The organism is Microcystis aeruginosa NIES-4325 (assembly GCF_008974145.1).
In the GTDB taxonomy this organism is placed as follows: Bacteria; Cyanobacteriota; Cyanobacteriia; order Cyanobacteriales; family Microcystaceae; genus Microcystis; species Microcystis aeruginosa_G.
Genome location: NZ_BJKP01000017.1, coordinates 1 through 56414, shown reverse-complemented (window position 1 = coordinate 56414; position 56414 = coordinate 1). Strand labels below are relative to the sequence as shown.

The window sequence follows — 56414 nt, the reverse complement described above, 5'->3', positions numbered from 1 at the left end:
GAATGGTTTGAGAAAATTCTCGACATTCCTTGTCGTTTAGTGCGACAATCTCCCGATTATCCACGTCCTGCGAATCCTCGCTATGCGGGGAACGATCATACTCCCGTCAGCTTTGCCGATGGTTATCCAATTTTATTAACTAATACTGCTTCTTTAGAGGACTTAAATCGGCGTTTAGTCACACCGGTGCCGATGAATCTTTTTCGGACTAATATTGTTATTAGTAGCGATCGAGCTTTTAGCGAAAGTAGTTGGCAAAAGATCACAATTGGAGAGATAAATTATGCTCTAGTTAAACCCTGTAGTCGCTGTATTATTACCACCACTGATCAAGAAACAGGTAGGAGAAATCCCCAGCAGGAACCTTTAAAAACCTTAAGCACTTTTCGCCGTTTCCCCGGGGGCATCATGTTCGGAGAAAATGTCATCCCCGAAAAGACAGGTACAATTAAAGTCGGCGATCCTATTACCGTAATCTAGGGAAATGGGGGTTATCAGTTATCAGTTATCAGTTATCAGTTATCAGATGTGAGTTTTCAGTTCACTGATTACTGTTCACTGTTCACAGCAAAAAACTCCCCACTCCCCACTGATAACTGTGCGGGCATCAAGGTTAAGATAAATAACCATAAGAACAATACTTGATTAGAGACACTGAAACCATGCCCCTTGATACCGCATCGATTTTAGAAGTATTACGTCCCGTTCAAGATCCAGAACTGCAAAAAAGCCTAGTGGAATTGAACATGATCCGCAATGTGGCGATCGATGGCGGAAAAGTTAGCTTTACCCTAGTTTTGACCACTCCTGCCTGTCCTTTACGCGAATTTATCGTGGAAGACTGCCAAAAAGCCGTTAAACAGCTGCCCGGGGTGGAAAGTGTCGCCGTGGCAGTAACTGCCGAAACCCCGCAACAAAAAGCTTTACCTGATCGCCAAGGTGTGGAGGGGGTTAAAAATATTATCGCCGTTTCCAGTGGTAAGGGCGGTGTGGGAAAAAGTACCGTGGCTGTCAATATCGCCGTCGCCTTGGCTCATTTAGGGGCAAAAGTGGGGCTATTAGACGCGGACATCTACGGCCCCAACGCCCCAACAATGTTGGGCTTAAATGACGCACAAGTGACCGTACAGGGCGCAAATGGCGAGATATTGGAACCCGCTTTTAACCATGGCATCAAAATGGTTTCCATGGGCTTTTTGATCAACCCCGATCAACCGGTAATCTGGCGCGGTCCGATGTTAAACGGCATTATCCGTCAGTTTCTCTATCAAGTCAATTGGGGCGATTTAGACTATTTAATCGTCGATATGCCTCCCGGTACCGGGGATGCACAATTAACTTTAATTCAATCGGTCCCCCTAGCGGGTGCGGTGATTGTCACCACTCCCCAGACGGTTTCTTTAATTGATGCGCGCCGGGGTTTAAAAATGTTCCAACAGCTAGGGGCGCGGGTTTTGGGTATCGTGGAAAATATGAGTTATTTTATCCCCCCCGATCAGCCCGATCGCTCCTATGATCTATTTGGGTCCGGTGGTGGGGAAAAAACCTCGCAAGAATTGGGCATTCCTTTACTGGGATGTGTGCCTCTGGAGATATCCCTCCGGGAGGGCGGTGATACTGGTGTACCAGTAGTTTTAGGGCAACCAGAATCGGCCTCAGCTAAAGCCCTGATAGCGATCGCTCGTCAGGTGGCGGCGAAAGTATCCGTGGCAGCCTATAGTCAGTAAATATGGGGAGAGAAATGGTGAGAAGACAGTCCCTTGTTAGTAGGAAACTAAGCGGTTTTAACGAACAGTTTAGCTTCATTTTCCGGGATATAGCCCAAATTGATTGGCTTTTGTTCGTTTTGGTGACGGGTTTAACCGTTTTCGGTGGTTTAATGATTCGTAGTGCCGAAAGACATACCACTGCTCTCGATTGGTGGCAACACTGGTTATTCGGGGCTGTGGGAGTGGCGATCACTTTATTTCTGGCCCGTTGTCGTTACGAAAGTCTGCTGAAATGGCACTGGTTAACCTATCTTCTCACCAATCTCTCCCTAATTGCGGTAATTATCCTAGGGGTGACGGCGAATGGGGCGCAAAGTTGGATTAATATCGGCAGTTTTAACGTGCAACCGTCGGAATTTGCCAAGGTAGGTTTAATTATCACCCTAGCAGCCCTCCTACATCATCGTCCCGCCGATAATCTTTTTGCGATCGCTCGTGTCTTTGCCGTCACTGCCATCCCCTGGGTATTAATTATGGCGCAGCCGGACCTGGGGACAGGATTAGTTTTTGGGGCAATTACCTTAGGCATGATTTACTGGGCTAATGCGAAACTGCCTTGGATGATTATCCTCTTATCCCCCCTCGCATCGGTTTTTCTGTTTAATTTACTTTTTCCTGCTTGGATTGTTTTAGCAATTATCATCGCTGTGCTTGCTTGGTTTACCCTTCCCTACCGTTTTTTATCTACTTTCATCGTGGTGGCAACTAATCTGGCAGTGGGTAAATTAGGCGAGGTTTTTTGGGGTTTATTAAAAGAATATCAAAAAGATCGTTTAACCCTATTTCTTGACCCAGAAAAGAATCCTTTGGGGGGAGGTTATCAATTAATTCAATCCCGCATTGCCATCGGATCCGGAGAATTATTGGGACGGGGATTACACCAAGGCACCCAAACCCAATTAAATTTTATTCCCGAACAACACACCGATTTTATCTTCACCGTAGTCGGGGAAGAATTTGGTTTTGTCGGCAGTATTCTAGTTTTAATAGCTTTCTGGTTAGTTTGTTGGCGTTTGTTAGTCATTGCTAACACTGCTAAAGAAAACTTTGGTTCTTTAATAGCGATCGGTGTTCTCTCGATGATCGCTTTTCAGGCAATTCTTAATATTAGCATGACCGTGGGATTAGCCCCGATTACAGGGATTCCTTTACCCTGGTTGAGTTATGGACGTTCATCTTTATTAACCAATTTTATTGCCTTGGGTTTAGTGGAATCCGTGGCTAATTATCGCCCCCGTAAGCGTTTGTACTAAGTAGTCGTGCAGCTATCAGTTATCAGATTTGAGTTTTAAGTGACAGAGTATGGCTCTTCTGCTTTCTGTGTCGTGAACTATCAATTGTCCCTTGACAAGATAGTTAAATAGTGTGATAATATAATCTACCAAGGGGTTGTGTCGTGAACTATCAATTGTCCCTCCACGCCCAAGAACAGATAGAACAGCGAGAAATTCCTCTGGCAATGGTTGAGTCAGTACTGGTCAGCCCACAGCAGTTGATTCCGCAGTCAGATGGCACGAAGGTCTATCAGTCCCAGCTTGATTGGGGGATGGAAAAAATTTACTTGCTGCGTCTGGTCGTCCGTGATGAAATTGAACCTTGGCTGGTGGTGACAGTTTATAAAACCAGCAAAATTAGCAAGTATTGGAGAACGCCATGAAAGTGACCTATGATCCAGTCGTTGATGCTCTCAAAATCACCTTGAGTAATGTGCCGATTGCAGAAAGCGACGAGCAGAGTCCTGGAGTGATTCTCGACTATGATCAGTCGGGCAACGTTGTGGGGTTAGAAATCCTCAATGCTCAGGATCGGATGGACAATCCCCAGTCTTGTGAATATTCGATTCTGACCACTAAACCGGAATTAGTCGCCACTTACCCAGTCCCAGTCTCTCAGAATACTGCCAGCTATGGCGAGAAAGCGCTGAGATAACTGTAAGAACTACTTGACCCACTTTTGTTAATGTGCCACTTTAGATACTGTTTACTGATCACTGAAAAACCCCCGTCTCTCAATCTCCGTGATCCTCAAAATGATTAGCTAGTAGGAGTTTTCGACTGGTATTTAACTCTTGCCAAAGCTGGTTAATTTTCTCGTAAGCTTCCGTGGAGGTAAGTTTTCCCCCACTGTGTAAACCAGCGATAAAAGAGACTCTCAGGGCAAATTCCTGCAAATTAGCGTTAAAAACTAGATTTTGTGGCGTGAATAAGCCCCTGTAGCTGGTTTTAGGGTAGAGAAAGTTATCTTTAGAATTGAATTTTTCCATTGTGACCACCCCCCCAGTATAGGATACCTACATTATTATATATTTAACCTTTTGTTAACTTAAGCTTAACCTAAGAATTTAAACCTTCTCTAGATTCTTAAGAGAGTAGCTGCTGAACTTGATTAGCCGCCGCTATCCCAGAAGTTAAGGCCGTTTCTAGGGAAGAATTTCTCGATAAATCTCCCCCTTGACACCAATCACCACAGGCAACTAGAGGTAAAGGACTATTAACACTTAAACAGGGTACAGCTAAACCCTGACGGACTAAAGCATAACGCCAACGGTGCATCTGAGACCAATCCGGGAGAGGCAAAGAAGCACGAGCGAGCAAATCTAGCTTAACTGCTTCTAAATCCTCGCTATCGAGATATTTAACCGCAAAATCGGCACTACTATGCACAACAAAGACATAATCAGGGGATGATTGCCGTTTACTGCTATCAAGTCCTAACCAAGCGATAGCGGTGGAGGGAGTAACTGCGGGTAAAGAATCGCCATAACCCGCCATTACCGTTAAACAGGGATCGTAAACGATTGATCGCAATTCTGGCATAGTAGTTATGGGAGAGTTTTCTAACAATAACGCTGCTTGCGGGGCGGGAATAGCCAGGACAATCACCGAAAACTCTCCCCGAATTTGACCGTTATTGTCTAAAACCCATGTTTCTTGACGATTTTCCAGACGAGTAACCAAAAAATCTCGTTCAATTTCTAAACCTTTAGCTAAAAATTTCGCCACGCTATTGATGCCAGAAGGAGCAACATAGCTAGAATCAAACCAAGAAGTAACTATATTCTCTCTCAGGAGATTATCAATTAAAGCCGCCGTTTTTTCGCCCTGAATAGTCAAAAAAGGCAAGCCATGATCCACAGCAATCTCTTGATTGGCTCGGTTAACCCGTCGCGTGGCTAAACGACCACCAATGCCTCTAGACTTATCAAATAGCTTCACAGTATAACCTCGATCGCACAACTGACGAGCGCAGGTTAACCCGGCTAAACCTGCGCCAATGATCCCAACATTAATCGAAAAATTTGTCACTAGCCTTCCTAATCCTGTGAACCCTTGAGTTAATATTATTAGTAATCGGCACTAGCGAAACTAAGTTGATTATTGGGGCTGAGGAGGACAAACCACATTGGACGAACTACGCACAGCTTTGGAGTTAGCCACCGAGGAGGAACTACAGCAAATCACTAACATCCTCTTTTGCCGTCGTTTTAACCCTCTCGATTATCTACGAGCGCCCGACGCAATCGCCGTTCAAAGTCAGGATTGGGAAAGTTGGTTAGATAGCGTCGAGGATCGTTTTCGTTATTTGGCTGCCGACGGTGTGACAGTATTAAAAGGTCAAACCGAAAAAGTTAGTTATCGTCAAATTCTCGTCCGTGTCTGTCATTTCCTCAAGGTTCCCTACTCCCAAAAAATGCCGACAACGGAAATTGAAGCGGAAATCTATCTTCATCTGGTTAACAAAGCTTGGAAACGTCTCCCCCCATCGGAACAAAAATCCCTCTCGATTCAAATTCAAAAGGCGCTCGCGGATTGCCGCACTCCCCAACCCTTACCGGTTCACCTACAACACAATCCCCTCGATATAGTCCTCAAAGGCAGTAGCGTCATCGCCCTTAATTCTATCCTGAAACCGATTCTGCTCAAACATATCGCCGGGCAGTTCGCTCTCCATTTTGTCCGCTATCAAGGGGCAAAAACTGCCGTGATCCAGGGTGGGGCAATTGCTAATCAATTAGCCCTACAAACGGCTAAACAGGGCATGACTAGAGCGGCAGCCCGCTACGGAGCGGTCAGAACCGTGTTAAGCTTGGCTGGACCTGCTTTATGGGGTTGGTTTATTGCTGATCTCGGTTGGAAAGCGATCGCCACCGATTACGGCCGGATTATCCCGACTATTTTTGCCCTTGCCCAAATTCGTCTGACTCGTGACGATTGTTGGCAACCTGCATAGCATGAAAAAGATTTTTTGTCAAGGGTGGGAGTGGAATTTAATACTTTTTTCAGTTTTTATCGCCATGATGCTGCCGGAGTTGGCGGGTATCGGCATTATTATCGTCTTAATTAGGGTTTTTATCGGCAATTTTCGGGCAATTATTCGGTCACGTCTCAATCAAGGTCTCGGTATCGTCACTTTTTGGCTGATGTGTAGTGCCAGTCTTTCCCCAACTCCGGGGGATGCTTGGATTGGTTTGGGAAATTTCCTACCTTTTTTCTTCTTTTTTAGCAATATCAGACAATTAATTAAAAAACCCTCTCAATTGCGTCAACTAGCTTGGGTGATGGTTATCCCCTCAGTTTGGGTAGTGGTGATGGGATGGGGACAAATTTTTCTCGGTTGGCAAAAACCGGAAGCATTAAAAGGGATTTTTACCTGGCCCTACGGAGCGGGGGGTGAACCTTTGGGGCGAATGTCTTCGGTTTTTATGTATGCTAATCTTTTGGGGGCTTATTTACTCATAACTCTGATTTTAGCGATCGGTTTATTAATTCTAACTTGGCGGCAGTGGCACAGACAAAGAAATCGGAATTTAAATCTCAAAATCGGGTTTTTAACTTTAACTATATTTATCGACAGTGTAGGGCTATTTTTAAGCAATTCTCGCAATGCTTGGGCCTTAGCCTTTTTAGGTTGCCTAATTTTTGCCCTTTATCTGGGTTGGAATGCCTTAGTCGCCTGTTTTGTCCTCTTGGGGGGGGTGATTTCTCTTGCTTCTTGGGGGCCAAATCCTTTGAGGGATAGTTTGCGTTTCTTGGTTCCTAGGGCGATTTGGGCGCGATTATCCGATGAAATGTTCCCCGATCGCCCTCTAGCTACTCTCAGATCAACTCAATGGCGTTTTACTCTAGAAATGACCCAAGAAAGACCTCTATTGGGTTGGGGATTACGCAGTTTTACACCTCTCTACGAAAAAAGTCAGGGATTATGGTTAGGTCATCCCCATAATTTATATTTGATGTTAATGGCAGAAACGGGAATTATCGGCTTAATTTTATTGTCTGTTTGGGTGGGTTGGATTTATGCCCAAGGGTGGCGTTTATTTATCTTTCTGCGGCAACAAAAAGCCGGGGGTGAGTTAATTATCTTTACCTATCTGGTGGCCTTTGGCTCTTGTGTTTTATTTAATCTCGTCGATGTCACCCTCTCCGATGTCAAGATTAATACTATTGTTTGGTTTCTCTTGGCTGCCATTGCTGGGGTGAGTCAAAGGTTAAATTATGAATTATGAATTATAAATTGGGAAGTGGGAAGTGGGAAGTGGGAAGAATACTGCCTACTGCCTCCTGCCTCCTGAATACTGACTCCTGACTCCTAACCCCACCAACAAACTTTTTCAGCAAACCCTACTTATAAATAGACTTTTAATACCCAAAGAAAGAAAGGAATAGTCAGAAAACTAGCAAGGGTAGTGACAACAACTGTGCGGGCCATTAAAGCGGCTGAACCACCGAATTCTGTGACTAAAATGACAGTATTAACGGCGGTGGGCATGGCACTTTGTAGGATGAGAATTTTTATATCCATACCGGTTAATCCTAAACTATTGCCGATGGCAAATGCCAAAAGAGGAGCGACTAAAAGACGCAAACCAGTCCCTAATAATTCTAATTTACCGATCGCTAATTTTTGCTGAGATAATTGGATACCTAGGATAATTAAAGCCAAAGGAATTGCCGCTTGTCCTAGATAGCTAACACTTTTATCTAATTGCAGGGGAAGATGAAAAGGGAAAGTTTGAAAGCCAATGCCGATAAAAATTGACCAGATTAAGGGCAATTGAAAAACTAAGCGAAATCCTGAGAGAAAGCTTTTTCCTCGCAAATAAGCGGGACTAATACCAAATAAAAGAATACTAGAGCCAATCATATAGATTATCGCTCTTTCCAGTCCGGCCGCACCCAGGGCAAAACTAGCCACTGGTAAACCCATATTACCGTTATTGGGCATCACGGCGGCAGCCATGAGGCTTTTGCGGGTATCGGCATCGAGACTGAGACAATAGGCGATAATTTCGACGACAATCACCATTACCAGTGAAATAAGGGCAAAGCCTAGGAGAATTAAACCGATATTGCTGCCGGATAAAGTGGTGTGATAGAGTCCATCAATCACCAAAGCGGGGGCAAGAATATATACCGTGATTTGGGAAAGGGAATGCACTTCCACAGTGAGAATTTTTCCTGCTATCACACCGATGAGGATGATAAAACCCACTGGAACAATAGCGGAGAGAATAGCAAGCATTAATCAAGTAAAAAGTAAATAGTACATAGAAAAAAACTTATCTGATTTTTTAACAGATTTCTGTTATATCTTCGTATAAAGATTCGATCGCACAGTGAACATCGATACTAGCTAGATAAATATCTGCTCCTTTGCTGTAGGGATAAAGAACCCAGAATCCTTCGTCATTGCGACGAAAACAATCTACACCGATGCGTTCTTGACTGATAAGAACATATTCTTCTAAAGTTTCAAGGGAACGATAGTCGGCAAATTTATCGCCCCGGTCAAAGGCAGCAGTAGTGGGGGATAATACTTCTACAATCAAGCGCGGATAACGGATAAAATCTTCTGAGAAAGACTGATTATCTCGCGAGTCGCAAGTGACTACAAGATCGGGATAAAAATAACTATTAGCTATTTCTAGACGAACTTTCATATCTGTGGCATAGACAAGACAACCACTACCCCGCAGCCGGTTTTTTAAAAGTGTGGCTAAGTTGATAATAATCATACCGTGGGCTTTACTCGCACCAGCCATGGCGTAGGTTTGACCGCGAATGTATTCGTGTTTATTTTTAGCTATTCTCTCCCTTGCTAAATAATCTTCTGGGGAAAGATAGTTATAGTCAAAGTTAGCAATCATTTGATTAAATCACCTTTATTGTCTCTAAAATCAATTCTAACTCTCGATCGAGGAGCGGTACATTTTCAAAAATTGTCTGACCAACACCTGCAAATTTTGCTGGTTGCTCGGCAAATTATCGAGCTAATTGACCTGCTCGGACAATATCTAGTAAAAAAGCCTTATCCCGCCACATAAATCCCTTGTGCTGTCCCTAAAATCTATCGTTGACGAATCCAATTATGACTCTGCTCGATCGATTTTTTCGTTAGCAAATCAACTTTCCGTCCCAATAAATTCTCTAATTCCCGTTTCATCCTCGAAAACTCCAGAAGTCCCCAAGAAACACTATCTTGGAAACTGACCAGTATATCAATATCGCTGTCTGGACGAAAATCTTCCCGTAAAACCGATCCGAATAAACACATTTCAGATATCTGCCATTTCTGACAAAATTCGCTGATTATTTGCTGGGGTAGTTCTATTTTCAATTTTTTCACCTCCCTGTCACTGGTAATCAGTGATCGGCTTTCAGATTTAAGGAGAATTATCGCTAACGACACGAAAACCAATATCATAGAGTCCGGCAGCAGCCAGAAATTTGACTCGGTAGGCCGAGCGACATTTGTTAGGGCCATCATTCCAGGAACCGCCGCGTAAAACTCGTCTGTCTTTATCTTCTATTGTGGCCGTTTGGTAGTTATCGCGCCAGTAATCTGCACACCATTCCCTGACATTTCCGTGTAGGTCGTACAGTCCGAAAGGGTTAGCGACGGCAAACATTCCCACTGGTGTGGTTTCCCTGCGATCGCATCCGAGGGAACCTTCCCCATAACGACCATAACTGCACACTTTCCCGCCATAATCCCAGTCCACCCCAGAATAGTTGGCTAAATCAGTGGAAATTGTCGGGCCAAAGTGGAAGGGGGTGGATGTTCCTCCCCGACAAGCGTATTCCCATTCTTTTTCTGCGGGTAAACGATAATTCAGTCCCGTGAGACGAGATAGGCGATCGCAAAATTCCACCGCTTCCCACCAGTTAATTTGTTCTACGGGGCGATCGTAACCTTCAAAATGGGCCGGATAGGGATTAAGTTCAATATTTACCGGTTCTAATTTTGCCACCTCGCGCCATTGTCGTTGGGTAATTGGGTAGCGACTCAGACAAAAAGCCTGAATATTAACCGGAGATTGGGGACTTTGACTCGATTTCCAGCCTAACTCGCTTTTGGGCGCACCGATGAGGTATTGACCGCCAGGGATAGAAATCATCTCTAAAAAGGTTTTTTTGCTTAAAAAATATTTATAACCTCGATTAGTGACTTTTTCCCGTTTAATTTCCTCACCTTTGCCATTAACAGTGACCACCTCATCGGTAAAATCTAGCCATTCTCCCATTCTGCCCCCCTCTATCGGTTATCGGTTATCGGTTGATTGGGTTAAGCCGCGAGCCTAGAAAAATCTCGAAACCTACCAGTTATAAGAATAACAAGACTTCGATCGATTACCTAGAGACTGTTGGTATTTGAGAAAAGAATTGAGATAGCCTCTGTTGGTTGTGGGAAAAGGGTTTGAGCGATTATGTATAGCTGATTACAAATCAGCCGGTTGCAGGTTCAAATCCCATTTAACAACTTTTGAGTCAAGACCTAATCTAGCAGCGTGATTGCTCTAAAATAAGGTCATCGCCTGATCAGTATATAGCAATGACCTTAATCGCTGTCATCGATTATGACATGGGAAATCTGCACTCTGCCTGTAAAGGACTGGAAACCGTGGGTGCAGTGCCGAAAATTACCGATTCTCCCCTAGATCTAGAAAAAGCTGACGCTATTGTTTTACCCGGAGTCGGTTCTTTTGATCCTGCTGTCCGGCAAATTCGCAGCCGTCATCTCGAAAAACCGATCAAAGTTGCGATCGCTAATGGTAAACCCTTTCTCGGTATCTGTCTCGGTTTACAAATTCTTTTTGACTCATCAGAGGAAGGTCAAGAGGCGGGTTTAGGGGTTATTCCGGGGACAGTGCGCCGTTTTCGCTCGGAACCTGGCATTACCATTCCCCACATGGGTTGGAATCAATTAAACTTCACCCAGCCGGATCATGCTCTTTGGCAGGGATTACCCCCGCATCCTCACGTCTATTTTGTCCATTCCTATTATGTCGATCCCCTTGATAGTCATCTAACTGCTGCCACCGTCACCCACGGCAGTCAAACGGTGACAGCAGCGATCGCTCGTGAGCGTTTGGTGGCGGTGCAGTTTCACCCGGAAAAATCCTCGACTAATGGCTTAAAAATTCTGGCTAACTTTGTTGAACAGGTGCAAAAATTAGCTTTAGTCTCCTAAATAAGCCTTTAAAACCCGCTCGTTTTTTTGGATTTCGCTGGGAATGCCATCGGCTAAATTTGTCCCTTCTGCTAATACCCAAACGTGGTGACAAAGGGACATAATCACATCCATATTATGCTCGATAATTAAAAAGGTAATTCCCTGACGATTCCATTCGATAATATGGTCGCTGATTTGAGCGATTAAAGTGGGATTAACTCCGGCGGCCGGTTCATCTAATAAAATTAATTTTGGCTCAGTCATTAGCGCTCGGCCAATCTCTAATAATTTACGCTGTCCTCCCGATAAAGCCCCCGCATAATCCTGCGCTTTCTCCCCTAGACCGATCAAATCTAATATTTCCAAAGCTTTGGCACGATTTTCCTGTTCCTGTTGGCGAATTTTTGCCCCCTGAAACCAGACTTTCAGAAAATTTTCTCCCGTTTGTCCAGGACTAGCTAAGAGCATATTTTCTAACACCGTTAATCGGGATAATACCCTGGCGACTTGAAAAGTTCTCACACATCCTTTTAGGGCAATTTGATAGGGAGGCAGTTGATGAATAGGCTGACCATCAAGAAAAACTTCTCCTTTATCTGGGCGAATAAAATTAGATAAAAGGTTAAAAAGTGTAGTTTTGCCGGCTCCATTTGGCCCAATTAACCCCGTGATGCTGCCCTGCGGCACGTCCAAATAAGCATTATTGACGGCGCGAATGCCTCCAAAACTTTTCGATAATCCTTTGGCAGAAAGTAACATATATAAATTATGAATTATGAATTATGAAGTGGCAAGTGTTTTCAGTTAACAGTAAACAGTGAACAGTAATCGATGAACTGATAACTGATAACTGAAATTATTTTCCCAAAGTTAACTCCTCTTTTTTGCCGAGGATACCCTGGGGGCGCCAGATCATTAAAACCATGAGCAGCAGACCGATAATCATAATCCGTAAAGCCCCTAATTGGCTATCATTAAAAATATCTAATTGGGGTAGAATAAAACGAGTCAGGGAATCGTAGGCCCAGAAAATTATTGATCCTAGTAAGGTGCCGGCATTGCTACCAGAGCCACCGAGAATGATAATAATCCAAGCGTTAAAAGTCAATAATGGCTCAAAATTAGTCGGGTAAATAGTGGTTAATTGCCATGCTAAAAAAGCCCCGGCTAAACCAGCGATCGCACCGCCTAACATCAAAGATTGTAACTTATACCAAAAGACATTTTTTCCCAAGGCCCGGGGAATTTCTTCATCTTCGCGGATAGCTTTGAGGATGCGTCCCCAAGGCGATCGCAAAAGTAATTCTAAACCAGTATAAACGAGAGCGAGGAGGACTAAAACTACCACCATCAGCCCAGCTTTGTAATTATAGTCATTCAAGGCAATTACACCGTTTATATACAGAAAAAGCAGTATTATCGCCCCTAACGACCCCCAAAAGATTAAAGCCCTCTTTTGCGTCGGTTGATAGCTTTTACCGCTAATTTGCCCCGCTTCGCGCCATTGTCGTTGCAGATTGCGCCCCAATTGCCAGAGAGCAAAGATAGCAAGCAGGGTAAACAGGGCAATAATTAATAATTTGACGGGAAAACTGGGATTTATATCCAAAGGTAGGGGATAACGTTGTAGTCCGAAACTGCCTTTCGTTAACCAATCCTCGTTAAGCACCAGCAAACGAATTAACTCAGACACCCCGATGGTGACAATCGCTAGATAATCAGATCTTAATCTCAGGGTGGAAAAACCGATTGCCAATCCCAACAATGCCCCTAGTATCGCCCCGACAATGGCGGCAAAAATCATCGGTACACCCTGTAAAGTCAATAAAACCGTTGCATAAGCCCCTAAAGTGGCAAAAGCAACGTGACCAAAGTTAATTAAGCCAGTAAATCCCCATTGTAGATTTAAACCGAGGGCAAAAATCGCGTAAATACCCGCCCAAATTGTCAAGGAAACCAAATAATCTGTCATCTTAAGTAAAAAGTAAAAAAGGGGTTGGGGGAGTGAGGGAGTGGGGGAGTGGGGAGATGGGTAGAAAAAAGCTGAAAACTCACATCTGATAACTTATAACTGATTACTGATCACTGAAAAGACTGATTGCTAACTGCTAGTATAATATCAGTTAAAACGGCCTCTGTAGCTTGATGGACAATTGTGATGAGCGGAGGGTGCTAGGCTATTAATAACGAAAAAACCTTGTCCTGTTAATTTCTATGCCTCTTTTGATTCTAATTGCCGATGATGACCCTGGTATCCGCCTAGCGGTCAAAGACTATTTAGAATTAGCAGGTTATAGTGTGGTAGCGGCGAGTAATGGTGTGGAAGCTTTGACTTTATTGGATACCTATCATCCCCATCTTTTGGTATCGGATATCAAAATGCCGCATTTAGACGGTTATTCTTTGGTGACTAAGGTGCGGCAACAGCCAGAATTTAGGTTATTACCAGTAATTTTTTTAACCGAAAGAGGGTCAACAGAGGAAAGAATCCGCGGTTATCAAGTGGGTTGTGATATCTATCTTCCTAAACCTTTTGAGATGGAGGAGTTAAAAGCAGTTATTCGCAATCTTTTAGAGCGATCGCAAATGGTGCAAAGTGAACGTCAATATCAGAAATTAAAACCAGAAGAAAGCCCCAAAACTAGGGATGTTTTAACTTCTTCTTTACAGGACGATTTTAAGTTAACTAATCGCGAGCGGGAAGTGTTAGAACATTTAGCACGGGGACTTTCTAACAGTGAAATTGGGCAGAAACTGCATCTTAGCTCTCGCACGATCGAGAAATATGTTAGCAGTTTACTCAGAAAAACAACTACTAACAATCGCGCCGAATTGGTTCGTTTTTCCCTCGAACATAGATTAATTGATTAACTGGAAGAAAAAACTTAAATTTTGCGTTTTACTTCCTCCAAAAGACTGCCACAGGAGTCTAAAAGTAGCTCGATTACACGGTCAAAACCTTCACGACCACCGTAGTAGGGATCGGGAACTTCTTTTTCTGGGTGATAACGAGCATAGTCACACATTAACTTGACCTTTTTTTGATATTTTCCTGTCCGATCTAGGGATAAAATATCTTGATAATTGGCTTTATCCATGGCTAGGATTAGATCAAAATTCTCGAAATCTTCGCGGGTAAATTGTCTAGCTGTCCCTTGCAGAAGAATACCGCGTTTTTTGGCGGCCGTATTCATGCGAGAATCAGGAGGAGAACCGATATGATAACCGGCAGTCCCCGCAGAATCACAGAGGATTTTATTGCCTAATCCTTCTTGTTCAATCAGATAAGTCATGATATTCTCGGCAGCGGGAGAACGACAGATATTTCCTAAACAGACGAAGAGTAGTTTATAGGGCATAAATTGACTGGTAGAATCATCACTAAATTGCCAATTATAGGGCATTTCTAACATCCCGATAAAGATTTATCCTCAAAAAACTCCTCGCTGTCCATTAACCTAATTTTGGCTAATCCCAAGCTTTCTAAATAATCTTGCCACCCTTGGGGAGTATCTTCGATCGCTAATAATCCTAATACCCTAGCTACGTCTGCTACCCAGGGTAGGGTATGAATTCTATAACCCTGCCAGTTTACCTCTAAGGATAACCAAGCGGGAATCTCTTGGGGGTTAAATTGTTGGGAGGCAATATAATCAGCTTGAAAGCAGTAAATCCGAGGTGGTTTTTGACTCTCTAACAAGGTTAAACACTCCTTCTAATCTGGACATTAATCTCTTTCCCCATATTTTAGGGGAACCTCAGCATAATTTCTGTTAAATATGAACTTCTCTTGTCAAGAAATGGTTAAAAATGGCTGATAACTAGGCTGAGTTTACCCAAGGAAATTTACCCTTAATTCTCTCCTAAGCGAGGACGAATAATTAAATAAATTGCCGGACCGATTAGAGGCAAAATGGAAATTACTGGCAACAGGAAAGGATTTTTAAATCCCCGTCGGGTTAGATCATCTTGCAGCAAAATTGGACATAATAGGGTTAAAAGACAGAAATCTAAACTCATAACATGAATAAAACGGCTAGTTTGCCACTGATACCAAAAATCAGACCAATTGCCGTTAATTAATCCGTAAGCGATTAAAATTGCCGCAGTAATTAGGGCAGTTACTCCCAACCAAGGTGAGTCTAAGAGTTTAATGACCAGATTTTTTTTACCAGTAAAATTGCTGTTGGGTTGACGGAGGGTTAGATAGGGTAAAATAGCGAAAGCACCCACAGCAAAGGATGCAAAAGCAAAGGGCCAAGCGATGATTTTTTGGTCACGACCATCGATAATTAAAAGGCTCGTGTAGATAAGTGGCCAAACTCCCATCAGGTTAAAAAGGGCAATAATTAACGGGTTGATGTCTTGCCATTTGCCAGTGGAAAGATTGATAATTAAATTCATTGTATCTGGTTGGTCGGGGGGTGCTAGTAAAAAAGCGTATAATCCGAAGCCTAACCAAAGTAAACAGAGAATGATTTTTGTTAACATGGGAGTAGATAATTAGGTTAATTGAGTAATGGTAGTTCATCGGATACTTTAGTATAAAAGTGATCAAAAGGTCAAGCAATATTACCTAATCAATGATCACTAATTTTTAGGGAAGACGACGGGGATTCATGGTTTCTCCTGGACTAATTTCTGCACTTTGAGAGTGGAGTAAGCGAGTTTGTTCGAGGATAGTTTCTAAGTCTTCATCTGAGAATTCTTGTACATAGTTTAATTTGACTTCTTCTAGGAAGATAATTAATAGCATCTCGATTCTTTCTAAACTGTGACGGGATTGTAATTCCCCAGCGAGAGATTGCCCAAAACGCTGGACTAATTGCTGCAATAAACGCTCAAAAACTTCGTCTTCTTCGATAATCTTTTCCGCTATGTTAACAAAGGATTGATACAATTGACTAGATAAGCGATTGCTCAAGTCAGTTTTTAACCCTTTCATTCCGGGTAATCGCAATAAGTTTTGATAAGCGGGAGTTTGACTGAGAATTTTCTCGATATTGTATTTAATTAAAGCTTCTGCTTCTGGTTTAACTTGCGGTAAAACCTTGTCAACGGTGCTATTAACTACTAACCGAAAAATTTCGATAACTTCATTAGTATCATTGAGATTATTATATCCACCATTAAGGGATCGATCGAGAAGTTTCTCCACTTGTCCTCGTCGAATATATTCCTGAATTTTATTAATAATTCTCAGGACAATTATCTCAGTAATATCTTTAGAAATTAGCGCAACTAAGCCTTTAACTGCCTGTTCTTTAATCAACCTTAAGTTAATAATTTTAACTTGATCTAGGCGAATAACGGTAGGAATAAATCGCAACCATCTCCAGATAGGAATAAACAGAAAAATATCGTACCATCGCCATAACATAGCCTCGCGCCAACGCAGACCTTTATGAGTGCGAGCAATCCACCAAGTTCTTAGCATAAATTCCCAGAAAAAGATGGTACCAAAGAAAAAATCGATCGCCTCAAAGTTATCTATCGGTCTCCCATCTTCTCCCAGGGGACGAAAATAATTAGTTTCTATTAAAGGTTGAATTTCTTGATTAAAAAACTTCAACTCTTTTTCCCAGCCATTTTGAATGAGATAATCCCAAGTCCAAAACTTCTGAAAGGCTGCTTTTGCAGAAACATTTTCTGTTTTAAAAACCCGCAAACGCATTTTATTTTTAATCTTCTCTAAAGTCCCAGTTTTCTCCGCCGAGGCAAAGGGATTATTATCGACCATATTGACACTTTTTTGGCGCAAGTTATCTAAAACTTTCTCGATTTCTTGGCGATATTCTTGCAGATTAAACTCTGGTTTAAAGAGCTTTTGATTAATTAGCTGATTAAGTTTATTAACCGTATCTAAATATTCACTGGTACTGCGATAGGGTTTAATTCCTTTCACCACATCATAATTAGCGATTCCTCTAACAAAGGGAATTTCTAGGGGTTGATTGGGAGGTATTTGTAATTCTTGAAAGGCAATCGGCCCGATTTTTATTGGTTCATTAAATCTTAATAAGGTTATTTGCAAGCGTCCCTGTAACCAAAAATCTCGCAGGGGAATATAGGTTAAATCGAAAATAACCAGAATATAATTACATAACACCAATAGAGCCATGCAAGTCTCAAAGAGATTGCGCGGGGAAAAACGACGGTTTCTGATCACGGGGGTTTTAGTCAAAGTCATTAGCCTAGAAAGCACACTTTGACTATGGTAAACCGAAAACGCCTAATTTTTTGGACACAAAGCGATAGAAGTGGTGAAAAAAGAGCGGTTAAACTTAGTTCTGCCTCAGTAATTAATAGATGTAGTCTTCTATTCTGTAATAGCATCCTAGCAGATTCAGTTAAGCAGTTAGCTACAACTTCTTTGGCAAGAACATTTTTATTATAAGTCGGTAAGTTGCAGATTAGCATAAAATCACCCTGAATTGATTTTTATCTGTCAATAAGCCTAGAGCCTCGTAGGGTGTTTTTCCTTGCGTCAACCCAACCTATAATAATTGCTGCTCTCGTAGGGTGTGTTAATAAAGTATTGACAATGTAAATACATACCGCCTATACTACAAGTATGGATGTCTATTTTGTCCTCAGTGGCATTACTTTTGTTTGGAATAACGAGAAATCTAGGATTAACCCGATCAACCATGACGGTATTACGTTTCAGCAAGCAGCAGAAGTCTTCTTCGATCCACTGCTGGTTGTTGTTGATGCAAGTCGCAATGATCAGGCACGAGATGCGGTCATTGGGTTAGATAGACGGTGGAATCTCCTGTACGTCGTCTATATTGAGCGTGAAAACGACATCATTCGGATCATTTCGGCTCGCAAAGCCACACGCAAGGAACGTGAGTATTATGAAAGTTGAGGCATTAAAAAAACGGCTGGAGAGAAATCGCCCTATGACTACAATCACGATTCGTATTCCCGAAGATGTGATTGAAGATTTAAAGCGGGTTGCACCGTTGCTTGGTTTCTCAGGTTATCAACCTTTGATCCGTGCTTACATTGGACAAGGGCTGCGTGCGGATTTGGAGCGTCTAGAGGGAGATACAATTTCTGCTCTCGTTGCTAGTTTGAAGCGTCATGGTGTAAGTGATGAAGTGCTGCAAGAAGCGTTGAGTGAAGTTACTCCGCGTTAGTCTAGGTTTTCAGTTGTAGTGCGATCGCTTGTAGAACATAGAGTTTTATTGAAGATATTCTCATCATAACCCCCCGTCAAGCCTTAGATATTCTTCAACAGGTTATCCCTACCTAGGATGAAAATAATTATAAATTTCCTTAGCTAATTGTTCCCCAATTCCTGTCACCTGTTGCAATTGTTCTAGGGAAGCTTCGCGAATATAATCCAGAGAATGAAAATGAGCTAATAACTCTTTTTGTCGCTTAAAACCTAACCCCGGTATCTCATCAAGACGGGAACGGCGACTTTTTTGCATCCTTTGTTGTCGGTGAAAGCTAACAGCAAAGCGGTGCGCTTCATCCCTGACTCGACGCAATAATTGCACTCCGGGTTGTTCCTTATCTGTCTCTAAAGGAGAGGATTCCCCCGGTAAAAAAATCTCCTCTCTCTGTTTAGCTAAACTAACAACTTTTACCTGTTCTAATAAATTCATCTCCCCTAAAACTGCCACCACGGCCGATAATTGTCCTTTTCCCCCATCAATCATGACCAAATCGGGAAAATCATCACTTTCGGCAATATTATCGTGATTTTCGGCATAACGACGGAAACGCCGCCGAATTACTTCTGCTAAACTGGCAAAATCATCGGAATGGCCGATTTGAACCTCGGGATTTTTGATTTTATAGTGACGATAATGTTGATTAGCGGCCACCCCATCGATAAACACCACTGACGATGCCACCGCATGGGAACCCTGAATATGAGAAATATCATAACCCTCAATTCGGTGCGGCAGTGCCGGTAAATCGAGAATTACCGCTAAATCCTGCAAAGACTGTAAATCCCGGTCGGCGCTTCTTTTCGTCTTTTCTAACTCATAAAGAGCGTTTTTCTCGACCATAGCTAATAAATCCGCTTTACTTTGCCGTTGGGGGACAGTTAACTCGACTTTGCGACCCTTTTTTTCCCTTAACCACCCCGCTAACACCTCACCTTCCGGTAATTCGCAAGGTAACAGGATTTCGCTGGGAATTTCCACCCCTTCTACCGATAAATAATGTTCTTCTAGGACTTTTTGCAGGATTTCTCCCTCGTTTGCTGACTGACTATCGGCAAAAAATCCCAAACGTGCCACCAAACGACCGGAACGCATTTGAAATAATTGTATGCAACAATGCTGCTCGTCCTTAGCTAAAGCGATCGCGTCCCGGGATACGGTATCATCGGATAAAGAGACTTTTTGATCGGTATTAAGGGCCTGTAATCCGCGAATTTGATCCCTAATCGTGGCCGCTTTTTCAAAATCTAGGTTTTCCGACGCTTCTAGCATCTTTGTCGCTAATTTGTCTAATAATTCCCCCGTTCTTCCCTGAAAAATCATCGCCACTTTCTGCAAGGTTTCCCGATAATCTTGGGGACTAATTAATTTTTGACAAACCCCCGGACAACGACCGATATCATAATTTAAACAGGGACGGTCTTTAAAAAGAGGTTGGGGACGTTGACGCAGGGGAAAAGTGCGTTTAATTAGGTGTAAAGTGTGGCGAAGCAGCCTAGTATCGACGTAGGGACCATAATAACGGTCTTTTTGGTTATTTATCCTACGTTTGCGGGTGATAAAAATGCGCGGGTAGGTTTCCGACCAAGTAATACAAATGTATGGATATTTTTTATCGTCCTTGAGGAGAGTATTAAAATGGGGCTGATGTTGTTTAATTAGATTAGCTTCCAGGGCCAAAGATTCTGCTTCTGTGTCGGTGACGATAAATTCAATTTCCGTCACCTGTCGCACCATTAAAGCAATGCGGGGACTGAGGGGTTGACTGGGACGAAAATAGGAACGGACTCTAGACCGGAGTTTTTTGGATTTACCAATGTAGAGAATTTCGCCATTTTGGTCGCGCAGGAAGTACACCCCCGGTTCGAGGGGAATTTCCCGAAGACGATTTTCTAGGCGATCGAGGTCTTGGATTAGGGTAGAGTTAAGATTATTCCCGAACATCTTTCTATATTAGACAAAAAAATTACGCCAGTGGGTATTAGCTGACGTTTGGCAAGATATTTAGGGCAAATCTTCACAAAAATTAATAGGCTTCCGATTCGATTTGCTTAATCGGTACGAAACATTCTCCGGGGAGAAGAATCGGTTTATTGTTAAAAATCAATTGGCCGCGATGATTGTCGCGGTTAATTGCGACACCGAAAGGACGTTTACTAACTCGGCTATTGAGGGTACAGTAGATGCGATAAATGCGTCTGGCTGCCCGTAAGACAGTAGGATCTAACAAAATTGGGATTTCCATATCGACACGCTGTTGTTCTGTTTTCTCGGATAGGGCTACCATATAACTCGTCTCCCCACGATTAAATTGACATATTTATCAAATCAATGTTATACGACGATTTCCGAATTTGTCACTTTTGTTAGAATTCTAAAACTTTCAGGATAGCCTGGCCCATCCCTTGGCATCCCACCAAGGTCATACCTTCCGAGAAAATATCTCCAGTACGATAACCGATATCTAAGACTTTTTCTACGGCTTTTTCCAGCGATACTGCCGCTAAAGGCTGATTTAGCCCATATTTTAACATCATAGCAGCGCTGAGAATCTGGGCGATCGGATTGGCCTTATCTTGGCCAGCGATATCCGGGGCTGAACCGTGGACGGGTTCAAAAACTCCCACCCCAGCAGTCCCTAAACTAGCGGAGGGTAACATTCCGATACTACCAGTTAACATGGCCGCTTCATCGGAGAGAATATCACCGAATAAATTGCCCGTGACGATAGTATCAAATTGTTTGGGGGCCCGGACTAACTGCATGGCTGCGTTATCGACGTAGAGATGGGAAAGTTCCACATCGGGATAATTAGCGGCCATTTTCGTCATCCGGTCGCGCCAGAGTTGGGAAACATCAAGAACATTGGCTTTATCGACGGAACAGAGTTTCTTGCCTCGTTTTTGGGCAATTTCAAAGGCCACCTTAGCGATGCGGTCCACCTCCGACTCCAAGTAAACCATGGTATTTACACCGCATTTTTCTCCCGTTTCCGTCTCAAAAATCCCCTTCGGTTGACCGAAATAGACACCCCCGGTCAATTCCCGGACCACCATGATATTCACTCCCTCGATAATCTCCCGTTTGAGACTAGAAGCGTCGATTAATTGCGGAAAAATGGTGGCAGGACGTAAATTAGCAAAAAGACCTAAACCAGATCTTAAGCCTAATAATCCCGTTTCTGGCCTTTGCTGCCGGGGCAAATTATCCCATTTATAACCCCCGATAGCGGCCAAGAGAACAGCATCACTATTTTTACAGGCGCTAAGGGTTGCTTCTGGGAGAGGACTGCCGGTTTCATCAATGGCTGCCCCTCCAATTAAAGCGGTTTGGAAGTCAAACTGGAGGTCAAATTTTTTACCGATGACTTTCAGTATCTCTACGGTGACAGCGAGGATTTCCGGCCCGATGCCATCGCCGGGTAGTAGGGTAATGCGATACTGTTGCGTCATAGTTCTAGAACGGTAAAATAGGTCAGACCCTTGATTATAACATAGTTAGGTGAGCTTTTTTCTCCTAACTATGTCAATCTTTGTCAGAAAAACCAGGGAACCGCCGCGGAATTAGCTAGGGAAATTCTCGATCCTCTGGTATTAATTATAAGGATCAGTTAATCCCTGATAACTAGACTAATTCCACATGGGAATCATCCCCAATCATAAAGCGTAAAGCTTTCGGACGTTGGGGGGCGATTTCTAGTTTTGCCCGTCGTCCGATAACACTATCAACTATGCGCTGATGAATGCCAATAATCTGGGCATCTTTGAGAATAACACTGTGTTCTATGTCGGCATCAATTAATTTTGTGCCATTAGCTATACTGCTATAGGGACCGATAAAACAATTCTCAATGTGACAATTTTCTCCGATAATGACAGGACCGCGAATGGTACTATTAATGATTTTACTACCCTGACCAATTTGTACCCGTCCGATCACCTGACTATTAGGATCAATTTCTCCCTGTAAAGCAATTTCTAGAGAGGTATCAAGGATAATCCGATTTGCTTCTAATAAATCATCTTTTTTACCCGTATCTAACCACCAACCTAGCAGTTTATTGGCTTCTACTGCTTTATTTTGATTGATTAATTCTTGGATAGCGTCAGTAATTTCTAACTCACCCCGGGCCGAAGGTTGAATAGATGCGATCGCTTGGTGAATGGTGGGGGCAAAAAAATAAATCCCCACCAAAGCTAAATTTGAGGGGGGTTCTTGGGGTTTTTCGACTAGGTATAAAACTTTGCCAGTTTCATCTACTTTAGCCACCCCAAAAGCGCTAGGATTAGACACTTTTCGCAGGAGAATTAAAGCATCAAGGGACTGTTGGTGAAAAGAGTCTAAAAAGGGCGATAAATTATCCTCGATTAGGTTATCACCCAAGTACATAATAAAGGGGGAATCTCCTAGGAAAGATTGGGCAGTTTTGACCGCGTGGGCTAATCCCGCCGGTTGATCTTGGCGAATATAAGTTATCTTAGCCCCAAACTGTTCACCACTGCCCGTAGTCTGACGAATTTCTTCTCCAGTTTCGGGACTGATAATAATGCCAATATCGGTAATTCCTGCGGCCACAATTGATTCGATTCCATACCATAAAATCGGTTTATTGGCCACGGGAACTAACTGTTTTGCACCAGTATAAGTTAGGGGACGTAACCTCGTACCTTTACCACCAGATAAAATTAGTGCTTTCATAGTTTTAAAGATTAAATAGTTGGTTGAGCATAGCTGTGAGGGAATCTCGCCAATAGGGAGGAATATAACCCAATTGTTGCGAGATTTTTTGACCGGAAAGAACCGAATAGGCTGGACGCACTGCTGGGGTAGGATATTCAGCAGTAGTAATGGGAATTACTCTCTGAATTTTTAAGGGAATACCGCTTATTTTTGCCTCCTCAAAAATCGCTTTAGTTAAATCAAACCAACTGGCGACACCGCTATTAGTAAAATTATAGATTCCTGAGGGATTATCGGCATTAATTAAAAGGTGAGTAATTGCCGCAGCGATATCTTTTGCCCAAGTGGGACTTCCCACCTGATCAACAACTACTTTTAACTCCTCTCTTTCCTTGCCTAATCTCAGCATAGTTTTGACAAAATTACTTTTGCCATAACTGCCGTAAACCCAAGCAGTCCGCAGGATAATTGCCTGAGAATTAACAGTTTTAATCTCCTCTTCTCCCCTTAACTTTGATTGTCCATAAACCCCTAAAGGATTAGTTAAATCGGTTTCTAGATAAGGGGTATTTTTCCGACCATCAAAGACATAATCTGTGGAAATATGGAGAAATTTAGCTTTAATTGTCTCGGCAGATTCCGCCATAATTTTCGGGGCTATAGCATTGATAGAATAGGCTAAATCTGGCTCAGTTTCGGCTTTATCCACTGCCGTATAAGCGGCGGCATTAACCAGATAATCGGGGTGAATTTCCCTAATTAACTGGCTGATTTTTTCCGAGTTAGTTAAATCTAGTTCTTCTCGACCGATACTAATAACTTCACCCAACTGCGGTAAAGTTACCTGTAACTCTTGTCCTACTTGACCTTTAGCACCAATTAGTAAAACTTTTTTCATCGTCTTTAGGGGAAAACTTCCACGGATTTAAAGGGTTGTCCAGCTTGGTCTTTAGGAGAGAGAATCGGCGGGGTCTCTAGGGGCCAATCAATCCCTAAATCGGCATCATTCCATAAAATGGTTTTTTCGTATTGAGGATAATAATAATTAGTGGTTTTGTAGAGAAATTCGGCTTGATCGGAGAGGACTAGAAAGCCATGGGCAAAACCTTCGGGAACCCAGAAAATCCGTTTATTTTCCGCACTTAAAACACAGCCTACCCATTGCCCAAAAGTGGGGGAACTTTTACGCGCATCCACGGCCACATCAAAAACACTACCCCTCACTACTCGCACCAGTTTACCCTGGGGATTAGGGATTTGATAGTGCAATCCTCGCAGGACATTTTTTAAGGACATAGAGTGATTATCCTGGACAAAAGTGGTATTAACCCCAGTTTTTTCTCGAAAATCTTTCTGATTAAAACTCTCCAAGAAAAAACCTCGATCGTCTCCGTAAACTTGCGGTTCAATAATCAAAACATCAGGAATTTCCGTCGGAATAACTTTCATAAAATCGGAGACAAGATAACTTTTGCGGGTAGTCTAGCACAAAAGGGTATTTTTTTCTAAAGTTTTTTATTAATCTTTCCCCGAACCTCAACCCTCGGTAACTGAACAATGATAAGATGAGCCTAACTTAGTCAGAGCATAAACGACGTGGTACAAGTCTCTACACACACCGCTACTCAATCTATCCCCATGGAGGGAGAAGCCTTAAAAAACTGGTTACAGACTAGGGCTAATCAGATTATCGCCGGCGATCGACTCAGTAAGCAAGAGGCCCTCGCTTTAACTGCGATCGAAGGTCAGGAAAATATTTTCAGCTTATGTGAGGCTGCCGATCGCATTCGTCAGGCCTGTTGTGGCAATACGGTGGATTTATGTAGCATTATCAACATAAAATCGGGAAGTTGTTCGGAAAATTGCAGTTTTTGTTCCCAATCCGTCCACCATCCCGGCCAAGATTCGCCTATCTACGGTTTAAAAAGTCGCGAGGAAATCGTCACCCATGCGAAAGCGGCAGCCGACGCGGGGGCCAAACGCTTCTGTTTAGTTAGTCAAGGTCGGGGATTAAAGTACAATAGCCCTAAATCGCAGGAATTCGAGGAAATACTGGCCACAGTGCAAGAAATCATCGAAACCGCCAAGATTAAACCCTGTTGCGCCTTGGGAGAGTTAACCCTTGCCCAAGCCCAGGCCTTAAAAGAAGCTGGAGTTACCCGTTATAATCACAATCTGGAGGCTTCCGAGAATTTTTATCCTAACGTGGTCTCCACCCACAGTTGGCAGGATCGGGTAGAAACGGTAAAAAACCTGAAAGCGGCGGGAATTCAAGCTTGTACGGGCGGAATTATCGGTATGGGTGAAAGTTGGACCGATCGCATTGATTTAGCTTTCTCCTTGGCGGAATTGGAAGTGGAATCAGTGCCGATTAACCTATTAAACCCCAGAAGTGGCACCCCTTTAGGTCATTTACCCAAACTGGATCCTTTTACTGCCCTAAAAGCGATCGCTATTTTCCGGTTTATCTTACCCCAACAAATCCTCCGTTATGCTGGGGGACGGGAGGCAGTGATGGGAGAATTGCAAAATCTGGGGCTAAAATCGGGAATTAATGCTATGCTGATTGGGCATTATTTGACCACTCTAGGACAACCGCCCCAACAGGATCAGGCGATGTTGGCTGATCTTAGTTTAATAGGAGGAGAAGCCCCCATCCCCGGTGAATACCAACCCCAACAGGCAACCTAAATCACGTCGAGGAGGAGAATCTCCGCCGCGGCGCACTTCCGCATCGGTTCCCAATGAGTTACTCTGGGCTTTGATTGGTTTGTTGCTGACAATTTTTAGTACATTTGTTCCAGTAAGCCTAGCTAGTTGGTCGGCTGCGGGTCTATCTTCGCAAAAATTAGGCATAACTTACCAAATTGGGGCAGTATTGTTAACTGGCTGTCTGGGGGGCAAAAATGCCGGGCTTCTTGCCCAGGTGGCCTATATTTTTCTCGGTTTAACTTGGTTGCCAGTGTTTGCCCAGGGTGGGGGAATGGGTTATCTGAAAGAACCCAGTTTTGGCTATATTTTAGGCTTTATGCCGGGGGCCTGGCTGTGTGGTTGGTTGGCTTTTCGCTGGCGCGCCAAGATAGAAACTCTGGCTTTAAGTGCTTTTGCTGGTTTGTTAGTGATTCATCTGTGCGGTTTATTATATATGCTGGGATTGTCGATTTTTCAGCCCCAAGCTAGTCAAATCACCTTTCCCGATAGTTTGCCTACCCTATTTATGAATTATTCAGTCTGGCCATTTTTAGGGCAATTAGTAGTAATTTGTGTGGTGGTAATTATTGCTTTTTTCTTCCGTAAATTATTATTTTATTGATGCCACAGCCAATGTTAAAAAAAAATCGCTGGTTTTGGATAGTGGCGGTGATTGGTCTAATTTTAGACCAAGTAACTAAGTATATAACCGTGCAGAGTTTTGAGCAAATTGGTGATACTTTCCCGATTATTCCGGGGGTTTTTCATTTTACCTATGTTATCAATACCGGTGCGGCTTTTAGTGCTTTTCGGGGCGGTGTTGGTTGGCTAAAATGGCTATCCTTATTAGTTAGTTTGGGATTAATGGCTTTTGCTTACTTTGGACCCCATTTAAATCGTTGGGAACAATTAGCCTACGGTTTTATTTTAGCAGGGGCTTTCGGCAATGGTATCGATCGCTTTTTGTTTGGTTATGTGGTGGATTTTCTCGATGTTCGATTGATTAATTTTCCTGTTTTTAATCTGGCTGATGTCTTTATTAATATCGGGATTATTTGCCTCTTAATTTCTAACTTTCCCCACAAGTCGCCCCGTTCTAAGTAGTGCATTGGCTCTCTTAGGTTTGGTGGGTAAAATGTATTCACCAAATACAGTCCTGCTGGCGAGGGAGTGGGAGGAACCACTCCAGACACAGAGGACACAAAGATTGATCGCTTCTATAGTAAGTTAAACTGATCACACAAAGAATAAGAGAGCCGTGCATTTTATTTCCTAATAACTATGCTCGCTTCTTACCCAAGGCAATTTCTAATTTTATTGCTATCTACAACAGGCATTTTTCCTATTCCTGCCGTTGTTCAAGCAAATAATAAACGTCCTTTCGGTTCAGGAATTTCTCGCCCTAATTCTTGTGCTGTTTCAATCCATTGTTGAATAATGATTTCAGCATTTTGTACAGCTTCTTGATAAGTTTCTCCATCAGCCATACATCCGGCAAGTTCTGGAACTTCAACGATAAATAGTTGCTCCTCATTACTCCAGTAAATAATCAGTTCATAACGAATTTTCATCTTGATATCCTAACTTATATTTTAAAATCAGACTACGAATTTGCTTAACTTGATAGACCTTGACTTTTCCTTGTTTGGGTTGCAGATTTAAAATTTCTTCAACTCCTTCTTTAGTAAAAATATGATGACTTCCTCCTATTCGTTGATCAAATCCTAATTTCCTCAGTAGTTGACAAAGTTGCTCGAAGGGAATGTTAGTATCAGAATTACCTAAAAGAATTTTAATCAATAATTAATCCTGTTTACTCATACATCCGATACATATACAAGCAAAGTAGTCGGCTTTCTCAACATCATGGGATAAAGTGTTTGTAAATGTGAAATTTTGGGCGTTTACTCTAGCTTTCTCCCTAACTTTAATCCCTAACCTAATTCTAACACGATTAGTTATCCTCGGTCGGGTGAGCAATGCCCACCCGAAAAACTATGCTTCTGTTTCAGAATTAGAGCGATCGAATTTACTAACTAACTCGGAATTTTCTGACCAAGCATCGATAACACTCATATTACCATTGAGAAAATTCTGTTTAATAGCGCGGCGTTGAATTTTGCCACTGGCAGTTTTGAGAATTGTTCCCGATTTAGCCAAAACAATAGCATGGGTCATAATTTCGTGTTCTTCGGCGATTTCCTGACGGATATCGGCAATCAATTTGGTCGTATCTAACTCACCGCTGCGACGTTCTAATTCCTGGACAATAACTAACTGTTCTTCCCCATTATCTTCAATGGAAAAAGCGGCACCATAATCGGGACGAAAAACCTCATTAAGATGCTGTACTGACCATTCTAAATCTTGGGGATAATGATTACTACCACGGACAATAATTAAATCCTTAATCCGTCCCGTGATATACAATTCCCCATCGAGAAGAAAACCTAAATCTCCTGTGCGTAAAAACGGTCCTTCTCCCGTATCAGCAAGATAAGCTTGAAAAGTCTCTTTAGTTGCGTCTTCCCGTTGCCAATATCCGGCGGCCATACTGGGGTCACTGGCCCAAATTTCGCCCACTTCATCGGCTGCACAAAGGGTGAAAGTATCGGGATTAACGATAGCTATACGGGTATCACAGACGCGACGACCACAACTGGGGACGTATCTAACTCCCGTGGTTAGATCGGAACCTACAGGGACAATTTTACCGCGTTCGTAGGCGGTTGCATCCAAAGCGGTGATAATTGGGGTGGTTCCCTTGGGTTTATTGGAAATCAACAGGGTATATTCAGCTAATCCGTAGGCAGGGGCGAAAGTTTGCCAAGAAAAGCCATAATCGGCAAAAGTATCGACAAATTTGGCCATAACCTTCGGATTAATCGGTTCGGCGGCATTTCCTGCGGCCTGCCAACTGCTAAGGTCTAATTCCGCTAAATCGGCAGCTTTAATCCTACGAGTACAAAGATCATAGGCGAAGTTGGGCGCTTGGCTATGAGTAACTTTGTATTTAGTAATATTTTTTAACCACTGCATCGGACGCTTAATAAAAGCAAAGGGAGACATGAGATAGCAGGGTGTACCGTTGTAGAGAGGGACGGTGATACCTTCGACTAACCCGTAATCATGAAAATAGGGCATCCAAGTGAGGGTAACGCTATCCGGTTCGTAACCACAAGCTTTTTGCAAGTAACCGCAATGGTGCATCAGATTAAAATGACTTAGCATCACCCCTTTGGGGATATTAGTCGAACCGGAGGTATATTGCAGATAGGCAAGCGCCGATTTATCCACCTGGGGATCTTGCCATTGATCCGCTAGGGAAATATCAATGCTTTCGGTAGTAATCCATTTCATTTGGTCGAATTCTGGGAATTCTTCCTTAATACCTTCAATAAGAGTCAGAATACTTTCGGTAACTAGGGCAAAGGTGGCATTAGCATCCTTGACAATTGCCCGTAAACGGGGCAGAGTGCGCTTAAGTCGTCCCGATTCCGGTGGGGGGACGGGAATGGCAATCACTCCCGCGTAGAGACAACCAGAAAAAGCGGCCACTACTTCTAAACTTTGAGGATAGAGTAACAGGGCCCTTTCTCCTTGGGCCTGGTATTTTTGCAAATAAGCGGCGATTGCTCTTGCTTGGCGATCGAGTTCACTGTAGGTTAAAGGTGGGGTTTCTTTTTTACCATCGATAAGAAAAGTGTAGGCATGGCCATCCGGTTGTGTCGTGGCGCGGTAACGTAAGAGTTCTACTAGGGTTGCGGGTTGAATTAGGGTTTCAGTCATCGTTGTTATCGGGCTTATTGGGGCTATTGTATAGAAGTTTTAACATATTTGCCCATGGCGCTAGGATAAAGTGCGAAAGGCGATCGGTCAAGGTATAGGATTAAGTTATTGGTTAAAATCCCCGCGCCTTATCTGTGCAATTGTGAGAAAAAGCTATAATTAATCAATCCTAAAATACCGGGAAAAAGTCATGACAGCCCTAGACATGATCCCAGAAGTTGCCTGTCCCCCCACAGATTTATGGAGTGATGAACCACCCTTGGAAAGTGATCTACACCTGCAACAGATCATCATTCTCCTTAGTTGTCTAGAATTATTATGGCGCGAGAGGAGTGACTACTACGCTTCGGGAAATCTAACCATCTACTACAACGAAGAACAACTAAAAAAACGTGATTTCTGTGGTCCAGATTTTTTTGTGGTTTTAGATACCGAAAAACGTCCCCGCAAAAGTTGGGTAGTTTGGGGAGAACAGGGTAAATATCCCGATGTAATTGTCGAGATTCTCTCCGATTCTACGGCCAATATTGACCGCAATAACAAGAAAATTCTCTATCAGAATACCTTTCGCACTCCTAATTATTTTTGGTTCGATCCTAATAGTTTAGAATTACAAGGATTTAGACTAATTGAGGGACAATATCAAGCCATTTCTCCCAATGACCGGGGTTATCTCTGGAGTGAACAGTTAGGATTATATTTAGGTATATTTGACCGTAAACTGCGTTATTTTACCGCCGATGGTCAATTAGTCCCCACTCCTCAAGAAGCTGAGTTACAGCAACGACAGGCAAAAGAACAGGCTCTTTTAGAGAAAGAAAGGGAACGTCAGGCTAAGGAAAAATTGGCCCAAAAATTGCGAGAATTAGGCATCGATCCCGATACAATTTAACTGAAGTGGCAAAAGTAATAGAGAAAGTAAACCTAAATGAGAGGTCCTGGAAAAACTTATGAGTGATATTGAACTTCGGCAGTCAGTTTATGACCTTCTTTCATCCCTGAGAGGATTGGATTCGCTCAAAAAATTATTCTGGTCTGAGTTAAATTACGAGCGAGAAAATCAAACCCTGTCCCGACGCAATTGGCCGGATAAAGCAGTAGAAGCATTAGCAGAAGATCCAATCCTATTAGCTTCTGGGGGGGAAGATTTTCAGGTTATTTATGCTCGTCTCAACTCTAAGCAACTGCTGCTCAATTTAGAGCGTCTTGTCGTCACTCAACTGCTAAAAAACCATCCCTACACTCTCTTTATTTTCTCTGATTTCCACCAAGAACGGTGGCATTTTATCAATGTTAAATATGATGTAAAACAAGAAAAACGGCAAGTCTTGCGGCGAATTACAGTGGGTCTAGGGGAACAGTTACGAACCGCCACAGAACGCCTAAGTTTACTGGATTTAGATAATATTAGTTCCGAGTCTCCTTTAGCGATTCAGGAACGTCATGATGAAGCTTTTGATGTTGAGAAAGTTACTAAGAAATTTTTTGAACAGTATCGCTCGGTCTTTGAAAAAGTTGAGCAATTAATTACTAAAACTATCCCTAATGCTGACCAGAGAAGATTATTTACTCAGAAGCTATTTAATCGCCTGATGTTCATTGTTTTTATCCAGAAAAAAGGTTGGCTGAAGTTTAACGAACAAACAAACTATCTAGAAACCTTATGGCAGGATTATCAGAATGATAACAGCATCTCGGACAAAAACTTTTATCATAATCGCTTGACTCATCTGTTTTTTACGGGACTAAATAATCCCCAACAAACGGATATTATTAGTATCAATAACGGTGGTTTTCTTCGGCAAATAATCGGCACAGTTCCCTATCTTAATGGGGGATTATTTGAACAGGATGAAGATGACCGCAATCCTAATATAATAGTACCCGATCAGGCGATCGATGTTATCCTACAGGGCCTTTTTAGTAATTTTAATTTCACTGTAACTGAGAGTACACCCCTTGATGTGGAGGTAGCAGTGGACCCAGAAATGTTGGGAAAAGTGTTTGAGGAATTAGTCACGGGAAGACATGAATCAGGCAGTTATTACACACCTAAACCGATTGTTTCTTTTATGTGTCGGGAGGCGTTGAAGGGATATTTAAGCAGTAAGTTAACTTCTGAAAACAAAGAAGCGATTGAGCTTTTTGTTGACGAATATAATGCTATTAACTTAAAGAATCCAGAGGCAGTTTTAGAAACCTTAAAACAGGTCAAAGTCTGCGATCCTGCCTGTGGAAGTGGAGCTTATTTATTGGGAATGTTGCATGAGTTATTAGATTTGCGTCAGTGTTTATTTGCCACTAAAGGTATTGATTATAAAACGGTTTATCAGCGCAAGTTAGAGATTATTGAAACTAATATCTATGGAGTTGACATCGATCCTTTTGCGGTTAATATTGCTCGCTTAAGGTTATGGCTTTCCTTAGCGGTTGAATATGAGGGAGACAATCCGCCACCGCTACCCAATTTGAAGTTTAAAATCGAAACAGGAGATAGTCTAACTGCTCCTAATCCCCAAGGTTCTGGGATGGTGCGCGAGGAGTTTATCCATCGGTTTAGGGAAGCTAAAGCCAAGTATTTAAGAGCGCATTTAGGCAGTGATAAACAAAGTCTTGAACAGGAGATTAATGAGGTTAAGAAACAGATTGCTTTATTAACCCATGGCAGTGCTTCTGTGATTGCGAGTGATAAGGAAGCTATCTCAAAAGGGTTTGATTGGGTGGTGGAGTTTGCCGAGGTATTAGCGGAGGGAGGTTTTGATATTCAGGTAGCAAATCCCCCCTATGTGAGACAGGAATTGATTAAGGATTTAAAGCCAACTTTAAAGCAGGTTTACCCTGGCGTTTATACAGGAACATCGGATTTATATTGTTTCTTTTATGCGAGAGCTTTACAATTACTTAAAACTGGGGGAATGTTAGCTTTTATTTCTTCTAATAAGTGGTTTCGGGCCAAGTATGGGGAGAAGTTAAGACAGCATATCGCTGATACTTGTCAGGTAAAAAGTATTACCGATTTTGGGGAGTTGCCAGTTTTTGCAACCGCAGCCACTTTCCCAATGATTTTTATCTCTCAAAAGAGTAGTAAAATTAGTAATTTACCGATTTTTACTCAAGTTAAATCCTTAGAAGAACCTTATCCTGATGTCTTAGCTATTATTAAAAAGACTGGACAGAATTTACCAAAAGATGCGATTAAGGGAGCAAATTGGTTGCTCACAGATAGTAACAATGCTGACATTTTGCAAAAAATGGAATCGGTAGGTATTACTTTAGGTGAGTATGTTAACGGACAGATTTATTATGGTATTAAAACTGGATTTAATCAAGCTTTTGTGATTGATGGTGCAAAACGAGCAGAATTAATTGCTAAAGATACTAAAAGTGCAGAAATTATTAAACCTTTAGCTGTGGGTGATGATGTGCGTAAATGGCGGATCAATTATAAAGATAAATATTTATTGTATATGTATCACGGTGTTGATATTAGCGAATTGAAATCTGTTATTGAACACTTAAAGCCTTATTGTCAACAACTAGAAAATAGGGCAACTAAACAAAAATGGTATGAATTACAACAACCTCAATTAAAATATTCAAAGGAATTTGAAAAACCTAAGATTGTTTATCCTGATATTGCCAAAGAGTCTCGTTTTACATTAGATGAAAAAGGTCTTTATATTAATGATACAATTTTTATTGTTCCTGTTAATGATTTATATTTATTAGGTTTATTAAACTCCAAATCTGTTTGGAATTATCTTCAACAAAAGGCAGCAGTATTAGGAGATGCACAGAAACGCGGAAGAATACGGCTAAAACGTCAATATGTAGCCAAAATCCCCATCCCTCTCGCTTCTGAATCTGAAAAAGAACCCATCATTAAATTAGTACAAAAATGCTTAGATGCCAAAGGGGTTAACTGTGAAGAATGGGAGAAAGAGATAGATGAGAGAGTAGCGGCATTGTATGGATTGTAAGGGGTTAGATACCCGAATTATTAAAGAAGTCGGGTATCTGAAATCAAGATATAATTATTAAAACCCCCAAGAGAATGAAACCATGACACAAGCAACAACTACCCCCTCACAAACCATCTTAGAAAAACTGCACACCCTCACTCCCCAACAACAGCAAGAAGTAATCGACTTTAGAAAGAAGCTGGGAGAAAGCGGGTTTCTTAACAAAATCTGAGCTTTAATTTAGCTATTTACCAGAAACCCGCTTTCTGTTCTATAGAGGTACATTATCGGTGTTAAAAAGCTTAATCAGCAAAGGTTTAAATCTGCCAGACAGGTGTGAGAACTGGGAGAAAGCGGGTTTCTTAACAAAATCTGAGCTTTAATTTAGCTATTTACCAGAAACCCGCTTTCTGTTCTATAGCGGAGAAAGAAGCTGGGAGAAAGCGGGTTTCTTAACAAAATCTGAGCTTTAATTTAGCTATTTACCAGAAACCCGCTTTCTGTTCTATATTCAAGAAACTCTCTCTATTCTAGATCGTGAAACTGCCGTCTTAGTTGAGCAAGCTTTATCCTAAACTACTATGAAAATACAAGGAATTATCAAAGGCAATACTATCGAGCTATTAGAGGATTTATCTCTTCCTAATGGCGTAAAAATTTCTCGGTCAATCCCCGATAATTTAATTTCTAAAAAAGTATCATGGGAACAAATTGAAACCTCAATCGGAGTCTGGAAAAATCAACCAGAACTCGATGATATATTTTCTGAAATTGACCGAGAGTGCCATAGATCATAGTTCAATCAAGGCAGCAGAGACAATGATTGAGTAGGTGGTATAATGTGAAATTACCCAATCCTAAAAATACCATTATTGATGATAACAAATTGACCAGTTATGCCCTGAATCTAAATCCTTCAGATGGACAGCATAAAGCCAGGGTTTTTAAATCCGTCTTAAACTTAGATATTAATAACGTTCAATTTCTTAAAAATGCACTCTTAGAAGCAGTTAAAACCTATGATGCTATTCCTGACAAAATCAATCACTATGGACAAAAGTATGTTATTGATTTTCCCCTGACTCATCAAAACAAAACCGCCATTATTCACAGTGTTTGGATCATCAGAAATGACGAAAACTTTCCCCGCTTAGTGACTTGTTATGTACTTTAAGGAGATAATCAAATGAAACTCTTAGATGTAGTTGCCTTATTAGAAGACTTACCCCAATTAGGATTATATTGCGGACAAGTCGGAACAATTGTAGAAGTTTATGAACCGACAGTTTTTGAAGTGGAATTTAGCGACACATCAGGACGTGCTTATGCTATCGAAACCTTACAAGAAAATCAACTAATGTTATTACATCATTCTCCCTTAGAACCTAAAAATTTAGCTGTAAATATAGGGTAAATTTTCTTAAAAAACATTATTGATATAAGTAGTCGTGCAAAATAAATTTCCTAGTGAAGAAAGGCAAAAGGCAAGAGGCAAGAGGCAAGGGGGGGTTAGATTTGTGTAATTAATTTTGCTTAGGTACTTAACAATTATCTTATGGATATCGAACTATGCCTACCCACGACATCATCGACAATCGCCAGCAAAAATTAGTCGATAACATCAACCAAATTCTCCACTCTTCAGAAGCCGCTCATTTTGCCGTCGGTTACTTCTTCCTCTCCGGCTTTACTGCGATCGCACCCCGTCTCGCCACCATCCCACAAATGCGCCTCCTGATTGGCAACACCAGCAACCGGGAAACCATCGAACAACTAGCAGAAGGCTACCGCCGCTTAGAACTAATTAAAAACCATCTGGAAGCACAAGAATACCCCAAACGGACAGAACGCAAGCAGATGGCAACAGAAACCGCCGACAATATTCGTTCCAGCGTCGAACTAATGGACCAAACGGATCAAGCAGAAACCTTAGTAAAAAATCTGGTTCTTATGATTGAAGAAAAACGCCTTCAGGTGCGAGTTTATACTAAAGGGCGACTCCACGCTAAAGCCTATATCTTCGACTACGGGACAATTTATAACCAGCAGGGACAACCTTTGGAACGTCAAGAAAAAGGCCTTGCTATCGTTGGTTCTTCTAACCTTACTTTATCAGGAATTTCCCACAATACCGAACTTAATGTTATCGTTCACGGTAATGAAAATCATGCCAGTTTAACAGAATGGTTTAACCAACTTTGGCAGGAAGCAACAGATTTTGATGAAACACTGATGCAGTCTTTAAAACAGTCGTGGGCGATGATGCCAGTACGTCCCTACGACATCTATATGAAAACTCTCTATATGCTCGTGCGCGATCGATTGACAGAAGAAACTGCCAGCGAAATGATGATAGATAACGAAATTACCGAGAAACTAGCAGACTTTCAAAAAGTAGCAGTTAACCAAGCTGTTAAACTCATCCGCGAGTATGGGGGTTGTTTCGTTTCCGATGTGGTAGGACTAGGAAAAAGCTTCATTGGTGCTGCCATTGTCAAACGCTTTGAACAAGTGGAAAAAGCCCGCCCCTTAATTATTTGTCCAGCGCCACTGGTGGAAATGTGGGAACGCTACAACGAAATTTATCAACTTAACGCCCGCGTTTTATCGATGGGATTGCTGCGGGAAGATGAAACCAGTGGCATCAGAGTTTTATTAGAAGATTTTAAATACAAAGATCGAGATTTTATCTTAATTGATGAAAGTCATAACCTGCGGAATGCCGCAACCCAAAGATATAAAATCGTCGAAGCCTTTTTAGCAGCTGGGAGACAATGCTGTTTTTTAACAGCAACTCCTCGCAATAAAAGTGCTTGGGATATTTACAATCAGATTAAGCTTTTTCATCAAGATGATAAGACAGATTTCCCCATAGATCCGCCCGATCTAAAAGAGTATTTTAGATTAGTAGAGAAAGGAGAAAAACAGTTACCTGACTTGTTATCTAATATCTTGATCCGGCGCACTCGCAACCACATTTTACGCTGGTACGGCTTTGATGCCAAGACTCATAAACCCGTAGATGCAGACAATTTCAAGGATTATTTAAACGGAAATCAACGCGCTTACGTTATTGTGGGCGGTAAGCATCAGTTTTTTCCCAAAAGAGAACTACAAACCATTGAATATAGTATTGAAGATACCTATCAAGGACTTTACCAGGAACTGCGCCAATATTTAGGGAAATCTCGCCAACAGCAACCAGCTAACCCTCGTAAAAATGAACTTTGCTATGCTCGTTATGTTTTGGGAAATTATGTATTACCAAATAAGCGCAAACAAGAACCATTACTCAGTTTACAAACCGGGGGAGCAAATCTAAGAGGACTGATGCGAGTCCTGTTATTCAAACGCTTTGAATCTAGCGTTTATGCCTTCCAACAAACTGTTAAGAAATTACTGCAAGTCCATCAACGCTTTCGAGAAGCTTTACGCCAAGGAATTATCCCCGCCGGAGAAGAAGCTCAGGCAATTCTCTATGAGCCAAACAATGGGGAAGAACAAGACATTATGGATGCTTTGCGTCAGGCATCTGGGAAGTATGATCTAGCTGATTTTGATGCCCCAAGATTGCAGAAACATCTTGAGCATGACATCCAATTGCTAGAGAGAATTTTGCACTTAGTTGAGCCAATTACCCCAGACAAAGACGCTAAATTACAAACCCTTAAAAGCTGGTTGAATAAACCTCAGCTGCAGGATAGCAAGTGCCTCATCTTTACTCAGTATGCTGATACCGCCTCTTACTTATATCAAAACCTCAATCCTAACGGCGATCGAGAGGATATAGAAGTCATCTACAGTGGCGATAAAAATAAGGCGCAGGTAGTGGGAAGATTTGCCCCCAAAGCCAACAAATACTATAAATTGACCCCGGGAGAGTCGGAAATCAAAACTTTAATTGCTACCGATGTTTTAGCCGAAGGTTTAAACCTACAAGATGGCAACCTGATTATTAATTATGACCTGCATTGGAATCCCGTCCGACTCATTCAAAGGTTTGGTCGGATTGATCGGATTGGCAGCGAGAATGATGTGGTTTACGGCTTTAATTTTCTCCCAGAGACGGGATTAGAGCGTAATCTAGGATTACGACAAAAACTCAAAAACCGCATTCAAGAAATTCACGAAACCATCGGCGAGGATGCGGCAATTCTCGACCCAACGGAACAGCTTAACGAAGAGGCTATGTATGCAATTTATGAAAAAAGTGGTAGTCATCAATTAAGTTTGTTTGAAGATGAGGGAGAATTTCTCGACCTCAACGAAGCCGAAGAAATTCTCAGACAACTCCAGCGAGAAAATCCGGCTGAATACGAACGGATAGCTAACCTGCCTCATGGCATCCGAACGGCTCGCTTTTCTCTCAATAAGGGCATAATTGTCTTCTGTGAAGCTTCTTACCCTAACCGCAAAGATTGGAAGGGCTACCAGCAATTATATTGGCTCGATGAACAGGGAGAGATCATATCCAAAGATACTGCCCGCATTTTAGGAATGCTCAAAACCAACCCAGAAGAAGCAGCACTGCCGCTGCCCAAAAATTACAACCAAGCAGTCATGCAAGTCAAGATTAAATTTGCCCAAGAAGTCCAACACCGCCAATCGGAACGGGAGTACAGCCGTTCTCTGACTCAAGCACAGCGCTACGTCCTGCGAGAATTGGGACTGCTGTTCCAAACCACTCAGGATGAAGAAATCCGTAAGCAGGTTAACCTATTAGAACAGGCCTTTCGCCAACCGATTACCACTGTACTGAAGCGCGAGTTAAACCTGATTAAGCGCCGTAGCCTGACAGGAGAAGCTTTGTTTAGCGAACTGAAGAAATTATACAGCCAACATGAGATGCGAGACTGGTTAGATCGCCGCCGCTTGCAAGGCGAGGATCAACCAATTCCCATCATTATTTGCAGTCAGGCTTTAGTTTAGAAACGGCGATCGGTCAAGGTATAGGATTAAGTTATTGGTTAAAATCCCGCCCGCCTTATCTGTGCAATTGTGGTAAAAAGCTATAATTAATCAATCCTAAAATACCGGGAAAAGTCATGACAGCCCTAGACATGATCCCAGATGTCACCTATCTCCCCACAGATTTGAAGCTGAGTTACAGCAACGACAGGCAAAAGAACAGGCTCTTTTAGAAAAAGAACAGGCTCTTTTAGAGAAAGAAAGGGAACGACAAGCTAAGGAAAAATTGGCCCAAAAATTGCGAGAATTAGGCATCGATCCCGATACAATTTAGGGGAAATCGGATCAGTCGGGTTTGAAGACAAAATAACAAACCCTGCTATAAGATTAAAAAGCAAAATTATTTTCTAGTAGTTATGGTGACAGCAGCGCCCCTAGTGGGTGTAATTATGGGCAGTGATTCCGACTTACCCACCATGAAGGAAGCGATCGCAGTTTTAGAGGTTTTTCAGATTAGCCACGAAGTCGCCATCGTCTCGGCCCATCGTACCCCCGAAAAAATGTTTGAATACGGCAAAAACGCTCATTTAAGGGGAATAAAAGTGATTATCGCTGGAGCCGGCGGCGCTGCCCATTTACCCGGGATGGTAGCATCTTTAACTCCCTTACCCGTGATTGGAGTTCCCGTAGTCACACGCACTTTACAAGGGCTAGACTCTCTCTATTCAATTGTACAGATGCCCGCAGGCATTCCCGTGGCCACGGTGGCGATCGGTAATGCCAAAAATGCCGGACTTTTAGCGGTTCAAATTCTCGCCACCGGTAATACTGATCTTTTAGAGCAAGTTATCGCCTATCGTCAATCCCTCACCGATTCCGTCCTCGAAAAACAAAGCAATCTTCAACGACTAGGCTATCAAGACTATCTAGGGCAGAGTTCACCTAAGTAGGGTAGATTGAGAAAAGATTAAGTAACAAATTATGAAGTAATTATGCGTTGGATCACCGCTTGTGTATTGAGTCTATTACTCTTTTTTGCCCTACCGATGGCCGCTTATGCCGATAGCCCGACTATTAGCGAAGAACAGATGAGAGAAGGGGAAGTTATCGCCGAAAAAGCCCTAGAAGCCACAGAAAAAGGGGATTACGTCCAGGCCGAAAGCTATTGGACCGAATTAGTCGCCAAATTCCCCACTAACCCCGCCGTTTGGAGTAATCGCGGCAATGCCAGAGTCAGCCTCAATAAATTAGAGGATGCGATCGCTGATTTTAACCAAGCGATCGCCATTACCCCCGATGCCCCCGATCCCTACCTCAATCGTGGCACCGCTTTAGAAGGAGAAGGCAAATATCAAGAAGCGATCGCCGATTATAATAAAGTTTTAGAACTGGCCCCCAATGATGCCTTTGCCTATAACAATCGCGGCAACGCTGAGGGCGGTTTAGGGGACTGGGAAGCCGCCGTCAAAGACTATCGCCAAGCCACCCAACTAGCCCCGAATTTTGCCTGGGCGCAAGCTAATCTGGCTCTGGCCCTGTACGAATTGGGCAGATATCCAGAAGCAGTCCAAAAAATGCGGAATATTGCCCGCAAATACCCCATGTTTCCCGATGTCAGAGCCGCCTTAACCGCCGTTTTATGGAGCCAAGGACAACAGGGAGAAGCGGAAAGCAATTGGGTGGCCGCCGTCGGTATGGATACCCGCTATCAAGACCTCGATTGGGTAAAAAGCGTGCGCCGTTGGCCGCCGAATATGGTTCTAGCCTTAGATAAGTTTCTTAACTTAAAGTAAAGAATTACTAAATAGTAACTTTTCTAGCAGTAGCGGGGCTGAGAGTCCAATTATCCTGAAATCAGCGACTAAGATACAATTGAGGCCTGATAGTTCCATTATCCTTGATCGAATAACCAGGCTCTGGAAAGGAAAAGGAATAGCTAGAGCAGGCCGATGGCCCAATGCTATAATCCAATCACAGGGATAGATTGGACTCTATCAGTATCCGCCGCTACTGTACACCTTAAATCTTAGCCAGAATGCCAGATTTACACTTGCTTAATCCTCATCCACAGGCTCTAGAAACCGCCTTCATCGCCACTGCCGACCGGTCTTTTTCCTCCCCTCTATCCCTCGACCTCGCCACAATTAATCAACGTTTTGACTCCGCTAACGCCGCAGAAATCGTCGCTTGGTCCGCGGCCACCTTTGGGGAAGGTTTGGTGATGAGTACCAGTTTCGGCATTCAAGCGGCAGTAATGTTGCACCTCGTCACCGCAATTATCCCCGATATTCCCATTATTTGGATCGATACGGGCTATCTTCCCCCGGAAACCTATCAATTTGCCGAAGACTTAAGCCAACGCCTCCATTTAAACCTGAAAGTTTATCAATCTCCCCTCAGTCCCGCCCGCATGGAAGCAATCCACGGTAAACTGTGGTCAAATAACGATCTCGACTCCCTCAATCTCTACGACAAAATCCGCAAGGTGGAGCCGATGCAACGGGCCCTGAAGGAATTAAAGGCCACCGCTTGGTTAGCGGGTTTACGTCGCGACCAAACCGACCACCGCAAAACTCTCCAATGGGTCAATCAACAGGGCGAACGTTACAAAATATTACCGATCCTTGACTGGAATGCCAAAACCATCTACGACTATCTGACTAAATACGATCTTCCCTACCATCCCTATTTTGATCTGGGTTATGTCTCCGTCGGCGATTGGCACTCTAGTCGGCCTTTAACCGCCGATGATAGCAACGAACGAGACACCCGTTTCAAGGGTTTAAAACAAGAATGCGGTCTTCATTTACCCTTAACCCCCGGAGAAGCACAAAGTCTCGACGCAAGCTCCCTATAACTGCCGGGGTGGAAAATTTGCCGGTGCGATCGGTTCCTAGACGTTAGACAATGGTTAATGATTATTAATCCCCCATTAACCATGGCTATTTTAGAAAGTTTTCTCGAAGTCGGCTCTCTCAAGTGGTTCTATCGACAGGTTAACCCCGCTCAACAACCGGACACAACCCCCGTGATCCTACTCCATGGTTTACCCGCCCATGGCTATATTTGGCGGGAATTATTGACCAGTTTAGAAGAATATAACATTAATGCTATTGCCCCCGATTGGATCGGTTCCGGTTTATCCGCTAAACCCGAGGCCAGAGATTTCGCCTACACACCTAGCGCTTTTTGTCAAGCCTTGGCCGATTTTATTCAAGCTCTCCAATTGCCGAAAATCTCCCTGATTGTCCAGGGTTTTTTAGCCTCCGTCGGTTTACAATACGCCCTAGAAAATCCCGATAAAATTGAGCGCTTGATCGTTTTAAATACTCCCCTCTCCAGGGATGTTAAATTACCCTGGATAATGAAACAATGGGGGATACCTTTCCTCGGAGATATGGCGACTCAAGATCCCTTATTAGTCGATCGTACTTTAGAAACCGGTAGCGGTTTTGTGATTAGCGATGCAGATCTGGCTATTTTCCGTCAACCTTATCTAAAAACTTCGGCAGTGGGTCGCGCTTTGGTGGCCACGATTCGCAATTTAAACCTATCAAAAACTATGGCAGAAATTGAGACAGGTTTAGAGAACTTTGAAAAACCCATCCTTTTTGTCTGGGGAATGGGGGATCCTTGGTTATCTTCTGTCACTGTCGAAAAATTAGCTACTAAATCAGGAGTGGAATTAATCCCCCTCGCGGAAGCAAAACACTATCCCCAAGAACATTGGTCAAAAGAAATTAGTCCCCGGATTATTAATTTTCTCGGACGCAAAACCTAAACCCCGATACTTTCTGGGAATTGATAGCAAAATCTCCCTAGAAAGTATTGATCAAGTTATCCTTAGTATATCACTGTAGTTCTGCACTGGCCACAGCATCTGGAAAGACTAGCTTTAGGAAGGATAAATATAACAAATAATCCCCCAGATATTAATAATTTAACCGATTGGGAGCGAGTTAAATCGATGAGCGATGCAGAAATCGAGGCTAATGCTTTGTCAGATCCCGATGCGCTCCCTTTTGATGATGATTGGGAAAATGCGGCGATTATTTCTGCTTACAATAAATTAACATCTCAATAATTCCTGAAGTAAGCTGTTAAGCATTTAAATTGCTTGTTGAGACGAGGCAAGAGGCAAGAGGCAAGAGGCAACAGTAAAGGGATTGGGGGAGATTCGGCTAATCTTAAGAATAAGTGCTTTAAATGCGTCTTAGCTTATTATACCAAATCTGTCCACTCGCCTACCGTTCCACCCTGCCTACTTTTCTATACTTTTGAAACAGGATTGAGTATTACTTGTGCTTGCATTAGTTTAATAAAAATGCTACAATCAAGACAGTCTATCATTGGATGACCTTTAACACAAGCAAAATAGTTATAATTATGGATATGAACAATAAAACTTATGAAGATATTTATTCAAGAACTTATTCAAGAATTTATAATATTGTGATAGAACAGTTTGAAGTTTCTGAAATACCTCAGCCAGTTTTAGATTTTGTCATCTTTAAAACTGAGTATTATTTTTATCCTTATGGAAGTATTTTTGCCATCACAACCTCTGCTCCGTCAGACTCGGGAGAGTTTTATGCAAATGGAGGAAAACTGAGTACCCATAAAGAATTATCAGATGGTGGAGATGCTCTCAATTTCTTGTATCAAATAGAGGAGGAATTTGATATGGAAATTTCAGATGAATTATTTGAAAAAATGGTTACATTTAAAGATATATTGGAAATTATTTTGGAACAAAAATATAACCTTGAGATTGCAGAATATCTAAAAATACGAATAAAGAGAAAAACTCTAAAATTGTTATTGTTCTTAGAAAGCAAGAAAATAGAAATCAGTAAATTTATAGAAATATTTTCAAGTGAAACTTTTTCCAATAATCACCAAAATATCGAAAAACTGATCCTTTCCCTGAGATACAAAAGTTTTGACGTGTCCAGTATAATGTCATTTTCAGATATATTTAAAAATGATTTTCTACTATCGAATTTAGAGCAAATATGTCAAATATATTGCTTTATGAATGATCAAAAAATTTCTTACTTTGATGTCATTGAGATCATAAAAAGTGGATATCTAGACTCTTGCAAACAAGAGATAGACGATATTTCTGAAAAGATAAAGCTTCAAGAGTCGGAAATAAAAAACCTGCGTCTTCAACTTGAAAAGGCTAATCAGAACCTAGATTTGTTGAGACGTCAATTAAACCATCTTTTAGATGATATCTAGCATTGTTATAGCGACATAGAAACCCAAAAAAATATTGATCAAACAAGGTATATTATTCTGCGATAACACACCTAAAAACAAAGATTTGAGTAATTATTTTATTCCCGTACCCATCTAAGCTGCACTGCATTTAAACTGCCTACTGAGTAATTTTAGTACAAAGGCCAGAAATCTCAAACCCAGAAACCTCTCCTCCCCACTTTCCTATACTTTTAGATTGGAAGAAAGTTTTAGCTTAATTAATCTGGTTAAAGGCCTGTTTTTGTCGTTTCTAAATACCCCTGATAACTTGACCGGAACTGTTCGATCGATAGGTTCTTTGTCCAATATTCTACCAGAGCATGACCCCAGGCCCAAGCTTCCTTGTCGGCAGTGCTAGAATTTTCTAATAGTATTGGCCAAAGTGCCAATAAATCAAAACTTTTATTCTCCGGATTTAAGAGAGAATAAAGCTCGTAGGCCATCTGTAATTTACCGATCGCTACTGGTAACTGTTCCACAGGAATTTGTTCAGCTAAAAGATAGGCTAAAGTCGGTCTTCCCGTGGCTAAAGTGGAGATAAAACCTAGAATAGGACTTTTTAATAGGGCCGTTAAACCTTGCCCCGTGGCCATCTGTAAAGTATAGCGATCGATTATTTTCGCCGCTGCCAGGGTTCGAGTTTCCAAATCCGCTAAAAAACGGGCTAAACGCAACTGTTTTGCGGGCGAAATTGCCCCCAGTAAAGCGATTGATAACTCCTCATCCCCCCAAGCTTCTCTATCTGGCTGTTGACTGACCATCGGCAAAATGCGATCGCAGAGATCCTCGAATAATTCCGCCCGATACTGCAAGCATTCGCGGATATTGACTTCTTTAGGACTTTCTCCCGTCAGCCAATTATAGGGAGGTTGCCACTCTCGCACCGGACGCAGGCGATCGACTTGAGAAACACAGACTATAACTGGTAAATTGTCAATAGTTTGTTGCAAATCTTTAAGAAAAGCCTCATCCATGGCCAGGGCGGGATCGAGGGCGGGGGTGACAAGAATTAATAAATCGGCGTTTTTGGCGTAATTAAGAACCTTTTGCCGATAATCAGACCGATTTGCCTGTTCGTAGCCCGGGGTATCCCAGAGGATTAACTCGTCTCCTTCTGGGGTTTGCCAATGGTAGGATTGGATCGCGTCGGTACTGGGCAATAGATCCACTTGGGCTAAATCGGCCCGAAAGAGAGTATTAATTAAACTGCTTTTGCCAGCCCCGGTGCGTCCAACCAGCAAAATATTAACCGGTTGGCGATCGATTTCCGTGATCGGTTCCGCTTGGGCGAGGATTTCCTTGAGAGTAGTGGTGGCGATTTTGGTCTTCGTGGGGAGAGTTGGGGCGAGATTGCCGCCACTGTAGAGTAACACCGCTTGGCGAGAGAGATTTCTTAGGGCATTTTCCCGCAAAACTTGCCCTAAATTGACTAATAATTGCTGATCCGCTCGATCGCTGTACTTTTGACTAGCAACTTTAGCCACAGCCGCAGCGGGATTGATCACCCATTGCGCCCAATTCCAGACCTGCCAAAGTTTCTGGGCCGAGGGTTGCAATTTTTGATAAACTTCGTAGGCCTGATAGGCTTGGCCGATGGTGATTTGATTCAGGGCCGGGGAAAGATTCTGCATCCAGCGATCGCTATCATCCACGGTTCCCCGAATTAAACCGTAGGCCTGGGGAATGTAAATATTTAATAAGGGGTACTTGACATCGGGGTAATATATATGAGCGATGGCAGTGACCAAATCCTGACAGCGTTGCCAAAAAGTCGCCCAATCTTCCCAAACCGGGCGATCATTGCGGGCCTCGACGATAATCCTCTCGATAATTTCCTCGACATTGCCCCCGGAATCACCGTCAGGAGGGGTTAATTCTGCCTTAATTTCCCCGATGGCGGCTTCAATTTCCCCGACTACTGGGCGCGTCCATTTGACCAACAGGAAGCGCCAAGCCACAAAAATCAGGGTAAAAACTGCCCAAATCCAATTCAAACCCCATTGATTGATCTGGACACTGGCGGCCACGATCAGAAAGATGACCACGGCGGCGATCGGAACTGCTAAAATCAACCCTTGCCAAGTTTTTAACCGTAACATTGCTCGATCTGGTTTTTTTCCATTCTAGCGATCTCTGATTCTCGGTTAGGGGGCAGAAATTAAGCTCTCTGGGGTTTGGTAGGTAAAATGTATTCTAAGATACATTACCGCCAGCGAACGACTAGAACGAACCACAAAGACACAAAGGACACAAAGATTGATCGCTCCTATATAAGTTAAACCGATCACACAAAGAATAAGAGAGCAGAAATTAGACAGTGGCATCAATTTGGGCGAGGATTGCCGTGGACAACTGACAAAGTTGTTGATGACAAGGACCATTACTAGCCATGATCCCCCCCCATTGCCGCACATCGCCGCGATTATAGCGCACCGGTTGACCGTCAAAATAGGAGAATTTGCCGCCGGCTTCCGTTAAAATCAACTCCGGGGCGGCAAAATCCCAGTCTTTAGCCGCCGATTTCCCCGATAGGGAGATATAAACATCGGATTTTTGTTCGAGGATCGTGGCAATTTTACAGCCCACACTACCCACATAATTTTTACCGAAGAAGGGTATTTGACTTAATAAATTATCAAAACGTTGGTCGCGATGGGTACGACTAACCACCAGATAGAGATCGGTAATTTTATCTTTATTGGCAACTTTTACCTGTGTAATATTGCCGTCGCTACTTTCTAGAAAAGTACCTTTTCCTTTTTGGGCAAAATAGAGTTTTCCTTGATCCGGTAGGGCTACCACGGCGATTATCGGTCTTCCCTGATAACATAAGGCGATATGTAGGGCATATTCTCCCGTTTTGTCGATAAAATCGCGGGTTCCGTCCAAAGGATCGATAATCCATACCCAATCTTTCGGGATAGCTTCATTCCCCTGATGGGTTTCCTCGCTCAGATAACCAAAGTCGATATCAGAAAAATTTGTTTGTAATTCTCCTAAAATATAGTGATTTGCCGCTAAATCCGCCGCCGTCACTGGTCCGCCTTTTTTTTCCTCGTTGACGGCTAAATCCTGTTCACCCCGGTAGTAGGATTGGAGAATCTTAGCACTACCCCAACCCACGGCACGAGTCACAGCTAAAATGCGATCGAGTGTTTCGATATCTTGACAGGTTAAATTAATCATAAAATAGCGTCAGTTTTTCAGACTTATTATCCACTAAGTTAACCCCAAAATTGAAAGACTGGCATCTTAGCTTATCATCTCTTGCTTCCTAGCTCCTGACGGGCTTAATTTTGCTCTTGCCAAAAATAATCGGCGGGTTTTTTGGTTTCTGCTGGTGATAATTGAGGCGCGTCTCCTAGGAAAACCGAGCGCTGGCTGACGCGATCGCCTAATCTTCTTTGGACTCGACTGGGAATGCCGTAACCGTAGGCAATATGACCTTTTCCTGCTAGGACGATGATCTGATAGTCGGGATGAGCTTGCCAGAATTTAGCGATCGCATCGGCCATGGTTTCATCCCAGAGAACCTGCGCCAAAAAAAAGCCCTCGAATCCCTGACTTTTGCCCCCCGTGTGTTGCTGATAAACGGCTAAGATCTGTTGACGGTACTCCTCGTTATCCCTGTTTATTTCGCTTTTAGGGGGGATGTAGGTCATTTCTGAGGTGGAGAGGCTTTCTAAGCCCTCCCGTGCCACTTTTCTAGTGATTTCCGTCGGTGTATTTAGGGCGATCAATGGTAGTTTTTTTGCCTTGGCCAAGCGCAGGAGCGGGGCGTAAAATTCCCAATCAAATCCCCAACGTTGGTCGTATTCACTTTTTTCTCTCAACTGATTTTCGCTAATTTTGCCGGCTAAATACTGATCCAAATAGATTTGGTAAGGACGTTGAAACATCTCGAAAGCGATCGCTATTTGGGGATTATTAGCCTGTAAATACTCGATAATAGCTAATTGGGCCTGATGATCGGCTTGACTATCGTGCCTTTCTCCCAGATAAATAATCTCGGCTGTTTTTAAATCGGCCAGAATTTGTTTTTGGCTATTAGTAAAACTCCAGGCCCGGGGCAGCAAAATAAACAGTAAACAGAGGGCAAGCAGAACAGGAAAAAAGCGTCGAGAGAATTTCATCTTTTTAAAGGCCTTTTAAAAAACCGATCTTAACCGAAACCAAGACAAAAAGGGTGGGCAATGCCCACCCGCAAAAATTTTCAGGGAACCTTTTTGGTTTAGTAGGTTTCTACGTGCCAGCGATGTTCTTTTTTCAGTTGTTTCTGATAGACAGACCAATCAGCACCATTTTTATTGGCGGCACCACTCATAGCATCGTTGATACCATCTTCCATCCCTTTCAGTCCGCACATATAAGCGTGGGTTTTGGGACTTTGGAGTAGATTCCAGATTTCGTCAGCGTGTTCGGCTACCCGGTGTTGAATATACATTCTGCCGCCCTGGGAATTTTGCTGTTCCCGGCTGATGGCATAGGTGAGACGGAAGTTATCGGGGAACTCCGCCGCTATTTGCTCTAATTCTTCTTGGTAGAGAATATTGGCCGTTTTGGGAACTCCGAAAATCAACCAAGCTAGACCTTTAAATTTATAATCTTCGTGTTGTTCCTTGAACATCCGCCAGAGGAAAGCCCGGAAGGGAGCGATTCCCGTCCCAGTGGCCATCATAATGATAGTGGCATCTTCATCACTGGGTAGCAGCATTTCCTTGCCCACGGGGCCGGTAATGGCCACATCAGCACCCACTTCTATATTACAGAGATGGGTGGAACAAACTCCATAAACGGTTTCCTTGGTTTCTGGGTGCTGGTATTCTAACTGACGCACGCAGAGGGATACGGTTTTATCGTCTAATTTATCACCATGACGGGTGGAGGCGATCGAATAGAGTCTCAATTTATGAGGTTTGCCATTAGCATCGGTACCCGGAGGGATAATACCGATACTTTGCCCTTCTAAATAGCGTAAATCGCTCCCGGAAAGGTCAAAGGTGACGTGTTGTACGATGCCGATACCCCCCTCATCAACGAGAGGATAATTCTCGATACATTTGCCGATAAAGGGTTGGTTCGGACGGTAGATGTTGACGGGGATATCTGTTTTTTCTTTCGCTTGAGTCATGGCCTTTTTCTTAGTCTGTTCGGGGACGGGCGATGATTGAGCGATTGGCTGTGGTGTGGAGGCACTAGAAACAGTTGCTACGGGGGCAATCCCATTTAAGGGTTTGATGCTGACGATACGACCACCTAAACGGGTAATTCGACGCATTTCTTGATTCATGCGACTGTAGGGAACCGTGAAAAACACGCTTCCACTCTGACGGATTGAATAATCCAAGCTGTCAGTATTGTCGTTTTGATTGAGACCCGCCACTTCGTAAACAAATAAACGGTTTCCCGCTAGTGTACTCGGACTGTACATTAAATATAACTCCCAACTCAAGTCACGATAATCGTTCCATAGTTTAGCCTACCATCGGTACACTACACCTAGGCCTAATTGAGAGTTATCTTAAAAAAACCACAGACATCGCTTTTATCCTTTCCTTAAGGATAGGTCAACACTCTGGTTAAAATCTGTTACATTTGCAGCATTTTTACTTTTTATTAAGATTTATGTTACTTTTCTCCATTTATGCTAAAAATCCCCCTACTTTACCTGATCAGGACAAGAGCGGGGGAGAGATATTAGCAATAATTATTTTATGAACTATTCGGCCGCAGCGGCGTTTAAGGGTTTAATGCTGACGATGCGAGCGCCTAAACGGGTAATCCGACGCATTTCTTGATTCATGCGGCTATAGGGAACAGTTAAAAAGACACTGCCACTCTTACGGATAGAATAATCTAGGTTATCAGTCTTGTCATTTTGACTCAAACCGACGACTTCATAGACAAAAAGGCGATTTTCTTTGGCACTAGAGAGACTTTGCATCGAAATAGCTCCTATATTGATGTTATAGTTCTCTAGTTTAGCCTAGCAGGGAGACTAGCAATCTAGTTAATGGCCGATTTACGCCTGTTTATTCTACCATGACGCTCGATCGCAATTGTCCACAGGCAGCATCGGCCGCTAAACCTCTCGAATAACGGACAGTAACGGCGACTTTTTCCTGTTCTAAAATAGTTTTGAAAGCCTTAATTCTCTTTTCATCAGGCCGTTGACAATCCACCTCCTGAATGGGATTAAGTGATCGCTGTTAATTGTTTGAAGATAAGCCTGCTGATAAGTCGCAACGCCACCTCCTTGATCTAGTGTAGTCGATTGATGTCGTACTACTTATCATCCCCGATGATTTCTCGCAGGTCTGGATGAAAGTGAATGTGGGTAATGTACACTCCTTTAGGGGTCTGTAAAGTGATAAACTCTACAAATAAAGAATCTTGTTCGTGGCGAAGTTTCAGGAAAAAACGTCTTAAGAATTTATTCTGGGGATAGATAAGTTCTTGCAGGAAAATAGATTGTTTACAAGGTCCACTAGCTTGAGTGTATTGTTTGAGAATTTTTTTCATTTGTAAACGGGATTCCTCCCAGATATGGACATCCCTTCTAGCTTGTTCGGCCGATTCAAAAAAATCCTCATTATCCTTAGCAAATTTAATTCCGCTATCTGCCCACACATCAACTGCACCACCAGTATTGCCCGCTAGATACAGTTCCAATCCTTGACGAACAGGCATGGGAAGTTGTGCCATCTCCTCATCATCAATTACGATCAAGGTGGGTGTGGTTGATTCTTGGCTGACAAGTAGCGGTTGACTATAAGCTACCCCAGGAAAACAAGTAAAAACCGCTAAAGTTCCTAAAGCTGCAATTGCTAATATTTTACTTTTCATGATCCTTACCCCCGAACTCGAAAAAATTACCAATAGTCGAGTTACTGTGGCTGACAAATACTAAAATTTACTTCTCTGGAAAAATTCCGCAACAGGATCACCAAAACCGCTAGTTAAAGAAGCACACTTAACAGTTATTTACCCTACTGTTGAGGTGTTACTCGATAACCATCCCGATCTTGATTAAATTTTACAATTATTCACAAAAAACACCACTAAAACTCCTCTGTTACTCTAATTATAACAGAGAAAACTGATGATAGAGTAGTGAACAAATCAAGTTTATTTGACCATGACGCTTGATCGCAATTGTCCACAGGCCGCATCGGCCGCTAAACCTCTCGAATAACGGACAGTAACGGCGACTTTTTCCTGTTCTAAAATAGTTTTAAAAGCTCTAATTCTCTTTTGATCAGGCCGTTGATAATCCACCTCCTGAATGGGATTATAGGGGATTAAATTGACGTGAGATTGAAACCCTTTCACCAGTTTGGCTAATTCCCCTGCGTGTTCTGGTAAATCATTCACTCCCGCTAAAAGAATGTATTCAAATGTCACCCTTCGTCCCGTGATTTGAACGTATTCCTGACAGTCTTGGATCAGATTATTTAGGGGATAATGGTCGGCACTGGGGATTAATTTAGCTCGAACTTGTTGATTAGAAGCATGGAGACTAACAGCAAAAGTTACTTGTAAATTATGTTCTGCTAGTTGCTTAATTTTCTGGGGCAATCCCACGGTAGAAATCGTTAAACAACGCTGACCGATACCCACATCTTGATTCAGGGAATGAATCGCTGTCACCACTTCAGGGATATTTAATAAAGGTTCCCCCATCCCCATAAATACCACATGACTAACTCGCTGCTGAAAATCCTCCTGTACTGTTAATACTTGGTCAACGATTTCATAAGCTTTTAAATTACGAGTAAAACCCCCTTTTCCTGTGGCACAAAAATCACAGGCCATGGGACAACCCACTTGGGAAGAAACACAGACTGTCAATCTTTTTTCACTAGGAATTCCCACCGCTTCGATAATTAAACCATCGGCCAGTTTTAGCAGATATTTACGAGTGCGATCGGGTGCTACACTGCGATAATGTATAAGGGAACGACCGATGGGATAATCCGCCAGCTTGCTGCGCCATTCTTGGGGGAATACGGAAATATCCGCCAAAGAATGCACCCCTTTTTCGTATAGCCATTGGTGTAATTGTTTCCCTCGATAAGCGGGTTGTCCCTGGTCTTTTACCCAGTCAGTCAGTTCCTCTAAAGATTTCGCTAGTAAAGTCATAATTATTATGGTTGATCGCTCTATCATTCTAACCGATCAATCATCCCTAGTAGCAAAACTCTAACAAAATTGTATTCATTAATTGACATTTTTTCCCTTTGCCCCTTCTCTAGTCGTTGTTAGTCAATTAAATACTTAAGTAGTCGTGCAAAATTAATTTCTTGGTTAGGATAGGCAAAAGGCAAAAGGCAAAAGCTTTATCGAAATCTGTAGTTAATTTTGCTTAGGTACTTAAAACTATAACTTAAACTGAGCCTGGGGACAAAAATAAATCTAGTCTTAAGCTTGATCTTTTTTACTTTTCATTTAACCTAACTGTTCAAAGGGAACTGTCAGCGCCATAATAATCGATGGACTTCGATCGAGAGCAGAAATTTTATGAGTTGCCGCCCAAAAAAGCCGATATGGGGGAATAAGGAGCTATTCAGTTTTAGAAGCAATATTTAAGCGAAAATTTATGAAAATCGCTATTTTATCACAAGAGGCTTCTCTTTACTCGACCAAGCGACTGAAAGAGGCGGGAGAAGCTCAAGGCCATGAGGTACGAGTGATCAATTATTTGCGCTGTTACATGAACATCACCTCCCATAAACCCACGGTTGTCTATAACGGTAAACCCTTGGAGAGTTTCGACGCGATTATCCCCCGTATTGCCGCCTCAAAAACCTTCTATGGAACCGCAGTCGTCCGACAATTCGAGGTGATGAATGTTTTTACTGCCAACGACTCGCAAGCAATTTCCCGGTCGCGGGATAAATTGCGTTGTCTGCAAATCCTGGCCAGGGAAGGGATAGGTTTACCGGTGACGGGAATTGCCCACGCAATTGAAGATATCGATGGTTTAATCGAAACCGTCGGCGGCACCCCTCTGGTGATTAAATTATTAGAAGGAACCCAAGGTATTGGGGTAGTCTTAGCGGAAACCGACCAAGCAGCCAAGTCAGTTATCGAAGCTTTTCGGCAATTAGAAGCTAATATTCTAGTACAAGAGTATATTAAAGAAGCCAGTGGGGCAGATCTGCGCTGTTTTGTCATCGATGGAAAAGTGGTAGCCTCGATGAAGCGACAGGGGGCCGAAGGGGATTTTCGTTCTAATCTTCACCGCGGCGGTAAGGCAGAAAAGATAAAATTAACCCCAGAGGAACGCAGTACGGCTATACGGGCCACTAAAGCCATGGGTTTACGGGTTGCGGGTGTGGACTTATTGCGGTCTAATCACGGGCCTGTGGTTATCGAGGTCAATTCCTCTCCCGGTTTAGAAGGAATAGAAGCGGCCACTGGTGTGGATGTGGCCAAAAAAATTATCGATTTTGTCGCTAAAAATGCCCCCCTAGTCCTAAATCGCGATCGATATCAATATTAGCCGGAGAGACCAATGGGAATTCAGGAGTCAGTGATCAGATGTGAGTTATCAGTCGGCAAATACACGGACGCTATCGGGAATAATCGATAGTTTTACCTTTGTACCGATGTCTAATTGGGTGTTAATCGTTGTTCTAGCGTGGATTTGGCTGCCGGTGGCCGTTAGCAGACAATAACGGTATTCCCGCCCTAAAAATTGGCGATCGCAAATAACGATATCTCCCGTCTCATCCGGGTTAATTTCGACATCTTCCTCTCTCAGCATCAATTCCCCTTTGTCCAAATCTTGACCATCGGGAATTTCCCAGACTCCTATCTCGGTTTGCCATTGTTCCCCCTTCCGTCTAGCGGGGAGAAAGTTAGCTTGGGTGACAAACTCGGCCACGAATCGCGAGGCCGGATGACTATAAATTTCTTCGGGATTGTTAATTTGTTCTAATTTTCCTTGACAAATGACCGCAATTGTGTCACTGATCACCATTGCTTCCTCCCGGTCGTGGGTGACAAAAATGGCTGAGATACCGGTCGCTTTCAGGATATGACGGATCTCGTGCCGTAAGCGTTGCCGTACCTGCACATCGAGATTACTTAAAGGTTCATCTAAGAGGATTAAAGAGGGTTTTGGGGCTAAAGCGCGGGCGAGGGCGACTCTTTGCTGTTGTCCTCCCGATAGCTGATGGGGATAACGTTTTTCTAGTCCTTGCAGTCCGACTAAATCCAAAGTTTCCGCCACCCTAGCGTTAATAGCTCTGCTCGACAATTTTCCCCCAGAATTTTTTAACCCGAAGGCGATATTGTCGGCAATGGTTAAATGGGGAAAAAGAGCGTAATCCTGAAAAACCATGCCCGTATTGCGTTTTTCTGGGGGAATAAAGGTTTTTTCGTCGGCAACTATTCGCCCTCCCAATTCAATCACTCCTTGAGAGGGTTTTTCAAATCCCGCAATCATCCGCAGTAGAGTGGTTTTACCGCAGCCCGACGGGCCTAATAATCCGAGAATTTCGCCCTCTGTTAAACTAAAACTGATATTATCGACAGCTAGAGTAGGAGAAGCGGGAAAACGCTTGTTAACCTCGGATAAACGCAGAATGACAGACTTTTTCATGGTGGGAAAGACAATCGCCCGGTCGGTGGCGGGGCCATTCACTTAAGAATTTTCCTAATTAGTTCACTATTATTATTTATAACATCTCAATGGACTAATTAGGAAACTTTCTCAAAAATTTTATGCTCACACCTGAAGATATTATTCTCGTTCCCCGGGGGGCCGAGCATAGCTCGATCCGTCGAGGATTAAAGAAAATCGGTGATTTAGCTCCGCAAATTATCCCGATTAACCTTGGCGCTCCAGAATTCCTCGACAGTTCCCCAGTCTCTAGGCAATCTCTAGAATTTCTTAATAAGTTTACAGGAAAAATTGTGCTGATGGGATTAGCGGGCAGTCTCAGCGATCGCTATCGGGTCGGAGATGGGGTAATCTATCAAGGTTGTGGCGCAGAAACGGGGGATTATTGGCAGTGCGAACCAGAAATAACCGCAAAAATCGCCCAATTAACCGGATATAGTCTTGTTAAAGGTTTAACCAGCGATCGCCTGATTAGCCGATCCGAGGAAAAACGACGTTTAGGACAGGGGGGCTATGAAGTGGTAGATATGGAAGGAGCAAGGATTTTAGCGGCTTTACGGGGGCAAAAAGTGGCAATTGTGCGCGTGATTAGCGACGAGGTGACACAGGATTTACCGGATTTAGCCCCGGCAATTGATAATCAAGGTCAGCTGCGACCATTGCCCCTAGCTCGACAAATGTTAATCCGTCCCATCCCGGCCTTCCATTTGATTCAAGGTTCCCTAAAGGGTTTATCCGTACTAACTCAGGTGGCGCGAAAGTTGTGCGGCAGTAATTTTTAAAATTTGCTTGCAGATTATTTTTTTTCTGTGCTATAGTTGTTAAGCTAAAATCAAGCGGATGTGGTGGAACTGGTAGACACGCACGTTTGAGGGGCGTGTGGCTTACGCCTTGCGAGTTCGAGTCTCGCCATCCGCATAAACTTTTATCTGCCCTCCGACGAGGACTGCCTTTGTCACCCATCGTCAGGGATGGATATTTCGCCATCAAAATTTCCCAACTCACCCTTTCAGGTGGCTTAGGTTTGACTAAGTTTAGTTAAGCGGTTGCGAGGGGCGATTTAGCCAAAGCACTAGGTCGTTTAAGGTTGTAAAATCCAACAAAGCCTCAGCCAAGGACTCTAATTGCTCGATTTCTAAAGACTGAATCCGGGCAGCCAACACCTCATCCACTGCACCAAAGCGACGTTGCAACAGACGCAAAATCAGGGCAGATTCCCCTTCCAGTCGTCCTTCTTCCTTGGCTTCACGATATACCCTTGTATCTGCCAATTGTAGTCCTAGCATCGCGTCAACCTCCTGCCGACTCAAGTTAGTAAATTTATAGACCATAATTGTGGCAATCATTTCTATTATGGCGCGACTGGCTTCTGTATCTGCAATTTGCTCTTGGGTTCGTGCCAGTAAATAGCGGGCTTTTTCTGGTGCTTGGGTTTCTTCCACAGTAGTGAGTACCATCAAGGCAACTCCTAACGGTAACTGCTGAATTTCCCCTAATTCGTTCAGATAAATTCGATGCACCTGAGGACAATTGAGCGGCGCCCGGTAGGGATGGGTGTTACTTTGTTCTAGGCTACGGGTGGGATAGATGACAACAATTTGCCAATCGGCAAATCGTTCTCGCTGACGATAAAAATACAAAAATGATTCACCAAATACCCTTTCATAGAGTCGTTCGTCTTTTTGAAATTGCACTTCACAAAAATAGATCACCCCGCTACTATCATTATCGGGTGGCAGGAATACGCCATCGATCTCAAATTTGGGTTCTTTGACGGCTACGGAGTCAAAGCGGTATTCGGTGGCATTATCTGGCGGGTTTTCCAGTAAATCGAAGAGAAGGGAGGGGGATTGTTGAAAAAGCCGGTAAAATATCGAGTCTCGTTTCATGATGATCGGGATTGCACCATAGCGATCTTCCCATGAAACCCCCAAAAAAAGAGAGAGGAAACTGTATAGTCATTTCAAATAAGTATGATACAAGTAAAAAATAGGGTAAAATAAGGAAAAACAAGCAACCCATACAGAAAAATGTCCTATAGCCTAGACTTGAGAAAAAAAGTAATTGATTATGTAGAGAA

The 56414-nt window shown here is 42.8% G+C and carries 60 protein-coding genes, 1 tRNA gene and 2 pseudogenes (1 of these 63 running past the window's edge); 31 read left to right on the top strand and 32 right to left on the bottom strand.

Annotated features, from left to right (window positions below; genetic code table 11):
* The 5 genes and pseudogenes from MiAbW_RS11305 to MiAbW_RS11285 form a co-directional block, all read left to right on the top strand.
* Positions 1–480 carry the 3' portion of an MOSC domain-containing protein gene (locus MiAbW_RS11305; RefSeq protein ID WP_151696203.1) on the top strand. 312 nt of this gene lie to the left of the window's left edge, so 480 of the gene's 792 nt are visible here — the last part of the coding sequence; the start codon falls outside the window, past its left edge; the stop codon is at positions 478–480.
* A gap of 182 nt (positions 481–662) precedes the next feature.
* Positions 663–1727 carry an Mrp/NBP35 family ATP-binding protein gene (locus MiAbW_RS11300; protein ID WP_151696226.1) on the top strand — a complete coding sequence of 355 codons (1065 nt, stop codon included), beginning with the start codon at positions 663–665 and terminating at the stop codon, positions 1725–1727.
* 14 nt (positions 1728–1741) lie between these two features.
* Positions 1742–3022, top strand: a complete 1281-nt coding sequence (gene rodA, locus MiAbW_RS11295; protein ID WP_151696202.1) for a rod shape-determining protein RodA — start codon at positions 1742–1744, stop codon at positions 3020–3022.
* Positions 3023–3165: 143 nt separating this feature from the next.
* Positions 3166–3426 carry a DUF4258 domain-containing protein gene (locus MiAbW_RS11290; RefSeq protein ID WP_151696201.1) on the top strand — a complete coding sequence of 87 codons (261 nt, stop codon included), beginning with the start codon at positions 3166–3168 and terminating at the stop codon, positions 3424–3426.
* Positions 3423–3641: pseudogene (locus MiAbW_RS11285) on the top strand (DUF2283 domain-containing protein); the annotation flags it as partial. The gene MiAbW_RS11290 and the pseudogene MiAbW_RS11285, both read left to right, overlap by 4 nt.
* Before the next feature lie 136 nt (positions 3642–3777).
* Here the strand turns inward: MiAbW_RS11285 and MiAbW_RS11280 are convergent.
* Positions 3778–4032, bottom strand: coding sequence for a DUF7219 family protein (locus tag MiAbW_RS11280; RefSeq protein ID WP_151696199.1), 255 nt, complete (start codon positions 4030–4032; stop codon positions 3778–3780).
* A 97-nt stretch (positions 4033–4129) separates the two neighbouring features.
* The gene (locus MiAbW_RS11275; RefSeq protein WP_151696198.1) at positions 4130–5074 is read right to left on the bottom strand and encodes an NAD(P)/FAD-dependent oxidoreductase; all 945 of its coding nucleotides are present in this window, start codon (positions 5072–5074) and stop codon (positions 4130–4132) included.
* A gap of 97 nt (positions 5075–5171) precedes the next feature.
* On the opposite strand from MiAbW_RS11275, the gene MiAbW_RS11270 reads away from it, so the two are divergent.
* Together MiAbW_RS11270 and MiAbW_RS11265 are read left to right on the top strand one after the other, a co-directional pair.
* Positions 5172–5999 carry a YaaW family protein gene (locus tag MiAbW_RS11270; protein WP_151696197.1) on the top strand — a complete coding sequence of 276 codons (828 nt, stop codon included), beginning with the start codon at positions 5172–5174 and terminating at the stop codon, positions 5997–5999.
* Between the two features lies 1 nt (position 6000).
* Positions 6001–7275, top strand: coding sequence for an O-antigen ligase family protein (locus MiAbW_RS11265; RefSeq protein ID WP_151696196.1), 1275 nt, complete (start codon positions 6001–6003; stop codon positions 7273–7275).
* A gap of 119 nt (positions 7276–7394) precedes the next feature.
* Here MiAbW_RS11265 and MiAbW_RS11260 read toward each other — a convergent pair whose 3' ends face one another.
* Both MiAbW_RS11260 and MiAbW_RS11255 read right to left on the bottom strand, forming a co-directional pair.
* Positions 7395–8291, bottom strand: a complete 897-nt coding sequence (locus tag MiAbW_RS11260) for an AEC family transporter (protein WP_151696195.1) — start codon at positions 8289–8291, stop codon at positions 7395–7397.
* A gap of 49 nt (positions 8292–8340) precedes the next feature.
* Complete coding sequence (locus tag MiAbW_RS11255) at positions 8341–8916, bottom strand: Uma2 family endonuclease (RefSeq protein WP_151696194.1); 576 nt, start codon at positions 8914–8916, stop codon at positions 8341–8343.
* A gap of 18 nt (positions 8917–8934) precedes the next feature.
* Between MiAbW_RS11255 and MiAbW_RS19590 the strand changes: the two genes are divergently transcribed.
* Entirely contained in the window at positions 8935–9093 is a 159-nt protein-coding gene (locus MiAbW_RS19590) for a hypothetical protein (protein ID WP_172967365.1), read from the top strand.
* Between the two features lie 23 nt (positions 9094–9116).
* Here the strand turns inward: MiAbW_RS19590 and MiAbW_RS11250 are convergent, their stop codons facing one another.
* On the bottom strand, positions 9117–9473 hold the full coding sequence (locus MiAbW_RS11250) for a nucleotidyltransferase family protein (protein WP_151696193.1): 357 nt from the start codon (positions 9471–9473) through the stop codon (positions 9117–9119).
* On the bottom strand, positions 9433–10293 hold the full coding sequence (locus tag MiAbW_RS11245; protein ID WP_151696192.1) for a formylglycine-generating enzyme family protein: 861 nt from the start codon (positions 10291–10293) through the stop codon (positions 9433–9435). The genes MiAbW_RS11250 and MiAbW_RS11245 overlap by 41 nt, the downstream gene beginning before the upstream one ends.
* 308 nt (positions 10294–10601) lie before the next feature.
* Between MiAbW_RS11245 and hisH the strand changes: the two genes are divergently transcribed.
* Positions 10602–11240 (top strand): imidazole glycerol phosphate synthase subunit HisH, encoded by a 639-nt coding sequence (gene hisH / locus MiAbW_RS11240; RefSeq protein WP_151696191.1) that lies wholly within the window; start codon positions 10602–10604, stop codon positions 11238–11240.
* Here the strand turns inward: hisH and MiAbW_RS11235 are convergent.
* Together MiAbW_RS11235 and MiAbW_RS11230 are read right to left on the bottom strand one after the other, a co-directional pair.
* On the bottom strand, positions 11229–11981 hold the full coding sequence (locus tag MiAbW_RS11235) for an ABC transporter ATP-binding protein (RefSeq protein WP_151696190.1): 753 nt from the start codon (positions 11979–11981) through the stop codon (positions 11229–11231). The genes hisH and MiAbW_RS11235 overlap by 12 nt on opposite strands.
* Before the next feature lie 97 nt (positions 11982–12078).
* The gene (locus MiAbW_RS11230) at positions 12079–13194 is read right to left on the bottom strand and encodes a branched-chain amino acid ABC transporter permease (protein WP_151696189.1); all 1116 of its coding nucleotides are present in this window, start codon (positions 13192–13194) and stop codon (positions 12079–12081) included.
* A 242-nt stretch (positions 13195–13436) separates the two neighbouring features.
* Between MiAbW_RS11230 and MiAbW_RS11225 the strand changes: the two genes are divergently transcribed.
* Entirely contained in the window at positions 13437–14093 is a 657-nt protein-coding gene (locus MiAbW_RS11225; protein ID WP_151696188.1) for a response regulator transcription factor, read from the top strand.
* Between the two features lie 14 nt (positions 14094–14107).
* Here the strand turns inward: MiAbW_RS11225 and MiAbW_RS11220 are convergent, their stop codons facing one another.
* The 4 genes from MiAbW_RS11220 to MiAbW_RS11205 form a co-directional block, all read right to left on the bottom strand.
* On the bottom strand, positions 14108–14626 hold the full coding sequence (locus MiAbW_RS11220) for a low molecular weight protein-tyrosine-phosphatase (RefSeq protein WP_151696225.1): 519 nt from the start codon (positions 14624–14626) through the stop codon (positions 14108–14110).
* Positions 14627–14628: 2 nt separating this feature from the next.
* Positions 14629–14922 carry a hypothetical protein gene (locus tag MiAbW_RS11215; RefSeq protein ID WP_149985702.1) on the bottom strand — a complete coding sequence of 98 codons (294 nt, stop codon included), beginning with the start codon at positions 14920–14922 and terminating at the stop codon, positions 14629–14631.
* 152 nt (positions 14923–15074) lie between these two features.
* Positions 15075–15713, bottom strand: coding sequence for a DUF2834 domain-containing protein (locus MiAbW_RS11210; RefSeq protein WP_151696187.1), 639 nt, complete (start codon positions 15711–15713; stop codon positions 15075–15077).
* A 106-nt stretch (positions 15714–15819) separates the two neighbouring features.
* Positions 15820–17412, bottom strand: coding sequence for a hypothetical protein (locus tag MiAbW_RS11205; RefSeq protein WP_151696186.1), 1593 nt, complete (start codon positions 17410–17412; stop codon positions 15820–15822).
* 384 nt (positions 17413–17796) lie between these two features.
* Between MiAbW_RS11205 and MiAbW_RS11195 the strand changes: the two genes are divergently transcribed.
* Both MiAbW_RS11195 and MiAbW_RS11190 read left to right on the top strand, forming a co-directional pair.
* Positions 17797–18093: a BrnT family toxin gene (locus MiAbW_RS11195; RefSeq protein WP_151696184.1), complete on the top strand. Its 297-nt coding sequence runs from the start codon at positions 17797–17799 to the stop codon at positions 18091–18093.
* The gene (locus MiAbW_RS11190; protein ID WP_151696183.1) at positions 18083–18367 is read left to right on the top strand and encodes a hypothetical protein; all 285 of its coding nucleotides are present in this window, start codon (positions 18083–18085) and stop codon (positions 18365–18367) included. The genes MiAbW_RS11195 and MiAbW_RS11190 overlap by 11 nt, the downstream gene beginning before the upstream one ends.
* A gap of 108 nt (positions 18368–18475) precedes the next feature.
* Here MiAbW_RS11190 and uvrC read toward each other — a convergent pair whose 3' ends face one another.
* From uvrC to rfbC, 6 genes are all read right to left on the bottom strand, one after another.
* Positions 18476–20353, bottom strand: a complete 1878-nt coding sequence (gene uvrC, locus MiAbW_RS11180) for an excinuclease ABC subunit UvrC (protein WP_151696182.1) — start codon at positions 20351–20353, stop codon at positions 18476–18478.
* An 82-nt stretch (positions 20354–20435) separates the two neighbouring features.
* The gene (locus MiAbW_RS11175; RefSeq protein WP_002734814.1) at positions 20436–20696 is read right to left on the bottom strand and encodes a hypothetical protein; all 261 of its coding nucleotides are present in this window, start codon (positions 20694–20696) and stop codon (positions 20436–20438) included.
* Positions 20697–20775: 79 nt separating this feature from the next.
* Positions 20776–21861 (bottom strand): 3-isopropylmalate dehydrogenase, encoded by a 1086-nt coding sequence (gene leuB, locus MiAbW_RS11170; RefSeq protein WP_151696181.1) that lies wholly within the window; start codon positions 21859–21861, stop codon positions 20776–20778.
* 172 nt (positions 21862–22033) lie between these two features.
* Complete coding sequence (locus tag MiAbW_RS11165) at positions 22034–23107, bottom strand: glucose-1-phosphate thymidylyltransferase (protein WP_151696180.1); 1074 nt, start codon at positions 23105–23107, stop codon at positions 22034–22036.
* Positions 23108–23111: 4 nt separating this feature from the next.
* On the bottom strand, positions 23112–23987 hold the full coding sequence (gene rfbD / locus MiAbW_RS11160; RefSeq protein WP_151696179.1) for a dTDP-4-dehydrorhamnose reductase: 876 nt from the start codon (positions 23985–23987) through the stop codon (positions 23112–23114).
* A gap of 5 nt (positions 23988–23992) precedes the next feature.
* Entirely contained in the window at positions 23993–24538 is a 546-nt protein-coding gene (gene rfbC / locus MiAbW_RS11155; protein WP_151696178.1) for a dTDP-4-dehydrorhamnose 3,5-epimerase, read from the bottom strand.
* A 147-nt stretch (positions 24539–24685) separates the two neighbouring features.
* Here rfbC and bioB point away from each other — a divergent pair, with 147 nt between their 5' ends.
* From bioB to lspA, 3 genes are read left to right on the top strand one after another with little or no spacing between them, the layout of a single operon-like run.
* Positions 24686–25780, top strand: a complete 1095-nt coding sequence (bioB, locus tag MiAbW_RS11150; RefSeq protein WP_151696177.1) for a biotin synthase BioB — start codon at positions 24686–24688, stop codon at positions 25778–25780.
* Positions 25752–26402: a biotin transporter BioY gene (locus tag MiAbW_RS11145; RefSeq protein WP_151696176.1), complete on the top strand. Its 651-nt coding sequence runs from the start codon at positions 25752–25754 to the stop codon at positions 26400–26402. Before bioB ends, MiAbW_RS11145 begins: the two co-directional genes overlap by 29 nt.
* 11 nt (positions 26403–26413) lie before the next feature.
* Positions 26414–26884 (top strand): signal peptidase II, encoded by a 471-nt coding sequence (gene lspA / locus MiAbW_RS11140; RefSeq protein ID WP_151696175.1) that lies wholly within the window; start codon positions 26414–26416, stop codon positions 26882–26884.
* Between the two features lie 254 nt (positions 26885–27138).
* Here lspA and MiAbW_RS11135 read toward each other — a convergent pair whose 3' ends face one another.
* The 3 genes from MiAbW_RS11135 to MiAbW_RS11125 all read right to left on the bottom strand — a co-directional run bounded on the left by MiAbW_RS11135 (position 27139) and on the right by MiAbW_RS11125 (position 29569).
* Complete coding sequence (locus tag MiAbW_RS11135; RefSeq protein WP_151696174.1) at positions 27139–27351, bottom strand: type II toxin-antitoxin system HicB family antitoxin; 213 nt, start codon at positions 27349–27351, stop codon at positions 27139–27141.
* Entirely contained in the window at positions 27335–27580 is a 246-nt protein-coding gene (locus MiAbW_RS11130) for a type II toxin-antitoxin system HicA family toxin (protein ID WP_238707253.1), read from the bottom strand. The genes MiAbW_RS11135 and MiAbW_RS11130 overlap by 17 nt, the downstream gene beginning before the upstream one ends.
* 195 nt (positions 27581–27775) lie before the next feature.
* Positions 27776–29569 carry a fatty acyl-AMP ligase gene (locus MiAbW_RS11125; RefSeq protein WP_151696173.1) on the bottom strand — a complete coding sequence of 598 codons (1794 nt, stop codon included), beginning with the start codon at positions 29567–29569 and terminating at the stop codon, positions 27776–27778.
* A 190-nt stretch (positions 29570–29759) separates the two neighbouring features.
* Here MiAbW_RS11125 and MiAbW_RS11120 point away from each other — a divergent pair, with 190 nt between their 5' ends.
* The 13 genes from MiAbW_RS11120 to MiAbW_RS11065 all read left to right on the top strand — a co-directional run bounded on the left by MiAbW_RS11120 (position 29760) and on the right by MiAbW_RS11065 (position 43683).
* Positions 29760–30461, top strand: a complete 702-nt coding sequence (locus MiAbW_RS11120; protein WP_151696172.1) for a Uma2 family endonuclease — start codon at positions 29760–29762, stop codon at positions 30459–30461.
* Between the two features lie 58 nt (positions 30462–30519).
* Complete coding sequence (locus MiAbW_RS11115) at positions 30520–33549, top strand: Eco57I restriction-modification methylase domain-containing protein (RefSeq protein ID WP_151696171.1); 3030 nt, start codon at positions 30520–30522, stop codon at positions 33547–33549.
* An 82-nt stretch (positions 33550–33631) separates the two neighbouring features.
* The gene (locus MiAbW_RS20465; protein ID WP_274596527.1) at positions 33632–33763 is read left to right on the top strand and encodes a hypothetical protein; all 132 of its coding nucleotides are present in this window, start codon (positions 33632–33634) and stop codon (positions 33761–33763) included.
* Positions 33764–34112: 349 nt separating this feature from the next.
* The gene (locus MiAbW_RS11110; protein WP_149973637.1) at positions 34113–34328 is read left to right on the top strand and encodes a hypothetical protein; all 216 of its coding nucleotides are present in this window, start codon (positions 34113–34115) and stop codon (positions 34326–34328) included.
* 44 nt (positions 34329–34372) lie between these two features.
* A complete protein-coding gene (locus MiAbW_RS11105) occupies positions 34373–34705 on the top strand; it encodes a DUF6883 domain-containing protein (protein ID WP_151696170.1) in 333 nt (110 codons plus the stop codon).
* A gap of 12 nt (positions 34706–34717) precedes the next feature.
* A complete protein-coding gene (locus tag MiAbW_RS11100; protein ID WP_002790332.1) occupies positions 34718–34945 on the top strand; it encodes a DUF4926 domain-containing protein in 228 nt (75 codons plus the stop codon).
* A gap of 155 nt (positions 34946–35100) precedes the next feature.
* Positions 35101–38460, top strand: a complete 3360-nt coding sequence (locus MiAbW_RS11095; protein ID WP_151696169.1) for a helicase-related protein — start codon at positions 35101–35103, stop codon at positions 38458–38460.
* Positions 38461–38855: 395 nt separating this feature from the next.
* Positions 38856–39389: a 5-(carboxyamino)imidazole ribonucleotide mutase gene (gene purE / locus MiAbW_RS11090; RefSeq protein WP_066029554.1), complete on the top strand. Its 534-nt coding sequence runs from the start codon at positions 38856–38858 to the stop codon at positions 39387–39389.
* A gap of 42 nt (positions 39390–39431) precedes the next feature.
* On the top strand, positions 39432–40232 hold the full coding sequence (locus MiAbW_RS11085) for a tetratricopeptide repeat protein (RefSeq protein ID WP_151696168.1): 801 nt from the start codon (positions 39432–39434) through the stop codon (positions 40230–40232).
* 242 nt (positions 40233–40474) lie between these two features.
* On the top strand, positions 40475–41296 hold the full coding sequence (cysH, locus tag MiAbW_RS11080) for a phosphoadenosine phosphosulfate reductase (RefSeq protein WP_151696167.1): 822 nt from the start codon (positions 40475–40477) through the stop codon (positions 41294–41296).
* Between the two features lie 57 nt (positions 41297–41353).
* The gene (locus MiAbW_RS11075; protein WP_151696166.1) at positions 41354–42220 is read left to right on the top strand and encodes an alpha/beta fold hydrolase; all 867 of its coding nucleotides are present in this window, start codon (positions 41354–41356) and stop codon (positions 42218–42220) included.
* Between the two features lie 99 nt (positions 42221–42319).
* On the top strand, positions 42320–42523 hold the full coding sequence (locus MiAbW_RS11070) for a hypothetical protein (protein WP_151696165.1): 204 nt from the start codon (positions 42320–42322) through the stop codon (positions 42521–42523).
* Between the two features lie 308 nt (positions 42524–42831).
* Entirely contained in the window at positions 42832–43683 is an 852-nt protein-coding gene (locus tag MiAbW_RS11065) for a hypothetical protein (protein ID WP_238707252.1), read from the top strand.
* Positions 43684–43931: 248 nt separating this feature from the next.
* Here the strand turns inward: MiAbW_RS11065 and MiAbW_RS11060 are convergent, their stop codons facing one another.
* From MiAbW_RS11060 to rlmN, 9 genes and pseudogenes are all read right to left on the bottom strand, one after another.
* Entirely contained in the window at positions 43932–45803 is a 1872-nt protein-coding gene (locus MiAbW_RS11060) for a GTPase family protein (protein WP_151696164.1), read from the bottom strand.
* A gap of 45 nt (positions 45804–45848) precedes the next feature.
* Positions 45849–46028 carry a hypothetical protein gene (locus tag MiAbW_RS20070; RefSeq protein WP_151696163.1) on the bottom strand — a complete coding sequence of 60 codons (180 nt, stop codon included), beginning with the start codon at positions 46026–46028 and terminating at the stop codon, positions 45849–45851.
* On the bottom strand, positions 46015–46890 hold the full coding sequence (locus MiAbW_RS11050; RefSeq protein WP_151696162.1) for a 3'(2'),5'-bisphosphate nucleotidase CysQ family protein: 876 nt from the start codon (positions 46888–46890) through the stop codon (positions 46015–46017). Before MiAbW_RS11050 ends, MiAbW_RS20070 begins: the two co-directional genes overlap by 14 nt.
* A gap of 104 nt (positions 46891–46994) precedes the next feature.
* Positions 46995–47837, bottom strand: coding sequence for a ChaN family lipoprotein (locus tag MiAbW_RS11045; protein WP_151696161.1), 843 nt, complete (start codon positions 47835–47837; stop codon positions 46995–46997).
* 98 nt (positions 47838–47935) lie between these two features.
* Complete coding sequence (gene petH, locus MiAbW_RS11040) at positions 47936–49135, bottom strand: ferredoxin--NADP reductase (protein ID WP_151696160.1); 1200 nt, start codon at positions 49133–49135, stop codon at positions 47936–47938.
* Between the two features lie 288 nt (positions 49136–49423).
* The gene (locus tag MiAbW_RS11035) at positions 49424–49648 is read right to left on the bottom strand and encodes a phycobilisome linker polypeptide (protein ID WP_002772199.1); all 225 of its coding nucleotides are present in this window, start codon (positions 49646–49648) and stop codon (positions 49424–49426) included.
* 88 nt (positions 49649–49736) lie between these two features.
* Positions 49737–49901: pseudogene (locus MiAbW_RS11030) on the bottom strand (23S rRNA (adenine(2503)-C(2))-methyltransferase RlmN); the annotation flags it as partial.
* An 88-nt stretch (positions 49902–49989) separates the two neighbouring features.
* The gene (locus MiAbW_RS11025) at positions 49990–50550 is read right to left on the bottom strand and encodes a hypothetical protein (protein WP_151696159.1); all 561 of its coding nucleotides are present in this window, start codon (positions 50548–50550) and stop codon (positions 49990–49992) included.
* A gap of 282 nt (positions 50551–50832) precedes the next feature.
* Positions 50833–51846, bottom strand: a complete 1014-nt coding sequence (rlmN, locus tag MiAbW_RS11020) for a 23S rRNA (adenine(2503)-C(2))-methyltransferase RlmN (RefSeq protein ID WP_151696158.1) — start codon at positions 51844–51846, stop codon at positions 50833–50835.
* A gap of 457 nt (positions 51847–52303) precedes the next feature.
* On the opposite strand from rlmN, the gene rimK reads away from it, so the two are divergent.
* The gene (rimK, locus tag MiAbW_RS11015; protein ID WP_151696157.1) at positions 52304–53209 is read left to right on the top strand and encodes a 30S ribosomal protein S6--L-glutamate ligase; all 906 of its coding nucleotides are present in this window, start codon (positions 52304–52306) and stop codon (positions 53207–53209) included.
* 48 nt (positions 53210–53257) lie between these two features.
* On the opposite strand, the gene MiAbW_RS11010 is transcribed toward rimK, so the two are convergent.
* Positions 53258–54313: an ABC transporter ATP-binding protein gene (locus MiAbW_RS11010; RefSeq protein WP_151696223.1), complete on the bottom strand. Its 1056-nt coding sequence runs from the start codon at positions 54311–54313 to the stop codon at positions 53258–53260.
* A 122-nt stretch (positions 54314–54435) separates the two neighbouring features.
* Here MiAbW_RS11010 and MiAbW_RS11005 point away from each other — a divergent pair, with 122 nt between their 5' ends.
* Positions 54436–55116, top strand: coding sequence for a hypothetical protein (locus MiAbW_RS11005; RefSeq protein ID WP_151696156.1), 681 nt, complete (start codon positions 54436–54438; stop codon positions 55114–55116).
* A 54-nt stretch (positions 55117–55170) separates the two neighbouring features.
* Positions 55171–55252 (top strand) — tRNA-Leu (locus tag MiAbW_RS11000).
* Positions 55253–55368: 116 nt separating this feature from the next.
* Here MiAbW_RS11000 and MiAbW_RS10995 read toward each other — a convergent pair.
* The gene (locus MiAbW_RS10995) at positions 55369–56223 is read right to left on the bottom strand and encodes an Rpn family recombination-promoting nuclease/putative transposase (protein ID WP_151696155.1); all 855 of its coding nucleotides are present in this window, start codon (positions 56221–56223) and stop codon (positions 55369–55371) included.
* Positions 56224–56414 lie beyond the last annotated feature (191 nt).

Excerpts from the sequence above, each read along its gene's own strand:
- MiAbW_RS11255 (WP_151696194.1), bottom strand. The coding sequence starts at position 8,916 with ATGATTGCTAACTTTGACTATAACTATCTTTCCCCAGAAGATTATTTA.
- MiAbW_RS11120 (WP_151696172.1), top strand. The coding sequence starts at position 29,760 with ATGACAGCCCTAGACATGATCCCAGAAGTTGCCTGTCCCCCCACAGAT.
- MiAbW_RS11005 (WP_151696156.1), top strand. The coding sequence starts at position 54,436 with ATGCTCACACCTGAAGATATTATTCTCGTTCCCCGGGGGGCCGAGCAT.
- rfbC (WP_151696178.1), bottom strand. The coding sequence starts at position 24,538 with ATGAAAGTTATTCCGACGGAAATTCCTGATGTTTTGATTATTGAACCG.
- MiAbW_RS11190 (WP_151696183.1), top strand. The coding sequence starts at position 18,083 with ATGAAAGTTGAGGCATTAAAAAAACGGCTGGAGAGAAATCGCCCTATG.
- MiAbW_RS11065 (WP_238707252.1), top strand. The coding sequence starts at position 42,832 with ATGAACAATAAAACTTATGAAGATATTTATTCAAGAACTTATTCAAGA.
- rlmN (WP_151696158.1), bottom strand. The coding sequence starts at position 51,846 with ATGACTTTACTAGCGAAATCTTTAGAGGAACTGACTGACTGGGTAAAA.
- MiAbW_RS11235 (WP_151696190.1), bottom strand. The coding sequence starts at position 11,981 with ATGTTACTTTCTGCCAAAGGATTATCGAAAAGTTTTGGAGGCATTCGC.
- MiAbW_RS20070 (WP_151696163.1), bottom strand. The coding sequence starts at position 46,028 with ATGCCACTGTCTAATTTCTGCTCTCTTATTCTTTGTGTGATCGGTTTA.
- MiAbW_RS11300 (WP_151696226.1), top strand. The coding sequence starts at position 663 with ATGCCCCTTGATACCGCATCGATTTTAGAAGTATTACGTCCCGTTCAA.
- MiAbW_RS10995 (WP_151696155.1), bottom strand. The coding sequence starts at position 56,223 with ATGAAACGAGACTCGATATTTTACCGGCTTTTTCAACAATCCCCCTCC.
- MiAbW_RS11035 (WP_002772199.1), bottom strand. The coding sequence starts at position 49,648 with ATGCAAAGTCTCTCTAGTGCCAAAGAAAATCGCCTTTTTGTCTATGAA.
- MiAbW_RS11265 (WP_151696196.1), top strand. The coding sequence starts at position 6,001 with ATGAAAAAGATTTTTTGTCAAGGGTGGGAGTGGAATTTAATACTTTTT.
- uvrC (WP_151696182.1), bottom strand. The coding sequence starts at position 20,353 with ATGTTCGGGAATAATCTTAACTCTACCCTAATCCAAGACCTCGATCGC.
- MiAbW_RS11230 (WP_151696189.1), bottom strand. The coding sequence starts at position 13,194 with ATGACAGATTATTTGGTTTCCTTGACAATTTGGGCGGGTATTTACGCG.
- leuB (WP_151696181.1), bottom strand. The coding sequence starts at position 21,861 with ATGACGCAACAGTATCGCATTACCCTACTACCCGGCGATGGCATCGGG.
- MiAbW_RS11250 (WP_151696193.1), bottom strand. The coding sequence starts at position 9,473 with ATGATATTGGTTTTCGTGTCGTTAGCGATAATTCTCCTTAAATCTGAA.
- MiAbW_RS11110 (WP_149973637.1), top strand. The coding sequence starts at position 34,113 with ATGAAAATACAAGGAATTATCAAAGGCAATACTATCGAGCTATTAGAG.
- lspA (WP_151696175.1), top strand. The coding sequence starts at position 26,414 with ATGTTAAAAAAAAATCGCTGGTTTTGGATAGTGGCGGTGATTGGTCTA.
- MiAbW_RS11025 (WP_151696159.1), bottom strand. The coding sequence starts at position 50,550 with ATGAAAAGTAAAATATTAGCAATTGCAGCTTTAGGAACTTTAGCGGTT.
- MiAbW_RS11135 (WP_151696174.1), bottom strand. The coding sequence starts at position 27,351 with ATGAAAATTCGTTATGAACTGATTATTTACTGGAGTAATGAGGAGCAA.
- MiAbW_RS11060 (WP_151696164.1), bottom strand. The coding sequence starts at position 45,803 with ATGTTACGGTTAAAAACTTGGCAAGGGTTGATTTTAGCAGTTCCGATC.
- MiAbW_RS11225 (WP_151696188.1), top strand. The coding sequence starts at position 13,437 with ATGCCTCTTTTGATTCTAATTGCCGATGATGACCCTGGTATCCGCCTA.
- MiAbW_RS20465 (WP_274596527.1), top strand. The coding sequence starts at position 33,632 with ATGACACAAGCAACAACTACCCCCTCACAAACCATCTTAGAAAAACTG.
- hisH (WP_151696191.1), top strand. The coding sequence starts at position 10,602 with ATGACCTTAATCGCTGTCATCGATTATGACATGGGAAATCTGCACTCT.
- purE (WP_066029554.1), top strand. The coding sequence starts at position 38,856 with ATGGTGACAGCAGCGCCCCTAGTGGGTGTAATTATGGGCAGTGATTCC.
- MiAbW_RS11260 (WP_151696195.1), bottom strand. The coding sequence starts at position 8,291 with ATGCTTGCTATTCTCTCCGCTATTGTTCCAGTGGGTTTTATCATCCTC.
- MiAbW_RS11195 (WP_151696184.1), top strand. The coding sequence starts at position 17,797 with ATGGATGTCTATTTTGTCCTCAGTGGCATTACTTTTGTTTGGAATAAC.
- MiAbW_RS11205 (WP_151696186.1), bottom strand. The coding sequence starts at position 17,412 with ATGACTTTGACTAAAACCCCCGTGATCAGAAACCGTCGTTTTTCCCCG.
- MiAbW_RS11175 (WP_002734814.1), bottom strand. The coding sequence starts at position 20,696 with ATGGTAGCCCTATCCGAGAAAACAGAACAACAGCGTGTCGATATGGAA.
- MiAbW_RS11075 (WP_151696166.1), top strand. The coding sequence starts at position 41,354 with ATGATTATTAATCCCCCATTAACCATGGCTATTTTAGAAAGTTTTCTC.
- MiAbW_RS11100 (WP_002790332.1), top strand. The coding sequence starts at position 34,718 with ATGAAACTCTTAGATGTAGTTGCCTTATTAGAAGACTTACCCCAATTA.
- rodA (WP_151696202.1), top strand. The coding sequence starts at position 1,742 with ATGGTGAGAAGACAGTCCCTTGTTAGTAGGAAACTAAGCGGTTTTAAC.
- MiAbW_RS11115 (WP_151696171.1), top strand. The coding sequence starts at position 30,520 with ATGAGTGATATTGAACTTCGGCAGTCAGTTTATGACCTTCTTTCATCC.
- MiAbW_RS11245 (WP_151696192.1), bottom strand. The coding sequence starts at position 10,293 with ATGGGAGAATGGCTAGATTTTACCGATGAGGTGGTCACTGTTAATGGC.
- cysH (WP_151696167.1), top strand. The coding sequence starts at position 40,475 with ATGCCAGATTTACACTTGCTTAATCCTCATCCACAGGCTCTAGAAACC.
- MiAbW_RS11095 (WP_151696169.1), top strand. The coding sequence starts at position 35,101 with ATGCCTACCCACGACATCATCGACAATCGCCAGCAAAAATTAGTCGAT.
- MiAbW_RS11125 (WP_151696173.1), bottom strand. The coding sequence starts at position 29,569 with ATGACTGAAACCCTAATTCAACCCGCAACCCTAGTAGAACTCTTACGT.
- rfbD (WP_151696179.1), bottom strand. The coding sequence starts at position 23,987 with ATGAAAAAAGTTTTACTAATTGGTGCTAAAGGTCAAGTAGGACAAGAG.
- MiAbW_RS11010 (WP_151696223.1), bottom strand. The coding sequence starts at position 54,313 with ATGAAAAAGTCTGTCATTCTGCGTTTATCCGAGGTTAACAAGCGTTTT.
- MiAbW_RS11085 (WP_151696168.1), top strand. The coding sequence starts at position 39,432 with ATGCGTTGGATCACCGCTTGTGTATTGAGTCTATTACTCTTTTTTGCC.
- petH (WP_151696160.1), bottom strand. The coding sequence starts at position 49,135 with ATGTACAGTCCGAGTACACTAGCGGGAAACCGTTTATTTGTTTACGAA.
- rimK (WP_151696157.1), top strand. The coding sequence starts at position 52,304 with ATGAAAATCGCTATTTTATCACAAGAGGCTTCTCTTTACTCGACCAAG.
- MiAbW_RS11220 (WP_151696225.1), bottom strand. The coding sequence starts at position 14,626 with ATGCCCTATAATTGGCAATTTAGTGATGATTCTACCAGTCAATTTATG.
- MiAbW_RS11050 (WP_151696162.1), bottom strand. The coding sequence starts at position 46,890 with ATGATTAATTTAACCTGTCAAGATATCGAAACACTCGATCGCATTTTA.
- MiAbW_RS11165 (WP_151696180.1), bottom strand. The coding sequence starts at position 23,107 with ATGAAAGCACTAATTTTATCTGGTGGTAAAGGTACGAGGTTACGTCCC.
- MiAbW_RS11045 (WP_151696161.1), bottom strand. The coding sequence starts at position 47,837 with ATGAAATTCTCTCGACGCTTTTTTCCTGTTCTGCTTGCCCTCTGTTTA.
- MiAbW_RS11210 (WP_151696187.1), bottom strand. The coding sequence starts at position 15,713 with ATGTTAACAAAAATCATTCTCTGTTTACTTTGGTTAGGCTTCGGATTA.
- MiAbW_RS11280 (WP_151696199.1), bottom strand. The coding sequence starts at position 4,032 with ATGGAAAAATTCAATTCTAAAGATAACTTTCTCTACCCTAAAACCAGC.